The organism is Croceivirga radicis (assembly GCF_002072105.2).
Classification (GTDB): Bacteria; Bacteroidota; Bacteroidia; order Flavobacteriales; family Flavobacteriaceae; genus Croceivirga; species Croceivirga radicis.
In genome coordinates, this window is sequence record NZ_MTBC01000012.1 from 1 (window position 1) to 57,671 (window position 57,671).

A 57,671-nucleotide genomic window follows, 5' to 3' on the forward strand; every position below is an offset into this window, starting at 1 on the left:
AGACCTTCCGTACCTGTGCCGTCATCATCATTGATGATACCATTAGCGGTAGCATCGTTTATAGGCACCAACGGATTGGTAGTGCTGTTCAAGGTAACGGTATACGCTTCTTGCGGTTCAATGATAGCATCATCCAAGATGTTCACCACGATTTGTTGTACCTCGCCATCCGTACCCGCAAAAGAAATTGTTCCATTAGTGATAGGCGTAAAGTCGGTTGCGGTAGCCGTACCAAAAGCGGTGGAGAAATCCACATCAAAACCAGCGGCATACGTTCCAGTAAGGGTAACATCAAAAGTAGCGGTAACGCCCATACCTTCAGTTACGATAACATCGGTCTGTATTATGGACAGACCTTCCGTACCTGTGCCGTCATCATCATTGATGATACCATTTGCGGTAGCACCGTTTATGGGAACTAAACTATTATTAGGAGTGCTTATCGTTAAACTAAGTTGTTCTTGACCTTCAATTATATTATCATTAATAATAGTAACCGGAATGTTAATGGTATCATTAGTTCTTGTGCCCGCAGGAAATGTAATAGTGCCAGAAGCATTAGCTACCGTATAATCTGCTGGAGTGGAAGCCGTACCATTGGCAATTACATAATTTACATCAAAAGCATCTTGTACATCAGGACCAGTATAACGAATGGTAAAGTTGGTTGTGCCTACATTTTCTAAAATTGTGAACCCCTCTGCATTTAATCCTTCGCCAGAACCAAAACTTTCGTTGTCCTGTATTGTACCTACACCATTAACATCTACCATGGGAATAAAGATGTTAGATGGATTTGATAGCCTTATGTTTACCGTTTCAGCTTGCTCTAGGATTAAATCGTCAAGAATATTTAAAGTAACTGTTTGGGTGTCCCCATTTTGCGTATTGGCAGGGAAGATAAGCGTTCCCGTATATGCATTTGCATCAATGGTGTAATCATTAGGTCTGGTAGCTGAACCGTTGGTAACTTCGTAGTCTACGGTAAAACCATTTTGAATTGTAAGTCCTTTGTAGGAAACTATGAATTCCGCAGTCCCCACATTCTCAGGAACATCAAAATCAGTTACACTAACCCCGAGTCCAGGTGCAAAATTATCGTTATCCAAAATACGTAAAACGCTGCGCTCCATATTTAAACGTACTCTTCTAGGGCCTATGCTGTATTTGCTGTTCTCTGCTGAATTGTAAGACTTTACAATCTCAAATTCTTCGGTTGGTTCAAAAATGTTATCATCTATAGTGGGTACAGGAATAAAAAGTTCTGTACCAGCTAGGGAACCTGCAGGAAAAGATACTGTGGTAGAAAAGCTATTAAAATCGGCCCCATCTGTAGCTGGGTTTGTAGCGTTCGCTTTTTCTTGAAATAGCGCATCTAAAAAATATTCATCTTCAATTCCAACATACGTACGGCCATCTGAATTTTGATCAGTTGATAAGAAAAATCGGTATTGAATATCGTCACCTTCCGTAGCACTAAAATTACCACCCACAATATAGGCTACATCCGTATCTATTACGGTGGCAATAGCATTGTCATCCTCTAAGTTAACGTCGCTAGTAGGGTTGCCAATACTTACTTCAAAAGTTTGTTCTGTTGCTTCTGCCCAATCGTCATCTACAGCAACAATACCTACAGAAGCTGAACTAGTATTAGCTGGGATGGTTACATTGATAGGTCTAGTATAATCTTCATCCGTGGTAGTGTTATTGCTATAACTAACTTCAAAACTTACGGGATTGCTTAATACATGACTAGATGTTACATTAATTGGAATGGTATTACCTTCTTCCGCACTGCCATCCGTAACTCTAATATTTGGTTTTATGGTAAATTGGGTTGGGTCATGATTTGGTAAATTACATTCATCAAACGAGCCAGAACTTACACTGTTTTTTTCTGTAGTATTAATAGCTCCTGTATAGCTTGCAGAAGCTTGCAGAGCAAAATTATCCAGACAACCGGGACAGGGGTCTTTTACATGGACCTCAAAATCCAGGTTATAACTTGGGGAATTGATATCCGTTGCACCATCTGGTACGGCAATGGTTAAGACTCTGGTAGTTGCGTTAAAACTATAGGTGGTTCCTGCCGGGCTATCATCATTTCCAATAAAATCTAATTGTTCTGGTAAGGTAGTTGTAATGGTTAGGTCCCTAACATGATCATTACCCGTATTATTCACGGTTAAACGCAAAATAGGGTTGTCGCCAGCTTCTAAAAAGGTATTATTGTCTTCTGTAGTAAGCTGCATGGATCCTAAATTTGGCTCATACACCTCTATACTTAGTCCGGTTAAGTAAACGCCATAGGTTTCTTGTGTAGAGGTAATTCTTAATCTAGCCGAAGTTTGGTTGTTGCCGATTATAGTATTTGCCGTGTTTTTTAATTCAAAAATCCCAGCATCAAAGCCCAAAGTATTGGTGCTTGCGGGTGTTCTATCTAAAAAATCTTTATTCTTTAAGGTAATTCTACTATTAAAAAAGTTAACGGTATCACGTACCTTGTTGGCACCTGAACCTTCAGTCATCTCAAACCATTGGTTGCTAGTGTCTAAAATTTGAAAGCGGTCTCCCGTAATATCTCTGTCACCTTCTAGGGCACCAAAAATGATGTCTGCATTAACTTTTCCTGTAGGTACTGTTTGAAAGCCCGAGAAATTAAACTCGGTTTCACCTTGGGTTTGTGTGGTGTGTACGTAGCCATCAAAAAGAGTTACATTTCTTAGGTTTAAGCTTTCGTTTTCATAAACAAAAACAATTTGCCAACCACCAGAGGTACCTGTTCTATTATTTAGATGGGACTGTAACCTACCTTCTGTAGCTTTTACATTGGCAATTTGGTAAATGCCAAAAGGATTTGCCAAGGCTTCTACTTCTGCTGTTATGTCTTTTACACAAACGTAAGGGTCGTTTACAAAATGCGTATCCCTACCTCTAAAAATAACTTCATCCGCATCAATGGTGTTATAAGCTGTTTCTCCGGGTAATTGTAGCTTAACTTGCCTAAAATCCCAACTAGGTTCTGTGCCTCCCGTACCTGCTATGGTATCCGTAGCGGTAGTTTGATATTCTTTATCCGCAGCAGCCCAATACAGCAGTACTTTTTTAAAATTATAACAACTTACACTTGGTAATGGATTTTTAAATTCTGCATTGGACGAATTAAAAGTGGAATTATCCGAGTCAATGTCTACAAAGACGTTATCTGTAAAATTATGGTTTCCATCTTCTCCGTTGTAATTACCATTGGCAGTTCTAGAAAGCACATTATTGGCAATCATAGTAACATCACCATTAATGGTTTCTGAATACCTGGGAGTAAATGGAGTTTGTAATTGCGCAACTAGGGAAGATTGCAAACAATTTAGAAGTATTGCAAAAACAATTAGTTTCTGCATGTAGTTATTAGCGATATATGTATTTCGCATATGGTTAAGTTTGTTTAATACTTGTGTAAATTGATTTGGGATTTCAATTTTGGCTAAAATTAGATTGCCTTTGACCCAATCGATAAATTACACGGTGTTTGTGCTGTTTATTTCGTTAAAATCACAAAATTTGTTAACGGTTAAATGTTAAAACAATTATTAAAGTGTTGTAGTCCAGTGGATTTTTGTGGTTGGCAGTTAGGCTAAGAATCTTTGTAAGAATTTGTAGGAAAACAGGGATTTTCGTTTAGTAGTTAACACGATTATTTTATTTAATTTTGAAATACATCTTTTTAGATAAAAAATATGAGCGACAAGAAAGGAAAAGTACAAGAACAAATACAAACCAAGTTATTAGAAGAGCGCAAGGTGTTTTTGTGGGGAATGGTTAACGACGATTCTGCTAAACACGTTGTAGATAGGTTATTGTATTTGGATATGATTAGTAATGATGAAATACAATTGATCATAAATAGTCCTGGAGGTTACGTTACTTCTGGTTTTGCTATTTATGATACTATTAAACAAATAAAAAGCCCAGTGTCTACCGTTTGTTCTGGTTTGGCCGCATCTATGGGGTCTATTTTGCTATCTGTTGGGAAAAAGGAAGACGCTTTATACAGCCCCATGCACGGGTAATGATCCACCAACCAAGTGGAGGTGCTCAGGGCCAAGCCTCTAACATTGAAATACAAGCAAGGGAAATAATTAAGACCAAGGAAATTGGCGCACACATTCTTGCTGATAATTGCGGACAAACTTTTGAAAAAGTAATGAAAGATTTTGATCGTGATTACTGGATGGATGCCAAAGAATCCTTGGAATATGGGATAGTAGATGGTATTCTAGAATAGAAATACTGCTTAAACAGAAATGAAAAGACCTTCATAATTATTTATGAAGGTCTTTTTATATATATTCGCTACTGCGTTATTTTTAAGGATATACGATAATTAATAGGTCTAAAGACGTTGGCTATAAGTTAAATATTTTAAAAATTATCAGGATTTTCAATAACCTGTTGGGCGCGTTCTTTAAGTTGTTCCAGTTCTTTGGCGTCCTTTTTCTTTAGCAAGTTCAGCATCATTCCCATGCGCTGGTTATCTTTAAAATATTCTTTTTTTTCATCTAAAAAATGCCAATACAAAGAATTAAAGGGGCAAGCGGCTTCTCCTGTTTTTTGGGTGTGTTTGTAGTAGCAATTTTTACAGTAATTACCCATCTTATTAATATAGTTGGCGCTACTAACATAGGGTTTTGTGGCTACAATACCGCCGTCTGCAAATTGGCTCATACCCCTTGTATTGGTAATTTCTACCCATTCCAATGCATCAATGTAAACGCCCAAGTACCATTTATCTACTTCATCTGGATTTATTTGCGTTAATAAGGCGTAATTGCCAATAACCATTAAGCGTTGTATATGGTGCGCATATGCATCATCTAAACTCTGCCCAATTGCGTGTTTAAGGCAATTCATTTTAGTTTTTCCAGTCCAAAAGAATTCAGGCAGTTTATTGGTATTGTTCAATTTATTTAGGGTAGCGTAATTAGGCATTTCTTTCCAGTAAATTCCACGCATGTACTCTCTCCATCCTAATATTTGTCTTACAAAACCTTCTACTTGGCTAATGTCTATTTGATCCTTATTCTCTAAATAGGTGTCTACTACTTTATCTATTACTTCTTTTGGCGATAACATTTTGCTATTCATGGCAAAGGATAGCCTAGAGTGGAACAGGTACTTTTGTGAGGTGTGCAATGCGTCTTGGTAATCCCCAAAATGTACCAATAATTCGTCACAGAAATGGTTTAAAACCTGTAGACTGTCTGCCCTTGTGGTTGGCCAGCTTAAATTATTGTTTGGAATGTTTCCAAAGGTTGCAATACCAGCTTCTTCCAACTCTTCTAAAATAGCGGTGGCATCTTTTCTAAAACCTCTTTCGTGCGGTATCTCTGGATTGCCTTGCCATTTTTTTCGATTACTTTGGTCAAAGTTCCATTTGCCACCTTCCGGATTGCTGTTAGATGCCATAAGAACACCGTGTTTTTTACGCATCATACGATAGAAGCTTTCCATTAATAGCGACTTTTTTCCCTCAAAAAAATTAGCCAGTTCGTGGCGCTCGGTATAAAAATGTTCACTATCTACTGCAGCCGTTTCTATGTCTAAATTTTGGCATATTTCTTTTAGCTGTTGATCTAGACGATACTCATCTGGTAATTGATATTCAAACTTTTCAATTTGATTTTCTGTAATGGTTCGCTGTATAAGTTTTGATAGTTCTTGCGGGTTCTCTTTTGCATTTATTTTGAAATAAGACACGGTGTGGCCTTTATCTTGCAATTCTTCTGCAAAAGAGCGCATGGCCATGAAAAAAGCGACCACTTTTTGAACGTGATGTTTTACATAGTCTGTTTCTTGGCGCATTTCTGCCATTAAATAGATACAGTTGGACTCCTTGTTTTTAAACCAACTATGTTTATGGTTTAATTGGTCTCCTAAAATTAACCTTAACGTCTTCATAAGCTCAAATCCATTGGTTTTGGTATTCTTTTTTTGGATCATACCGATCCGCTTGTAAGGCTATGTTGAACTTTCTATCTCGTGGATCGTTACCCACTCCAGAAACGTAGAGCCAATTACACCAATTACTGTGCACATCATAATCAATTAACATTTCTTCAAAATAGGCTGCACCATAACGCCAATCTTGTAACAAGCTTTTTGCCCAGTAACTAGCTACATTTTGCCTACCTCTGTTACTCATAAATCCTGTTTGCGCAAGTTCTTTCATGTTGGCATTAACAAAAGGTTCTTTGGTGCAACCACCAACCCATTGATTTAGAGTTTTTTTATCTCGATTCCAATCATAATGTTTATTTAAAATACCGCCTAATTGAAAAATTTTGTTATTATGTTTTAGACTTATGTATTTAAAATAATCACGCCAGAGTAGCTCAAAAATTAACCAATAGGTACTTTGGTTTTTGGTTCTTTCTTTTTCATATTTTTTTACCTCCCAAAAGACTTCTCTTGCAGAGATACTTCCATTGGCAAGCCAAGCACTTAATTTGGAAGAATAGTCTGGTCCTAACAAACCATTACGTGTTTCTTTGTATTTAGTTATTGCATTAGATTCCCATAAATAATAGTGAAGTCTTTCATGGGCATTTTTGCTTCCTCCTTTAAATGGAAATGCACTTCTAGGGTCTGTTTCAAACTCATCAAAACCAAGGTCTCCAAAATCGGGAATTGCATTGGTAATTATTAAGTTTTCTTTATCTAAGGTGTTTGGGGTTGATTGCAAGTAATTTACTTGTGCATATTTCTCTACCTTTTTTCTAAAGTTGGTAAAAACATCTGGTATTTGGGCGTAATCCTTAAAAGGAATAGCGTTGGGATGATATAAAAATTGGTCTTTAAATTGTACAATTTGTAAATGCTCAGGAGCCTTTTTTACGACTTCTGTAAGTTCATCTTCCTCTTCTTGCGTCCATTCTTCCTGTAGATAAAGCGTATTGATCTTATACTTTTTGATTAACTCAGGTAACAGTTGCTCTGGCAAAGCTACCTTGCAGATTAAAGAAATGTTGTAGGTTTTTAATTGCTCTTTTAAATCTCTTAAACTTTCTAGAAGAAACTTGGCCCGGTACTTTCCTAATTTGGTAAACCCATATTTGTTCTTTTTGAACAAATTGGGACTAATGGTGTAAACTGCAATTAACTGCTTATGTTTACTAGCTTCTACTAATGTTTTGTTGTCTTGGGTTCGTAAGTTATTTCGAAACCAAATGATAGCGCTGTCTTTCAAACTATTTGTTTTTTCTGCATTTTTCGCTGCAGTACAGTACATGTTCCCAATTGCGTTCCCATTTTTTACGCCATTTAAAAGGACGATTGCATACGGGGCAAATTTTCTCTGGTAGGTGTACTTTTTTATGCATCCAAAATGTTTAATCAAAAATAATAAACATTAAACAAAATAAGTTGCCATTTAACGTATCATGTGGTTAATAGTTCTTACTTTTAACAATTAATTAATCTAGTACTGCAATTAGCGGATAATGAAAAATAGGGATATAGCAATTATAGGCTCCGGTTTAGTAGGATCACTACTGTCTATATATTTAATAAAAAAAGGGCATAAGGTCACCGTTTTTGATCGTAGACCAGATATTAGGACTATTCAGTTTTCTGGTAGGTCTATAAATTTAGCTATGAGTAACCGTGGGTGGAATGCATTACATGCAGTAGGCCTAGAAGAGGAAATAAAAAAAATAGCCATACCCTTGTACCAAAGGGCCATGCACGTAAACGATCAGCCGGTTTATTTTCAAAAGTATGGCAAGGAAGGTGAAGCAATTTGGTCCATCTCTAGAGGTGTTCTAAATAGAAGGATGATTGATTTGGCTGAAGCTGCTGGAGTTAAGTTTAAATTCAATGAGAAGGTTTGGGATGTTAACTTGCCCGAAGCAAAAATTTATACAGGAGAAACCGAGAAAAGTGAATGGAAAGCGTATACGTTTGACCATATTTTTGGTTGTGATGGTGCTTTTTCAAGGGTAAGGCATAAGATGCAACGTAGAAGTAGGTTTGATTATTCACAGGATTTTATAGATGTGGGGTACAAAGAGTTAACCATTGCCCCAGATGAAAATGGTAATCATAAATTAGATAAAAATTCTTTTCATATATGGCCTAGAGGCAAGTTTATGTTAATTGCCATGCCCAATTTAGATGGTAGTTTTACCTGTACTTTGTTTTTACCTTTTGAAGGCGATGTGTCTTTTGAAACTCTTACTACGGAAGAAAAGGCCAAAGATTTTTTTAAGGAGTACTTTCCAAATGTTAGAAAAGAAATAGAAGATTTAACCAAGGATTTTTTTAAAAACCCTACCAGTGCCATGGTAACCATGAAGTGTTTTCCATGGACCTACTGGGATAAAGTGGCCTTGGTTGGCGATTCCGCCCATGCCATTGTGCCATTTTACGGCCAAGGTATGAATGCCGGATTTGAGGATATATTTGTACTAAACCAATTGATGGAAGAATTAGGAGATGATTGGGAAGCAGTCTTTAAAGCGTATGAAAAAGAGCGAAAACCAAATACGGATGCCATTGCCGAGCTTAGTTATAGAAACTTTATAGAAATGAGCAAGAAAACGGCAGACCCTAATTTTCTATTACAAAAGAAAATAGAGAAGCATTTTGCTAAAAACCATCCAGATAAGTGGATTCCGGTATATAGCAGGGTTACTTTTTCAGATAAACCCTATTCAGATGCCTTACATATTGGCGATGAACAAGAACGAATTATGAAGGAGATAATGAAAATACCTGATATTGAAAGCAAATGGGACTCTAAGGAAGTGGAAGAAAAGATATTGAGCTATCTTTAATTTTTAAACATAATAGAACATAAAAAAAGCCTTCTTTTTAGAAGGCTTTTTTTGTTTTTGATTGCTAAACTTTATTTAGAAAGTTTAGTAAAAAGCTTTTGCATTTTTTCGGTTTCCTCTTCTGCTAAAACAGGATCAACCAAAATTCTACCACTGTGTTCATCAGAAATAATCTTTTTTCTTGAAGCAATTTCTACTTGAACCTGAGGAGGTATGGTAAAGAAAGAACCACCAGAGGCACCACGTTCTACGGGTACGACTGCCAAGCCGTTTTTAACGTTATTTCTAATACGTTTGTAGGCTTTTATAAGTCTTTCTTCAATCTTAGATTCAAATTCTTCAGATTTTTTAAGTAGGGCGGATTCTTCTTTTTCTGTTTCAGCTAAAATAGCATCCAACTCACTTTTCTTGTGCTTAAGATGGTTGTCTCTTTCTGTTAAAACCTCTTTGGTTTTAGAAATCACCTCTTTTTTCTGCTCAATTTGTGCCTTGAACTCTTTTATGTTTTTCTCCGCTAATTGAATTTCCAATTCTTGAAACTCAACCTCTTTGGTCAAAGAATTAAATTCTCTACTGTTACGAACGTTTTTCTGTTGCTCGCTGTATTTTTTGATTAAAGCCTTAGCTTCTTCAATCAAATTCTTTTTGGCCGTAATTTCAAAATTAACCGTCTCAATATCAGACTTTAACTTGTCTATACGGGTTTTAAGTCCCAACACCTCGTCTTCTAGATCTTCGACCTCTAAAGGTAGTTCGCCACGAACGTTCCTTATTTCATCAACCCTAGAATCTATAAGTTGTAGGTCATATAATGCCCTTAGTTTTTCTTCTACGGTTGTCTCAGTTTTTGTAGCCATAAATTTTTAATAATACTTGATGGGATTAGTAATACTCTCCGATAAAGTGACCGCAAAATTAGGAATTTTTTCGTTAAGATATTGTACTAAAAGGTTTTTTGTAAATTGCTCTGTTTCATAGTGTCCAATATCTGCTATGATTAGCTTTTTTTCGGCCTGGTAAAATTCATGATATTTTACATCTGCCGTTATATAAATATCTGCCCCGGCTTGTTTTGCCGCGTTTATAGCAAAAGCCCCGCTACCACCCAAAACCGCGACTTTTTCTATTTTCTTATCAATTAATTCGCTATGGCGTACCACGGATACGTTCATCTTATGTTTCAAAAACTCTAAAAATTCTTTTGCATTTACAGGATTTTCTAAGGTGCCAATCATACCCATGCCTAAGTTTTGGTTCACATTTTCTAAGTTTACCAGCTCATAGGCAACTTCTTCATAAGGGTGGGTTTTAAATAAGGTAGCCAATATCTTGTTCTGAAAAACAGGATCAAAGGTCATGCTAAGTTTACTTTCGTTTTCAAAATGTGTTTTACCAATTTCTCCAATAGTTGGCTTAGCATTGGTACCCGGTTTAAAACTACCCATACCTTCAACGCTAAAACTGCAATGGCTATAATTGCCAATATTTCCTGCCCCTGCATTAAATAGAGCTTCCCTAAGATTCTCTAAATGGGTATTTGGAACATAAGTGGTTAGTTTTTTTATAACACCTGTTTTAGGTATAAGTATTCTAGGGTTTTTAACTCCAAGTACCTCACATATTTTTGCATTAACACCTAACGGATTATTGTCCAATGCAGTGTGCATGCTGTAAATTGCAATTTTGTTTTCTATAGCTTTAAGTACCACCCTTTCTACGTAGTTTTTACCTGTAATTCTCTTAAGGCCCTTAAAAATTATAGGGTGAAAACTAACTATAAGATTACAGTTTTTAGCTATGGCCTCGTCTATAACATTTTCTAGTGTATCCAAGGTTACCAAAATACCCGTTACCGTGTTTTTAGGATTTCCTATTAACAAACCTACATTGTCAAAATCTTCTGCATGTTGTAGTGGTGCTAATTCTTCTAAAACAGTTGTAACTTCTTTTATTGTCATGGGTAAATTTTAAAGCTCTAAGATAAAATATTATAAATTCGCTGCTGTGTGGTTAATACGTAAAATATTATTTCCGGTCTCCCTGGTTTATGCGCTTGTAGTATGGATTAGAAACCAATTTTACAATTTTGGTTGGTTTAAAAGTAAAAGCTATAGTACACCTTTGGTTTGCGTTGGTAATTTAAGTGTTGGCGGAACGGGTAAAACCCCAATGATAGAATTTTTGGTCAACGGTTTACAAGATCAATTTAAACTAGCCGTCTTAAGTAGGGGATATCGCAGGCAATCCAGAGGATATGTACAAGCTACAGATAAAACTTTGGTAACCCAATTGGGGGACGAGCCCTTTCAATTACATAAAAAGTTCAAAAATCTAATTGTTGCCGTAGATGCGGATAGGCAAAATGGTATTCAACAATTAACATCAACAGTAAAGCCAGAACTTATACTTTTAGACGATGCTTTTCAGCATAGGAAGGTTACACCTAGCTTTTCTATCTTGCTAACCACTTATGAGAATCCATTTATAAGTGATTGGTATTTGCCCACCGGGAATCTAAGAGATAGCAAAGTTGCTGCAAAAAGAGCAGACTGTATAGTTGTTACCAAGTGCCCAAATAATTTAGCGCCAAAAGCTAGAAAAGAAATTGAAAAGCGTCTAAAGAAACATCCTAAGCAACACGTATTTTTCTCTTATTTGACCTATGAAAATTCAGTGTTTTCTAATACTGATAAATTTGCTTTTAAAGATTTAAGAAAAAAGCAAATTACATTAGTAACGGGTATTGCAAATCCAAAACCATTGGTAACATATCTAAAGACCCAAGACATACAGTTTGAACATTTAGCATACAAGGACCATCATAATTTTACCGCTTCAGAATTGAAAGAATTGGCAAAAAGGCAATTTATTCTTACTACCGAGAAGGATTATGTTAGGCTAGAAGGTAAATTGGATACTTTGTATTATTTGCCGGTTAGGCATCAATTTTTTGATGATGGTGCCGAAGCACTTTTAAATCTGGTTAAGGCTAGAATCTAAGAATTACTGGTAGTTTGGGAACCAAATACGTTTTCGCCTATTTTGGTGTAGAAAACTTCAGGTTTAAACGGTTTGGTTACTACGGCATTACAACCTGCTTCAAAGAATTCGTCCAAGCTATCTTCCATGGAGATTGCGGTTAAAGCAATTATTGGTATTTGGGTATTAAATTTTCGTATCTGCTTGGTAGCCTCCGTACCGCTAATTCCAGGCATATGAATATCCATTAAAATAACGGCATATTCATTGGCTTTTGCTGCATCTATAGCTTCATTCCCGTTGTTGGCAATATCACAAGTAATACCCTTTTTATTGAGCATTTTCTTTGTGATTACTTGGTTTATTTTGTTGTCTTCTACCACTAAAACATGAAGACCTTCAAAATTATAATCATCTACAGATGGCTCAAAGGTTAGTTCTTCCTCATAGGTTTCTTTAACCTTAAAATTTAAATCAAAGAAGAATGTACTGCCTTCACCAACAGCACTATTTAAATTTATTTTACTATCAAATAACCCTAATAGACTTTTTACAATAGTTAATCCTAACCCGGTTCCGCCATATTCACGGTTTATTTGTATGGAACCCTGCTCAAAACTGTCAAAAATATTTTTTTGTTGTTCTTCAGAAATTCCAATACCCGTGTCACTCACAGCAAAATAGATGGTTACTTGGTCCGCGGTATGTTCTTTTAATTTGGCGATTACGGTTACGGTTCCATTTTTGGTGAACTTTAGGGCGTTACCCACTAGGTTCATAAAAATTTGAGACAGTTTTAACGGATCGCCCAATAGGGTAGGCGGTATGTTTTTATCAATGTTAACCACTAGACTGGTTTTAGAATCTTTTGCGTTTTGTTGTAAAGAATCTATAACGTCGTTTATAACCTTGGTTAGTTTAAAATCAATGTTTAATGGTTCAAGTTTTTCGGCATCTATCTTATTTATTTGAAGAATATCGTTGATAAAGTTCAACAAATAATCGCCAGAAAATTTAAGGGATTTTAGATGTTCTTTTTGGTGCTCTGCAGGGTTTTCTTCCAAGAGCAGGTGGGTTAAACCTGTAACAGCATAAAGGGGTGTTCTAAGCTCGTGTGTAACAGTGCTCAAAAAATTCATTTTAGCCTCCATAGCCGTAACCGCTGCATCTCTGGCAATTTCTAATTCACTGTTTTTGGTCTGCAGTAAATCGTTGGTTTTTAGCTTTATTTGGTTGTTTCTATATAAAGAAACGGCTAAGATAGAAATGATGGTTAAAAATGCAGATGTAAGTATAGCGGTAATCTCTGACCGGTTAGCAGATGCGCTTAATTCTTCATTTTTACCTTCTAAATCTTCTAAGGTTTTTGCAAACTGGTCAAATTTAATTTGATTCGCTTTTTTGTTCTGTGCCTCTAAGCGATTTAAATTATAAATGGAGTCCCTCAAATTCAATATTTTTTTATTGAACTTTAAGGCGCTAGCATAGTCTCCTAACTCCTCATACGTTTTGGCCAAAAAACGACTCGCTCTGTCAATTTCTCTAAAATATTGATTTTTAAGTGCAATTTCCATTGCCGCCTCACCGTGTTTTTGTGCACTTTCTAAATCTTCCAATTTTTTATGGAGTCTTGCAAGACCTAGATTTGCCTTGGTTGCCAAAAAGCTGCGTTCTAGATTGTCAGAATTAACCAAAAGTGCGTTATAGTTGGTTTTGGCATCTTCAAATTTGTCTAGTTTTAAGTATATATCGGCTTCTGCCAATAAAATGTGGTTAAGTAAGTTTTTATCGTTGGTTAACCTCTTTACTTCGTTTAATTCTCTCATGGCCTGAAAGTTATTGTCAGACCTGTATAACAATACGGCGTTTATATATTTATGTACGGCATCACCGTATGGGTATTCTGTTGTTTTTAGTAAAACACCGGCTCTATCCCAATAAAAGAGTGTGGTTTCTAAATCTTCTAATTCTAGATATAACAAAGAGAATTGATGATACGTATCTAAAAGCAATTGCATATTGTCCTCCTGTTCTGCGCTATTGGCAAGTTCTTGGAGGGCCTTTAATGCTTCTTCCTTGTTATCATGGTGTATAAAGTTTCTTGCTTCTTTAAAAGGATCGTTAGATACTTGAAGCGTAAGGGCTTGTAAGCTAATACCTTGAAGAAGGAATAGGCCTATTAAAAGAAATGTAGTTAATTTTTTAATTGGGTCGATTGCTTTTATCAAATTTAAATAAAACCATTTTGTTTTATCAAATAAATAAGGTCAATTAATCTTGAGCTATAGCCAACTTCATTATCATACCAGCCTATAACCTTAACCATTTTACCAATAACCGAAGTCATCTGGGAATCAAACGTACAAGAATAGGAACTATTGTTTATGTCAATAGAAACAATTGGGTCTTCCGTGTAATGTAATATATTTTTTAAGGTAGTATTGGCGCTAGCTTTAAAGGCTTCGTTAATGGTTTTAATAGTAACCTCTTTTTTAACGTTAAAGGTAATATCTGTTAACGAACCGTTTGGTACGGGTACCCTAATGCCACAACCTCCAATTACATTAGACAACTCTGGGAATATTTTGGTAAGCGCCTTGGCCGCTCCGGTGGTAGTTGGTATTATGGATTGGCTTGCTGCCCGACTTCTACGTAAATCGCGATGTGGTTTGTCATGCAAGCTTTGGTCAGAAGTAAAGGAATGTACGGTAGTTATATAAGCCTGCTCTATGCCACACAATTCTTGTATTACTTTAATCATTGGTGCCGCATTATTGGTAGTACAAGATGCGTTTGAAATGATATGATCGTCTTTGGTTAAACTATGGTGATTAACTCCAAGTACAATCATTTTTAAATCATCTTCTTCTGGCGGAACAGAAAGAATTACTTTTTTGGCACCATTTTTAAGATGATAAGTTAAATCATCTTTAGCTTTAAATTTTCCGGTTGCCTCTATGATTATATCAATATTAGCAGGCCATTTTATTTCACTTGGGTGGGAGTAATTATAGATTGGAATTTTTTGCTTATTTACAATGATGGCTTGGTCGTCATTGCTTACTTCTTGATTGTAAACCCCATGAATACTATCGTATTTAAGCAAATGCGCCAAGGTTTTGGTATCTGCCAAATCGTTAATGGCAACAACCTTGATGTTTGTATGTTGGGTCAGCAATCGGAAAAATGTTCTACCTATCCTGCCAAACCCATTAATGCCAATGTTTATTGTTGTCATTTAATAAAATACGGCTGGGTGCTATTATTCAATATGTTTGTGGGCTTTGTAAGAAGAGCGTACCAATGCACCGCTTTCTACATGTCTAAAACCTAAGTCCAATCCTATTTCTTCGTATTTTTTGAATTGGTCTGGTGTAATGAACTGTTTAACTGGCAAGTGTTTTCTAGATGGTTGCAAGTATTGACCAATAGTAACTACATCTACATTGGCACTTCTTAAATCATGCAAGGTTTCTATAACTTCTTCTTCTTGCTCTCCCAAACCTAACATAATGCCAGATTTGGTTCTGTGGGCACCATTATCTTTTAAATATTTTAGTATGGCTAAACTTCTATCGTATTTGGCTTGTATACGTACTTCTCTGGTTAACCTTTTTACGGTTTCCATGTTATGCGAAATAACTTCTGGAGCAACCGATAAGATTCTATCTAAATGGGTTTCTATACCTTGAAAATCTGGTATCAAGGTTTCTAATGTGGTATTTGGGTTCATACGGCGAACGGCATTTACCGTTTCTGCCCAAATTATAGATCCCATATCTTTTAAATCATCACGGTCTACGGAAGTTAGTACCGCATGTTTAATTTTCATTATTTTAATGGATCTGGCCACTTTTTCCGGTTCTTCCCAATCCACGTTTTCTGGCCTTCCGGTTTTAACGCCACAAAACCCACATGATCTTGTGCACACATTGCCCAAAATCATGAAAGTTGCGGTGCCTTCTCCCCAGCATTCGCCCATGTTAGGGCAACTTCCAGAGGTGCAAATGGTGTGTAGGTCATACTTGTCTACCAAGCCTCTTAATTGGGTGTATTTTTTACCTGTAGGTAATTTTACCCTCAACCATTTTGGTTTGCCTTTTTTTGGTGGTATTACGTGTGTTGCAACTTCTGTGGACATAACAACTGTTTAGCTTACAAATATACGAAAAGGCAATGGTAACCCCATTTTATCTAAGTCTATTTGCTATCTGTAATTATTTCTGAAAGTAATTTTTTAGCGCGTAGTAACTTTACTTTGATCCTGTTTATGGGTTCGTTCAATTCTGTGGCAATTTCTGCGTAACTCATCTCATTAAAGAACCTAAGTTGTATTACCTGTTGATAGTGCGGTTTTAGCTTTTTAATGTTGGCCAATAAGGTTGCTAAATTTTGTTCTGTAATTAAAGCGTCCTCTGCCGTGGGGCTATTGTCTAAAATACTATTTACCTCTTCTGGTTTACTTGTGTCTTTACCGTCTAAGATGTTTCTTTTCTTTTTTCTAAGTAAATCTACATGTAGGTTTTTAGATATGGTTACCAACCAGGTGCCAAACTCATATTTTTCGTCATAGGTTTGGATTTTATCAAAAGCTTTGGAAAAGGTTTGCACCGTAATGTCTTCTGCGTCATTTTCATTTTCGGTACGTTTTAGTTGAAATCCGTATACCTGCCCCCAGTATTTATCCAGTAACAAAGAAAATGCTATTTGTTGGCCTTTCTTTGCCTGGGCAATGGTTTGCTGTAAATCAAAATGAGAGTCGCTCAAAAAAAATGGATTCTTAAATTTCTAGGCTTGTATAACGGAATCTTTTTTGCATTCTTGTTCTTCTGGCGTTTTACCACAAAAACCACAAGCCTCTCCCTCTTGGTTTAAGAACGGACTTTGGCTAGCACAGGTACCAGCAAACTTACCATCTTTCTTTCCCCAAATCTTTATGGCAATACCAGCAAAGGCCAATGCCAACAATCCAACTGTAAGTAGTACTAATTTCATATCTGAAAATTTGTACAAAAATAAGCAATAGCAGAAAAAAACCGGAAGATGTCTTCCGGTTTTAAATTATTTTAATATTTGATGTCTGCGACAATGTTTTCTACACTGGGAGCTAAATTACCACCTTTAGGTTCAATAGTTATATAGCCCACGGCTTGGTCTGCATAAGGTAGGGCCAGTAGTTTTTCCTTATCGTCAAATTGTTTTATAACGCCTAAGTTTACCATTTCGCCATTTACCTCTGCCCACATTTGATAACACTGTTCTTCTGGCAATTGTGGTAGGTGGCTCACGTTTATATACGATAGTTTTTTAACCGGATTAACATAGGCCACAGCCTTAAGTTCCTGTGCTTTTTTATTGCCTCTAATGTTTAACTTTTTGGTGTTGGGATTATTAAGCACTATATATTGGTTGCGGATGTCTTCTAGTTCCAAGCGCATATCCATTTCCAACGTTTTGATTTTGTTGTTAACGATGGTATTCTTCTCCATTAAATCTTGATTTTGATCGTAGAAAAAGAATGCAGACCCAGCGAACAACAAGGCAACAATGCTGGCAGCAATAGCAAAACGATAGAATTTACTATTATTTTTCTTTTGCTTACTAATTTTATGAAGTATGGTTTCCTTAAGACCTTCTGGAGCTTTAATGGCATGTAGTTTAACATAGGCTTCCAAATTATCTTGTAGTTCATCATAGGCTTTTCTAACTTCAGGATACAACGCTATGTACCGCTCTGTCTTAGCAGTTTCTAGATTATCTGTCTCACCTAATAGATAACGCTCTAGTAAATCGCTCTCTAAAAAATCGTGTATTTTATTTTTCATAACATTGAAATTATAAATAGTACAAGAGCTGGGGCACCATAAATCTTTCTCATTTCCCTTAATCCAATTTTTAGTCTGGATTTTATGGTTCCTAAAGGAATATCTAGTTCTTCACTGGCCTCTTGTTGGGTCATGCCCTCAAAGAAAAGCGCCTCTAATACAATTCTGTATTTTTCTTCTATTTTATCTAGATGTTCTTTTACGTCTAAAAACTCTGGTCTTATACTTTGTTCACCTACATTATATACGTCAGAAACATCAATTTGGATTTCCTTATCGGTTTTTGTGCTTACACTCCTTAATTTGTCTATTGCCGTATTGCGGGTTATACGAAACAACCAAGTAAATAATTTTGCTTTGGAAGCATCATAAGAATCTGATTTTTTCCAGATTTTAATAAAACTTTCTTGTACAACGTCTTGGGCTAATTCTTCGTCTTTAACAACCTTATAGGCAACCCCAAAAAGGGTGTCTGCGTAATTATCGTAAAGTAAAGACATGGCTTTTTCATTACGCTCTTCTAATAACTCTACAATGTGATTTTCCAGTAGTTTACTCATAGTTTGGAAAAAAAATCAGAAAAAATTCAATTTAAAACATCCAAACGTAATTTTCTCCCGTATATCCATTAGTGCTAAAGTAAAAAAATACATTACAACGGTAGCTATTCTAAGGAGAAGTTACTTTTAAGATATTAAATTTTTGGTTAGTTTGGTTTGGTATAACCCCAGTGGCAGTCTTGTTGCTGGGGTTATTTTATTATGTTGACTTCCGGGTCAATGGTAATATTAAAATTATCCTTAACGCATTGTTGTATTTTCTTAGCTAAATCTAGAATTTCTTTCCCCGTAGCGCTATCGTGGTTTACCAGAACCAAGGCTTGTTGGCTGTGAACCCCTGCATCGCCATAACGTTTTCCTTTAAATCCACATTGTTCTATTAACCAACCGGCGGGTATTTTATAAGTGCCGTCTTCTAACTCATAATAGGGTGCATTTTTATTTTTTCTTATAAATGCATTGAACGTTTTTTTGGAAATAACAGGGTTTTTGAAAAAACTACCACTATTTCCAATTGCTTTGGGGTCTGGCAACTTACTTTTCCTGATGTTTATAACGGCATTAGAAACGTCTTTTATGGTAGGCGAAACTATATTAAGTTTTTCCAACTCTGCCTCAATGGCACCATAATGGGTATGTAATTGATGGTTGTGTTTGGTTAATTTAAATTTTACGGCCGTAATTATATATTTGCCTTTTTTCTTTCCTTTAAAGACAGAATCCCTGTAACCAAATTCGCAATCTTCAGTAAAAAATTCTTCTAACTCCTGACTTTCTATATGCATGGCTTCGCAGCTTACAAAGCTATCTTTTAGCTCCACGCCATAGGCGCCTATATTCTGTATGGGTGCAGTACCCACATTACCAGGGATTAAAGAAAGATTTTCTAAACCGCCATAGTCTTGTTTTAAGGTCCATTGAACAAATTCGTGCCAATTTTCACCAGCCATTGCCTTAACAATTACCCTATCTTCATCCTCTTCTACTACGGTGATTCCCTTAAGGTTTATATGTAATACTAAATCTTCAATATCCTTTAATAATAACATATTACTACCGCCCCCAAGAATAAAATAATTGGGATAGGCAGATAACTGCAACGCCTTTTGTAATTGCAATACCGTATTTACCTCCAGAAAAAAACGTGCGTTTACGTTAATTCCAAAGGTGTTGTAAGGTTTTAAAGATTTGTTTTCCTCAATGTTCACGTTTGTGGATATTGTTTTAAAGCTTCTTTTAAAATGGTTATGGCCTTAACTAGTTCTTTTTCTTCTAATACATAAGCAATGCGTATTTGGTTTTTCCCTTTTCCTTCGGTAGCATAAAAACCAGAGGCGGGAGCCACCATTACGGTATTTCCATCCAATTCAAACGATTCTAAAAGCCATTGTGCAAAATCATCAGTGTCTGCCACCGGTAATTCTGCTATGCAGTAAAATGCACCACTAGGTTCGGCCACGGTAAGACCTGGAATTTCTTTTAGCCCTTTTATTAGCAAATCCCTTCTAGAAACGTATTCTTCTATTACAGCGGTAAAATAGTTATTTGGTGTTTCTAAAGCTGCTTCGCTAGCTATTTGTGCCAGTGTTGGAGGGGAAAGCCTTGCTTGTGCAAATTTTAGTATGGCTTGCATTAACTCCTTGTTCTTAGAAACAACACAGCCAATTCTAGCACCACACATACTGTATCTTTTGGATACGGAGTCTACCATAATGGCATTTTCCGCTATACCATCAATACTTAATATAGAATGGTGTTTTTTATTGTCATAAGCAAATTCACGATACACCTCATCTGCAATTATAAATAGGTCGTGCTTTTTGGCTAGTTGGGCCAGCTCCTCAACTTCTTCCTTGGTGTAAAGGTAACCGGTAGGGTTTCCAGGGTTACAAATTAATATGGCCTTGGTTTTAGCACTTATTACTTTTTCAAAGTCGGCAATGGGTGGTAAGGCAAAGTTGTTTTCTATGCTAGATAAAATTGGTACTACGGTAACACCGTTGTTGGTGGCAAACCCATTGTAGTTGGCGTAAAAGGGTTCAGGAATAATTATTTCATCACCCTGATCCATTATAGCGCCCATCACAAAAGAAAGTGCTTCTGACCCCCCAGTTGTTACTATAATATCTTCTGCGGAAACGGTTATCTCATGCTGCTTATAGTAAGCGGCAATTTTAGTTCTATACGCTTCGGAACCTTCTGTTCTGCTATAGGCAAGAACATCCAACTTCATATTCCTTACGGCATTTAAGGCAACTTCTGGTGTTTTAATATCTGGTTGGCCGATGTTCAAATGAATTACATTTACCCCCTTCTTCTTGGCATTTTCTGCGAATGGCACCAATTTTCTAATTGGCGAAGAAGGCATATTCAAGCCTTTCTGTGATATATTGGGCATAGTCTAATTTTTTGCAAAAATGGCGAAACAATGTGAGTATAACAACATTAAAGATTAAGATTTAGCGATGCTCTTGCGCTATCGTTTGGTGTAAAATTGAAATTTTAATCTTAACTTATTGCAGCTATAACTGTTTAACTGCAAGTATTTTGAATCGAGCTTTGTTTTTTCTGGTGTTTCTAGGTTTGGCATATACTTCTAGTATAGATGCACAACATTTTAGTTTGGATAAGCATAAGAAGGTTGAGCGTATAAAATTTCAAAAAATCAACAACGTAATATTAGTACCAGTAACTTTAAACGGGGCCAAACTTACTTTTATGTTAGATTCTGGTGTAAGCGCCCCCATATTATTTAATTTATCAGACCAAGATTCCATTCAACTAAATAATGTTACTACAATAAGCCTTAAAGGTTTGGGAGAGGGCGAGCCTATTGAGGCCTTGCGTAGTGCTCACAATCAATTTAAAATTGGTGAGGCTACCAATACAGACCAATCCCTATTTGTGGTAATGGACAAAGACTTGAACCTTTCTCCCGCTCTAGGTGTGCCCGTACATGGCATTATTGGCTACGATGTCTTTCGTGATTTTGTAGTAGAAGTAAACTATGGAAAATCCATAATAAAACTCTACAATAACAACGAAGCTTTTAAAGTGCCCAAGAAAGCACAGAAATTAACGCTTGCAATAGAGCATAAAAAGGCATTTTTACATGCCAGTATTGTTAGGGAGAGCAATAAAGAGGTGCCGGTAAAATTATTGGTAGATACCGGCAGTAGTGATGCCTTATGGCTTTTTAAAGATTCAATTAAGGGTATAGACCTGCCAAAGAAACATTTTGAAGAATTTTTAGGACAAGGGCTCAATGGTGAAATCTATGGTAAACGATCCAAAATAAAGGGAATTAAAATAGGCGATTTTTTTCTTGAAGAAACTAAGACGGCATTTCCATATAAAACTTCTTTTCAGGCAATTTCTAATTTGGGAGAACGAAACGGAAGTTTGGGGGGAGAGGTTTTAAAACGATTCAATCTTATTTTTGATTATAGCAATAGTGTTGTCTACCTTACAAAGAACAGCAACTTTAATAAGCCTTACCAATACAATCTATCTGGTATAACTTTGCAGCATAACGGGGTAAGATACATTGCGGAAAGAATTGCAGATTCTAGAGGTAGGGTAAAGGCAGAACATAATGACTCTTTTGGTAACGTGCAGATTGTGATGGACAACCAAACTAGATTAAGTTTGGTGCCAGAAATTGTGGTTTCTAGCATACGTGCTGGGAGCCCAGCAGAAAGGGCGGGTCTACAAAAAGGCGATGTAATTTTATCTGTTAATGGCAAGCAAGTGCACAACTATAAATTACAGGAAGTGTTGCAGATGCTAAACGAAAGGAAAGGCAAAAGGGTAAAACTAATGATAGAACGTTACAATGACGACAAGAAATTTTCTTTTGTAGTAGAAGATGTATTTAAAAACAAAAAGCCTTGATCAATGTCAAGGCTTTGAGTAAAGTAAATAAATTACTTAAAATTATTTAGCTCCTTCTGCTTTTACGTTCCCTTTGATTTTTAAAACCTTAGTTGGCGTATCTGCATTAGAAGTTACGGTAATGGCCTTTCTTATAGGGCCTACGCGCTTTGTATCATATTTTACTTGAATCTCTCCTTCATCACCCGGTAAAATTGGTGCATCTGGTTTTTTAGGTATAGTACAACCGCAACTAGACCTAACATTGCTTATTACCAAAGGAGCATCTCCTGTGTTGGTAAATTTAAAAACGCGAACACCATCGCTGCCTTTTGCAATGTCACCATAATCAATCGTTTCGGACTTAAATTCAATTTTCGCTGTTTTGTCCTGGGCTTTTACACTCATGGCCAAAAGACCAACAAACATTAAAAGTAATACTTTCTTCATTTTTTTAGTTTTGGGTAAATTCAAAAGTAGGGGATTTAAACCTACCTCCAAAATTCTTTTGTAATGTAATAACGTTACTTATTTTTGTTTCGTATTCAGCGGATTGGTAAATCTAGAAAGCTATATGTTAAAATTTGTTGTGGCTTTCTTATAGTTGACCAATCCATTTTTGTATAAACAATAATCATACCGAAAATGGAAATTCCATCCAAATATGAGCCCAATAGGGTAGAGGAGCGCTGGTATTCTTACTGGGAATCCCAAGATTTTTTTACATCTACACCAGATGACAGGGAGCCGTACACCATTGTGATACCACCGCCAAATGTTACAGGAGTACTGCATATGGGGCACATGCTAAATAATACCATACAAGATGTATTAATTAGAAAAGCCCGTTTGCAGGGTAAAAATGCATGTTGGGTGCCAGGTATGGACCATGCATCTATTGCCACAGAAGCTAAAGTGGTTGCCAAACTTAAAGCAGAAGGCATAGATAAAGCTACGCTATCTAGAGAAGACTTTCTTAAACATGCTTGGGATTGGACCAATGAATATGGTGGTGTTATCTTAAAACAATTACGCAAACTTGGTTGTTCTTGTGATTGGAAACGTACCAAATTTACCATGGACGACGATATGTCTGCCTCTGTAATTAAAGTATTTGTAGACCTTTATAAAAAAGGACTAATTTACCGTGGCTATAGAATGGTAAATTGGGATCCAGAAGCAAAGACGACCTTGTCTGATGAAGAGGTAATTTACGAAGAGCGTAATGGACTTTTGTATTATTTAGCTTACGAAATTGAGGGGTCAGATGAAAAAGTAACCATTGCAACCACAAGGCCAGAAACAATTTTGGGAGATACGGCTATTTGTATCAATCCAAATGATGAAAGATATGCGCATCTAAAAGGGAAAAAGGCTATTGTACCTATTTCTGGTAGGGTAATTCCTATAATAGAAGATGAGTATGTAGATATGGAATTTGGTACCGGTTGTTTAAAGGTTACACCTGCACATGATGAAAACGACAAGAACCTTGGAGACAAACATAATTTAGAAGTAATAGACATCTTTAATGAGGATGCCAGTCTAAATTCTTTTGGTTTGCATTACCAAGGTAAAGACCGTTTTGTAGTACGTAAAGAGATTGCCAAAGAGCTAGAAGAAAAAGGCTTTTTGGTAAAAACGGAACAACATGTAAACAAAGTAGGTACGTCTGAACGTACCAAAGCCGTAATAGAACCTCGCCTGTCTGATCAGTGGTTCCTTAAAATGGAAGACCTTTCTAAACCAGCTTTAGAAGCGGTTATGGAGTCTGGCGATGTAAAATTGTTTCCGGATAAGTTTAAAAACACGTATCGCCATTGGATGGAGAATATTCGGGATTGGAATATCTCTAGACAATTGTGGTGGGGACAGCAAATACCAGCCTATTTTTATGGCGATGGTAAAGAAGATTTTGTGGTTGCAGAAACTGCGGAAGAAGCAGTACAACTAGCAAAACAGGCTTCTGGAAATACTGCGTTAACCCTGGCTGATTTAAAACAGGACCCTGACGTTTTAGATACGTGGTTTTCTTCTTGGTTGTGGCCTATTAGTGTTTTTGGAGGCATTTTAGAGCCAGAAAATGAAGAAATAAAATACTATTATCCTACAAACGATTTGGTTACCGGACCAGACATTTTGTTTTTCTGGGTGGCTAGAATGATAGTGGCTGGGTACGAGTTTAGAGATACAAGACCGTTTGAGAACGTGTATTTAACCGGTTTGGTACGCGATAAACAGCGTAGAAAGATGTCCAAATCTTTAGGTAACTCACCAGATGCCTTAAAGTTGATTGAACAGTTTGGTGCAGACGGTGTACGTGTGGGATTGCTGTTGAGTTCTGCCGCGGGTAACGATTTATTGTTTGATGAAGCCTTATGCCAGCAAGGTTCTAACTTCGCCAATAAAATTTGGAACGGCTTTAGATTGGTTAAAGGTTGGGAAATAGCAGATATTCCCCAGCCTGAAGCAGCACGTGTAGGCATAGATTGGTACAAAGCACGTTACCAACAGGTACTAGTAGAAATTGAGGACCATTTTAGCAAATACCGTATTTCCGATGCTTTAATGGCTATTTACAAATTAATTTGGGACGATTACAGTTCTTGGTTACTAGAAATTGTAAAACCAGCATACCAACAGCCGATAGACCAGAAAACCTTTGATGAGGTGCTAGGTATATTGGAAGATAACTTAAAGTTGTTGCATCCTTTTATGCCATTCTTAACGGAGGAAGTATGGCAACATATTGCGGAACGCGATGCCAAAGAAGCACTTTGTGTGGCAGCATGGCCTACCAAAGAGACTTTTGATACCAACATTGTAGAAGAATTTGCGTTTGCTACTGAGGTAATTGCTGGTATTAGAACCATACGTAAGGACAAAAATATCCCTAATAAAGAGGTATTAGAGCTGTCTATTTTAAATCAGTCCGGTACTTCGGAAAGTATGAATGCTATTATCCAGAAGTTGGGCAATATAGAAAGTATCGCTACGGTAGATGCCTCTGTGGAGGGAGCTTTGACGTTCAGGGTTAAGAGTAACGAGTATTTTATTCCAATTTCTGGGGCTATAGATGTAGAAGCAGAGAAAGAGAAAATTCAGCAAGAATTAGAGTATACTAAAGGCTTTTTAAAATCTGTACAGAAAAAATTAAGTAACGAGCGTTTTGTAAATAATGCGCCAGAAAAGGTGGTAGAGATAGAACGTAAAAAGGCCGCGGATGCAGAGGCTAAAATTGAAACTTTAGAAAAGAGTTTAGCCAATCTAGGCTAGAAGCTCATTTTAAACCAAATAATAAAAATCCGTTGGTGTTATAAACTGGCGGATTTTTTTATGCCTTTTTTAGTAGGGTATTTACAATTAGTGCGCCAATAATCATGGTTACACCTAATAAACTTAGCATAGTGTATTTTGCGCCCAACCAAGTAAAACTAATTAAAATGGTGAAAACGACCTCCATGTATTTTAAAGGGGCAACTACATTTGTTTTGGCTAATTGAAATGCCTGTGTCATATAAATTTGGCCAAAATAACCAAAGACACCTAAGCTTAAAAGCATAGCCCATTGCGTAGTGGTTGGGTTAACCCATACGTTAATGGCTAATATTCCTCCAATAGCTAGAGAAAAGAACATAAAATAGTTTACAATAACCATGTAATGGTCTCCCTTGCCAATTTTACGAATAAAAATGTATACAAAACCCGTAAAGAAAGCAGCAGCTAAGGCTAAGGCCAATCCTTTTAAATTGATGTTAGGATCAAACCCTTTTATTACCATAACCCCAGAAAAAGCGATAGCAAATAGCAGTAACTGAATGGCACGCAATTTTTCTTTTAAGAAATATACTGCTATAACAGATGCGAATACAGGCGCTATGTAGCGTATAGATACCGCCGTGCCAGCTTCCAATTCCTTTAAAGACATAAAAAACAAAGTCATGGCCATTACCCCAAAAATTGCTCTTAGAACTAATAATTTTCTATTGTTGCCTAAAAAGTGAATTCCGTTTTTCAATAAAAAAATGGAGGCAAGAACAACGGTGCCCAAAGCCCTAAAAAATACGATTTGAAAAGTAGGGATAGCCTCTAGTTGTTTAATCATAAGATTCATCCCGGTGAAGGACAAGGTGCTCAGTAGCATAAAAAGTACGGCTTTCTTCAAGAGAATATTAGCTTTATTTGAAAATAGCAAAGGTAAGGTGCATTTTCTGGAAAAGTTTTTTATTCTAAGAATGATGCGTATTTGTGACAAATTGAAAAAGAAAAAGGGTTTTGGTAACAAAACCAAAACCCTTGGTATAGTAAGAGTGTAGTATTATTTTTTATGCTGAGCCAACCATTCCATGACAGTTAGTTCTTGGCCAGCTATAATTTTGGTGGGATGGTTTCTATGACTGTAAACCCACGAAAAATGACCGTTTAAATGAAAATCTTCAGCGCCATAAACACCATATAAATCGACTACATGATCATATAGGGATAAATGTACATCTTCTGCACCTGCGTCTATAAGTCTATCAAACGTAGGTATTACGGTTAACGCTGCCTTGGTAATTGGGTCGTCTTTAGAATGTATATACCAAATAGCTTGGTTTGCTAAAGTGCCAATATCTGAATCTGAAAGATGCTCATTGAAAAATGCCAAGGCAGAGGGATATGCAGCCGCAAAATAATCTGGATAGTTTAATAATAGTTCCTGGGTCATATATCCGCCATTGGAGCAGCCACCAACATAAATCCTGCTAGTATCAATGTCTGGATGTTTTTCTATAAAATCGTTGAACAAGGCCATGAGTGCTTCGCTATAAATATCTGGTTCTTGGCCTGTAGTGGTTTCTCCAGAAATGCCATGCATCCATCGAGTAGGGGTTTGTGGTGCTAATACGTAAGCGCCTCCAAAAATTTGCTGTATTTCATCAGAAGCATAGTTAGCGGCTCTATTAGCCAAAAGTACAATACTTGGGTCCGTTCCACCTTCGCCTCCACCATGTAACCAAATTATCAATGGTTTTTTATCAACGTTTGTTTTTGGAGTATAAGCTGCATAGGTTAACGCTACATTGTTTGATTGGAATTTACCTGTTAAATCAAACTCATCTACTAGCGGTAGTATTCGTTCGGTTTCATTGTTCCATACGTTGTTATTGTCCTTATTTGTAATGGTAAGTCCATAATTGGTCCACTGGTTTCCACTACAACCTTCCGTAAAAAAGTATAATATAGGTGAGCCTATAGGCAAATGCGGGCCCACGGCAGTATGTAACGTTATGTTTTTACCATTAGCTAAACGGTTTCCTTTTTCATCGGAAACATAGGCCGTAACTACCTCTAATACGCCATTGGCCCTAGGGGAGTTTGCTGGCAAGCAATCAGAAGTTCTTGTAACTTTAATCTCAAAATCAGTAGAATTTACAGTAGAAGTTGTATCTGATAAATGTAGGATTACCTTACTGGTGGCCGGTCCCCAGTCAAACCCCTCGACCACTAAAGTATAGTTGCCCTCTGTTTTTTGTGCAATGGTTGGTGTAAGTGCCAAACTTAAAAATAGTAGCGCTAATTTTTGTACAGTCTGCATTGTTTGTTGTGATTTATTTAGTTCCGTATTTTTTAGTTCTGTCGTCAGAAATTTGACCTTTCCAATTTAGACCAAAGGCAAAGTCATAGCTATTTCCTTCTGCATCCACATAAGGTTCCATATCTCTGGGTACATCTTCAAATTGCAATTCTACTGTTTTCATATTGGCTGGCATTTGAAAAGGTAATAAAGCAGAAGGTTCGTGCTTTCCTGCAATAATTTCTAGAAGTGCCTGGTCTTGAACACCCATATGGGCCAAAATAGCATCGGCATTAGGCTCTATTTCAGAAAATACCATGGGTTTACTAACATGCACCACTACAATTACCGGTTTGTTGCCCATTTTTTGTTTGGTGTCATTTACCATATCCATATCCCTGGTATTTCTAGCCGTTACGGTCTTTCCTTTATACGTTCTATTGGTGAACTCTTCTAAAGGGCTGCCACCGGCAATACTAGTTTCCCTTGCATCATTTGCCGTATACGTATCATATTGAAGGCTAATTGGTACGTAACCATTACCACCATTTTCTACATCTTGTTGGTTATAACCTGTACCGCCATCTGGACTTTTTATTCCAACCAATGCAAAGTCTGCCGCATCTGGACTGTCTACAATCTCAAAATATTTGGCTACTACCTCCATGTTAAAAGCAGGTTCTATACGTTCAGGGGTCACAATTCCCCACCAATTAACACTAGGTGCTACATATCTTTCTGGTACGTATACTTTCTTTTTTTCTGCTACTGGTAAACTGTTGGCTTTATTTTTAAGCATTACAATAGACCGCAATTGCGCGTTATAGCCTTGTTGCATAAATTCTGGTTTGCCAACGGTTTTCTCCGTTTTGGCTATATTTAAATATGGATTTTCAAAAAGTCCTGTTCTAAAAATATTCAATAGAAGACGAACGGCAGAAGTATCAAAACGGGCTCGCATTTTCTTTTCCCCGTGTTCTTTTACCCCCATATTGTAAGCTGCAATAACAGGTTTCATATCGTTATTCCCACCAAATTGGTCCATACCGGCTTCTATAGCTTTGTAATGTCTTTCGACTTCGCTTAAGGTTTCTACTCCCCAAGGTTTACCCTCAAATTTATCTATGGCAGAGACGTCTCTTGTAATTCCCCAATCCGTGCAAAGCACACCATCATACCCATAGGTATCTCTTAATAGTTCCGTTACAAGGTATTGGTTGTAGCCATTGCCAACAGCCTCTCCATGTCCGTCTGAGATGGTATAGTATGGCATAACCGCTGTGGCCGATTTTGTCTCGCCTTTTAGTTTAAAAGCACCTTCTAAAAATGGCATCATATGGTCTTTCATATTTTTTCCAGGATAGACAGCATAAGCGCCATATCCAAAATGCCCATCTCTACCGCCTTCTTCTGGACCACCACCTGGCCAATGTTTTACCATTGCGTTTACACTTTGCATACCCCATCCCTTACCATCTGTGGTCTGAAAACCATCCACGTAAGCTCTCGCTAGATCCGTAGCCAATTTTGGATCTTCGCCCATAGTGCCATCAAAACGGCTCCATCTAGGTTCGGTTGCTAAATCTATTTGCGGAGATAGAGCGGTGGCAATACCTAAAGCACGGTATTCTTGTGAAGCTATTGTGCCAAAGGTTTCCATTAGACCTGGGTCAAAACTAGCCGCTAACCCTAACGTACTAGGCCACATGGAAATAGCGCCTCCTGCACCTGCATTATATTCTGCATACGAATCACTACCATGCCTTGGGTCAGAACTTGTATTAACCGGTATGCCCAACCCAATTCCCTCTACGTGCGCTTGCGCGTTATTGTTCCATTGCGCGGCTACCTTTGGGCTTTCTACACGGGTTATTAGTACATGGCGTAAATTATCATCTGTTAAAAACTGCTTTTGCTGGTCAGAAAGGTCTCCGGCCTGTGCTCCGCTATCTGGAAACGGTTTTTTATTATAGGTAGAGGCCCCGAAACCTCTAGCAGCACCAGGTATTGATTGATGCGCACTATATAACATTAAACCAGCAATTTGTTCCGTGCTCATTTGGCTGGCCAAATCTTTAGCTCTTTCTTTTGCAGATAGCCTCCAATCCTCGTAAGGATCTAATGTTCCATTTTTATTTAAATCTTTAAAAGCCAGTTGATTTACGGTAAGTAGTTGTACCCCTGAGTTTTTATGGTATCCTAAAGTGGCACCATCTTTGTTTTTTACTAATTGGTAGCCGTCTTGTGCTTCTTCCGTCCATTTAGGACCGCACGAGAATATAGCAAACGGCAGTGAAAGCAGTAGCGTCTTTTTAATCGGGTTCATTATTTCAGTTTAGTTAGTTGAAATTAAAAATTTAAAATACCGACAGCTAATTTATGTAACCAACAATAAAATAACTTATTTATTGATAAATTCTTAGTTGATATGTCAAATTATTAAAAAGTGGAATAAAGTCTTAAAACCGTTTAGCTCCAGAAAATTCCATGGCTTCACCTTTGCCAAATCCGTAACTAAATCCAAACGAAATAAACCTGCCACGTTGCGAACGGTTATATACTTCAAAATCATTTTGGGCAATGGTATTTTCAAAGACCCTAGATGCAAAAACATCTCTAATACTCATATTTAATACAGCTCTACCTTTTAATAATTTTTTTCTAACCCCTAAATCCATAAAAATGTTTTCTGCTACTTGCCCTTGTACGGTTTGGTAACTTGATCTATAATTACCCGTTGCCTCCATATCTATGTCTAGCGGTAGTTTTATTTTGGTATTTAATTTAGATGACCATTGATCCGCACTAAAGTCAAAAACAGTTTCTTCAAAGGTTCCTTCTCTTTTAAAGCTATTGTAATTAAGGTCCAAGTTGAAGGTTAGCCATCTTGCTGGGCTATATTTTGTATTAAATTCTACACCTGTGGCGTCATTAGTTCCTATATTTTCTGGCCTAGTTGTGTTTACATTGTTTTCAAAAAATGAAATACGCTCAATTACATCTGTAGTTTTTCTGTAGTAAACCCCAAAATTCATAGCAGTTTTACCAACAAAGAAGATAGAAGTTAATTCATAGGAATCTGTAAATTCTGGCAAGAGATTAGGATTACCCTGTCTAATATTAAAATTGTTTCTAATATTAAAAAAGGGATTTAAGTCCCATAACCTAGGTCTGTATATCCGTTTTGAGTAACCTGCTTGTAAAGAAACGCGTTCAGAAAATTTGTAAGAAGTATGGGCGCTTGGAAAGAAGTTGGTGTAATTTTGGTCGTTCGCCTCATTTGTGTTTGTCAAAAGCGTATTTAAATCCGTGTTTTCTACTCTTAACCCACCTTTAAGTCCCCATTTTTCTCCTTCGTAAGCACCCGTACCGTAAAAAGCCAATACTTTTTGGTCAAATTCAAATATATTGGTGAGACCTGGGTCGGTTACAAATTCACCATTTACTAAGTTTTCCACCTCATAATCGTTACTTACATCGTTCATAACATATTGTGACCCGGTTTCCATGGTCCACTTTTCTGAAAAAGGTTTGGTGTAATCTAGTTTAAAGGTAAAAACGGATTCCTTAAAGTCTGTTCTCGTTTTTTGGCTATTATCTCTATCCTCACCAGAAATAGTTTCATCTAAGAAGTCTGAGGATTGGTCTTTGCCAAAAAAGTTACCCAAAGCGCTAAATAAGAGGTCGTGGTCTTCATTGTCCTCAAAATCTTTTTTATACTGAAACTCGTACTGGAATTTAGGATTGGTGGCTTCAGTTACCTCGGTTCGTTGCCATTGGCTTGTAAGAATGTTGTTACTGTCAAATGCTGCAAAATTGGTGGTAGATGGTTGGTCTTCTACTTCTAAAGCTACATTACCAGATAACGTAATTACGCTTGTAGGGTCTACGTAATAATCGGCACCTAAAACGAAGTTATAAAACGTTTCATTTCTAAATTCCTCACCAAATGAATTAATACTACTGTTATCGGTTAAATCTCGGTTTATAGACTCAACATCATTTGGTAGTTCTCTATAACCTGCTCCTAACTGACTAAATAAATTGAATTTTTCACTTCTTTTATTTAGGCTTAGGCCTAAACTATGGTTGTTGGGCGCTCCAGTGTTAACAGATAAAGAACCATTGAGCCCTTTTCGTTCTTCTTTTTTAAGCACTATATTGATGATGCCAGATGTACCTTCTGCATCGTATTTGGCAGAAGGGTTGGTAATAACTTCTACACGCTCTATCATGTCTGCTGTAATGGTACCCAAAGCATTACCTTCGTCACTGGCTAGAATGGAAGGTTTTCCGTTGATCAACATTTGTACGCCAGTGCTGCCCCTTAAACTTACTGCTCCTTCTATATTCACGTTTACAGAAGGTACATTGTTCAATACCTCTAAGGCACTAGCGCCGGTTGTACTTAAATCTTTGCCTACGTTAAATACCCTGCGGTCTAGCTTAAATTCCGTTTGGGAAACCTCACCTTGTACCACTACTTCTTCTAATTGTTGGGCATCTGGTGCTAGAATAATTGTACCTAGATCTATAACTTGGTCGTTGGTTTTGGGTTGGGTAATAACCTTTTTTTCAAAGCCGATAAAACTAATTTCTATATAATAGTTATCTGCAGTAAATTCAAAGTTGAAAGAGCCGTCTTCTGCCGTGGTTGCTCCGGTTAGCGCCTGTTTGGTATCGTTATCACCAATCATTATGGTAGCAAAGGCAACCGGATATTGATTTCCTTCTTCTACAACTTTTCCTTTTAACAATTTGGTTTGTTGCGCGTTAACGGCTGTTACGCTTAAAAGGAATAAACCTATTAATAAATATAATCTGGCAATCATGATGTTAATTTAGATTTTGGTAATTTTTCAATTCGAAATTGCCAATAATAAAGTGGCTCTAAAAAAATATTGGGGCGAACGACAGGCTTTAGGTACTAAGCGGCAGCATTTAAGAAAACATTAAGTAAGTATGTTGTTGGGCAGTAAAACAGTGTTGTTGGCACCTTGCTTTTTTAGGATAAAAACAAGTTCAATTAGCTTTGATTACCTAACTTATATCCGATTATGTTCAAAAGAGAACTACTTTTTCAATTAATTCTACATATTGTAGTTTTTATCTTTTTTGCCTTTAATTGGTTTGATCAGGCTTTTTTGGTAGATAGGGCATGGTTTTTTTTAATGTATGCCCTGGCTACAATTTTTGTGAGTTATTATTTAATGCCAACCTTACTATATACTAAAAAATATCTTTGGTTTTTTGTATCTATTTGTTTGGTGTTGGCGGTGTTGATACTCTTAGAAGAAAAGATTTTAGAACCATTATTATACCCCAATACAAAACGGGCAAACACTTTTCCTGGACTATTCTACACATTATTTGGCATACTACCCGTAATGACCATTTTAACTAGCGGTAAGTTTGCTTGGGATGCCATACAACAGCAAGACAAAATAAAGGAATTACAAAGTACCATAACCGAGAGCGAGCTGCAATTTTTACGCTCACAGGTAAACCCACATTTTCTATTTAACAATTTAAACAATCTATACTCTTACGCTTTGGAAGGTTCTTCTAAAACACCAGAAATTATTTTAGAAATGAGCGGTGTTTTAAGATATATGCTGTATGAAAGTAAAGAGCGTTTTGTTCCCCTAAATAAGGAGTTGGAACAATTGACAAACTTTATTAAACTGTATAAGCTTCAGATTGAAGAACGTGGCGAGGTTAGTTTTACTGTTGGCAATGGCATGACGGGCCAAAAAATAGCACCCTTAATATTAATTGTTTTTATAGAAAATGCGTTTAAGCACAGCCAATCTGGACAGTCTAGCAATATAAAAATAGCTATAGATGTAAACCTAAAGGGTAGCACCCTGTTCTTTAGTTGTGTCAATAATTTTGAAACGGTAAAAGGGCTAGACTCAGTGGCTAGTGGTATAGGTTTGGCCAATGTTAAAAAAAGACTTCAATTACTTTATCCTAACAAACACATTTTAAGAATTACGGAACAACACAAAGAGTTTCGGGTGGATTTACAGATAGAATTAGAAACGGATTAGTATGATAAACTGCATTATAATAGAAGACCAGCCACCGGCCCAACGCATTTTAAAAAAGTTTATAGAAGATGTTTCTTCCTTAAAATTAGTTGGTTTATTTTCTGATGGCATATTGGCCCTTGAATTTTTAAAAAACAATCCGGTAGATTTAATTTTTTTGGATATACATCTACCAAAAATAAATGGGCTAGACTTTTTAAAAAGTTTGAGCAATCCGCCACAGGTTATTTTAACCACGGCCTTTTCTGAGTATGCTTTAGAAGGGTACGAATTAAATGTAGTAGATTATCTGTTAAAACCCTTTTCCTTTCAGCGTTTTTTACAAGCGGTAAATAAGGTTTCTGTTAAAAAGGAAACCGATACCAAATTTTCTAATCGGGAGTCTACAATGGAAACCACAACGGAGATTTATGTGAAATCTGGGCACGACCATGTTAAGATAAAAATAGACGCTATCTTATACATTCATTCAGATTCTGATTATACCGAAATATTTACAACTGGGCAGAAGATACTTTCTCAAGAACCTTTAAAATATTGGACCACTAATTTAAATGAAGTACAGTTTTGTCAAGTTCATAAATCGTATATTGTTAATAATAAACAAATTGTAAAAATAACCGGGAATTTAATCTACCTGGAAAACCAAATTAAAGTACCTATTGGCAGAGCTTATAAAGAACTGTTTTTGAGCAGGGTGCTTGGAACTAAATAGACTATGAAAAACCATTTATTTATTTTTTGCTGGACCATTTTAACGGTTGGCTACGCCCAACGTAATTTTGATGAAGTAGAAATTACTTCAGAAAAACTTACAGACAAGGTTTACGTGCTTTTTGGGGCTGGTGGTAACATTGGATTAATTGTGGGTGAGGATGCCGCATATTTAATAGATGACCAATTTGGACCCTTAACTCCAAAAATTGTGAGTCACGTTAAAACGATTACCGATAAACCCATAAATTTTGTATTAAATACGCATCACCATGGTGATCATACCGGTGGAAACGAAAATTTAGCTAATAATGGTGCCACCATTATTGCTCATGAAAATGTGAGGGAATTATTAGAGGCAGATGAGAAAACGAGTGAAGCGGCTTATCCGGTAATAACCTTTAATGATAAAATGACCCTTTACTTAGGAGATAATCAGCGTTTATTGGCTATGCACGTAAATCCGGCACATACAAAAGGAGATACGTATTATTATCTACCAGAAGCCAATGTAATTCACATGGGAGACAATTTTTTCGCGGGAAGATATCCTTACATAGATATAAAAAGTGGAGGTGATATAGATGGCTTAATTTCAAATGTTACTATGGCGCTTGGTATGCTAGATGAAAATACTATAATAATTCCTGGTCATGGTAGTATCGCCAATATATCTGATTTAGAAGATTATAAGAATGTGTTGGTTGAATTAAGAAAACGAGTTAAAAAAGCTAGAGAAGCTGGTAACTCACTAGAAGCAACGCAACAAATGAATCTCTCAAAAGAATGGGATGCCACACACGGTACCGGTTTTATAAATGCAGAACGTATTGTGGAGTTTATATACAAATCAGCGGACTAAAAAAATCATATCATGAAAAAATTAAAAAGAGAAGACGTGTCGCAAGAGGTATTTGACCTCTATGATGATTATGCCCATAACAAATTACAACGCAGGGAATTTTTAGAAAAGCTTTCTGTGTATGCGGTCGGTGGTATTACCGTTGCTTCTCTAATGAGTTTTATGATGCCCAATTACAAGGATACGCTATTGGTTAATCCTAACAGTCCAGATTTAGACTCAAAAACGATATCTTACAATTCACCCAAGGGTGGTGGTACTATAAAAGGCTTATTATCGAAACCAAAAGAGTTTACGGGTAAGCTTGGCGGTATAGTAGTTGTTCATGAAAATAGGGGGCTAAATCCGTATATAGAGGATACGGCCCGCAGAGCCGCACTAGAAGGCTTTATTACTTTGGCTCCAGATGCTTTGAGTCCATTAGGGGGTTACCCTGGTAACGATGATGAAGGTAGGGCTATGCAAAGAAAACGAGATAGAAATGAAATGTTGGAGGACTTTATCGCTGCTTTTGACTATCTTAAAAACCATGAAGATTGCTCTGGAAAAATAGGTGTAGTCGGCTTTTGTTTTGGCGGATGGATTTCTAACATGATGGCCGTTAATGTACCAGATTTGGCAGCTGCTGTTCCATTTTATGGAGGGCAGCCTAAAGAAGATATAGACAAAATAAATGCGCCTTTAATGCTTCAATTTGCAGGATTGGACGAACGCGTAAATGCGGGCTGGCCTGCTTATGAAGAAGCATTAAAAAAACATAACAAACCATACGAAGCTTTTGTTTACCCAGATGTAAATCATGGTTTTCATAACACATCTACACCAAGGTATAATGAGCCAGCTGCAGAATTGGCATGGGGTAGGACCATTAATTTTTTTAAAGAGCATTTAAAAGCATGAAAAATATAAATCGTAGAAAGTTTATTCAAAAAACCTCAATGGCATCTGCTGCCGTTGGGGTTTCTTCTTTTTTGACTAATCCTATTAACGCACAAAGCACTAGGCCTCTGTCTTCAACATATATGGGAGATTTTGCCGCTCCACCCCTAAATATAGTACGTGCTGCTTTTATTGGAGTTGGTGCTAGGGGTGGAACACATTTAAAGTTTTTTGCAGGTTTGCCTAATACAGAGGTAGTTGCTATTAGCGATTTGTATGAAGACTTGGTAAATGAAAAATTAGGTTGGTTAACTGAAGTTGTTGGTGCTACAAATAGCAAAAATTGCAAATTATATTGGGGTGATGAAGACAGATGGAAAACTATGTTGCAAGATATAAAACCAGACGTGGTCTTTATAGCGACCAATTGGGCCAATCATGCGCCTATGGCGATTGAGAGCATGAAACAAGGTGCACACGCTTTTGTTGAAGTTCCTATTGCCGTTACCCTAAAAGAAATGTGGGATATTGTGGATACCAGTGAGCAAACCAAAAAGCACTGTATGATGATGGAAAACGTAAACTATGGCCGGGACGAATTGTTGTTCCTAAACATGGTTAGGCAAGGTCTGTTAGGTGATTTGTTACATGCGGAAGCGGCTTACATACACGAGCTGCGTTGGCAAATGGAAGAACAAGAGCGAGGTACGGGTTCTTGGCGAACGCATCATTACGCCAAAAGAAATGGAAATTTATATCCTACACATGGTTTGGGTCCTGTGGCCCAGTATATGAATTTAGGCAGGGGAGTAGATACTTTTAAAAGTTTAGTAAGTTACTCGAGTCCTTCAATAGGTCGTAGCATGTATGCCAAAGAAAACTATCCTGCAAATCATAAATGGAATCAATTAAATTTTGAGGGTGGAGATATCAATACATCCATCATCAAGACCCAATTGGGTAGAACGGTTTTGGTACAATGGGATGAAACAAGTCCAAGACCATATTCAAGACTTAATTTAATTCAAGGAGTTAAGGGGGCTTTAGCTGGTTTTCCTACAAGAGTTGCCTTAGAAGGTGGTGTGTTGGGTATCACGGATGACCATCATACTTGGGTACAAGGAGAAAAATTACAGGCGGTTTATGATAAATATGACCATCCACTTTATAAAAGACTAAATGAAACGGCTAAAAACAGTGGTCACGGTGGTATGGATGGTATTATGATGTACCGTATAGTAGAGTGTTTACAGCAAGGTATTCCTTTAGACCAAAATGTGTACGAAGGTTGTTTCTGGAGTGCCGTTGCTCCATTGAGCGAAAAGTCGGTTTCCGAAGAGGGTATGCCACAAGCTTTTCCAGATTTTACCAGGGGTAGTTGGAAGAATACGTTACCTTTATCAATTATAACTTAAGCCATAAAATGATTCAAATAAAAGTACCTGCTAGGGTATGTTTTTTTGGAGACCATCAAGATTATTTAAGTTTACCCGTAATAGCGGGTGCAATTAATAGATATATTAATCTAGAAGCAATTCCCAACCAATTAAATTCATTTAGATTGGATTTGTTGGATATTAACGAAGTTGTTTCAATTGCCATAGATGAAGATGGTTATAACGTAAAAAACGGCGATTTCTTAAGGGCTTCATTAGCTGTTTTAAAACAAAAAGGATTAAAGTTTCAGCAAGGGTATTCCATTAAAATTTGGGGTGATATACCTGTTAATGCTGGGCTTTCTAGTTCTTCTGCATTGACCATTGCATGGATTCGCTTTTTAGTAGCCATTCAAGAAAAACCACCGCCGGTTTCTGATTTTGAAATAGGACATTGGGCTTATGAAGTTGAGGTGGAATATTTTAACAATCCAGGTGGCTTAATGGACCAATATACTATTGCCCAACAAGATTTAATCTACATAGATACAGCAACCGGTAAAAGTGAAGTTCTTGCCGGAAATTTAGGACAATTAGTAGTAGCGGAATCTGGTTTAAAAAAGCAAACTATGAGTGTGCTTAAAAATGGTAGGTTTTATCAAGAAAATGCCATTAAAGAAGTGCAACAGAAAAATCCTAATTTCAATATACTACGATCTACTTTAGAAGATTATGAAAGGTTTAAACACCTTGTCTCTAAAGAATATCAAAATCATTGGTACGCTGCAATTCATAATTACCAACTAACCAAAAGGGCTAAAAAATTATTAGGTGAACCAAATTCAAATCTAGAGGAACTGGCAACGGTAATGAATGCACACCAAAAAAATCTTTACGAGCGTATTCAAAACACACCAGAAGAAATGCATAGCATGATGCAAGCCGCGTTAGAAGCAGGAGCAATTGGGACTAAAACAATTGGTTCTGGCGGTGGTGGCTGTATGGTTGCTATGGTAAATAGTAATACAAAAGATGACGTTATAGCGGCTTTTAAAAATGCTGGTGCTAAAAACGCATATGAGGTAACTTTAACTAAAAAGGGATAATGGAAAATTCAAGTTTGGTAATAATGGCCGGGGGCGCTTCATCTAGAATGAAAAATAGTCTCGCAAATGCAACAGTTTCTAAAACGGTATTAGATGCTGCTAGAGATTTACATAAGAGTCTTATCCCTTTAGGCGAGAATGGAAAGCCTTTGTTGTATTACCTAATTAAGAATGCCATAACCGCAGGTATTACTCATATTTATCTTATAACTTCAAAAGATACAAGTGGGTTCAATAGATTTTTAGAAACCTATAAAGATGAGCCTGGCTTTAGTAGTTTAACCGTGCAGTTTGCCATTCAACATATTCCACCTACAAGAAAAAAACCTTTAGGAACGGCAGATGCGTTGCAGCAGTGTATGGATCAATATCCTATTTTAAAAGAAAATAGTTTTACGGTTTGTAATGGGGATAATTTGTATTCTACAGCGGTATTTAAACTATTAAAGGCAGAGCGCAAGGCACCCCATGCCATAATTGCATATAGTGGGCACGGACTTGGTTTTGATGACGAAAAGCTAGCCAAATTTGCTGTCTTAGCTATTGATGAAAATAGCTTTTTAACCCATATAATTGAAAAGCCAGGAGTAGATCAACTACAATCGTATAAAGACGAAAAAGGAGAGTTAAGAATTAGTATGAACATTTTTAATTTTACTGGTGCAGATTGTTACCCCTTTTTGGTCAATTGCCCAATTAACCCAGAAAGAGACGAAAAGGAATTACCTGAGGCGGTACGGAACATGAGCAAGGCGAATTCCAAAGCGGTATATTGTTACCCAAAATCTGAAAAACTTCCAGATTTAACTACCATCGCAGATGTTGCAACGTTTAAGTTAACCACTTAAAATGGACTTTGTACATCTGGTGTGCTGATTTCCTTTTTATTAGGTAAACGAAAGGTTATGCCTAGGTTAATGGCGTAATCTGCAAAAGCGGCATCTCCATTTCTAGGGTTTCCGGTTGCCATTTGCGTCTCTAAATCGGTTACGCTTTGGGGTCTATCCCTACGCAGGGCAATAGGTACATTAAGGTTGATGGATAGGTTATTTGCCATGTATGCTAAACCAGGATCTAGTGAAAGTACATTTCCTGGTCTTCTGAAACCTTTGTTGCCACCCATTAAATCTTTTACCGGTATGCCTTCAAAACGTGCTCCTAAAGAAGTGGAAAACAAAGGAGAAATGGCATAACTTAAGCCTAAACGACTAGAAAATTGGTCTGGGACGGCCATAATGGCTTCGTTTTCCAAAATAGGTGACAGGGTTTCCCTAAGTGTTCTGGTTCCGTTAGTTTCTCTTGGATTTATTAAATAGAATCCACCAGCGTAAAGGTAGAAATCAGTAAAGATTTTTTTATAGAGTTGAAAGTCTAAGGTTATACCAAAGCCACCATCACCAGGTTGTATGCTTTGGTCTACGGGCCTTACTTGTGGAGACCCCTCTGGCCCAACATTGTAGAAAATATCAGAAGCATTATAATTACCAGTAGGCAGTTTAACACCTAACCCTAAGGCTAAATTACCGTTTGGATTGTTTGCTGGATTAAATACCCAATAGCCTACACCCAAGCGTACATCTGCTAGACCTCTAGAAAATGTAGTGTTTCTTTCATTTCTTCCATGTTCGTATAAAGAGGACCGTGTGTTAATAACAAAAGGCAACGTAGCACTAGCATAAAGTCTATCCGTAATACCATAAGTAATAAAGAAATCCCAAGCATGAGCGTTGTTCACCACTTCGGTTTCATTGGCAACCCTATCTGCCTCTTCTTCCGTTCCTCTAAAATGCCTAAACGATTTAAAATACCGATAATTGGAGCCTATCTGTATATCGCCCGGTCCTAAAAGATTATTTTCCAATGCGTTTCCTACACAAGAGGAAAAGTGTCTTATGGCTACACAGCCTTGTGCGTTTATTAATTGGAAATTAAAAATAATTAGCAATAGGAAAAGGGTGGTTTGGCTGGTTGCGGTTTTCATTTGTGGCTAGATTAAAAATGGCCGGGAGAACCGGCCACTTATATTTCTTTAAATTCTAATAAACTAAACTTGTGACAAAGTTAATTGGGAAGTCTTCAAGATTAGGATAACGGTTGTATAACAAAGATTAATGAAAGATTAAAAATGGTAATTAAGTTGAAAATTGAATTACTATCTGTTTAATTTTAATTTAATTAGCAAGCAATGAATAAAAAGACCCTTCTTATAGCTGTATTTGTTATTTCGCTCATTGGTTTGGCAATTGTACAATATCAATACTTGGGTATAGGCTTAAATTTAGCAAGTGTACAATTTGCTAAAAAGGTAGAAACAGCCTCTAAAGCAATCAAAGAAGAATTACGTTATGAGAATAAACTAACCTATCTAATTGCCAGTGCGGTACAGCAAGACACTACGTTTTTTACTACTACCCCAGATTCTTTATCGCAATCCGCACATTTGTTTTTTGAAGGTTTCCTTAAGGACAAGCTAGAGAAAAATGGAATTGATGCTGCTTTTGTATATCAACTAAAAAGTAAAGAATCCAATGTCTATTTAAATTCCAATAAACAGTTTAACAAGGATGTAAAAATCTATGATTACAATATGGCTTTAGAGGGCTATATACCAGAAGTGCTAGGGGAGAGGGTGTATTTAAATTTAAAATTCAAAAACTTAAATCGCTATTTTCTCTCTAAGCTTAATGGGTTAACCTTGCCAAGTCTAATTTTTTTAGTCTGTATCTTTTTAATTACTATTTGGGGGTTTAGAACATTTTATTGGCAGCAGCGAATTATTGCGAATACGGACGATTTTATAAATAACCTTACCCATGAATTAAAAACACCCGTATATTCCATACAGCTTGCTACCAAAATTCTAGAAGAGAAAACTAAGGGTGGTGATAAAACTTTTTTAAATATTATAACGCAACAAACCAAACGGTTAGGTAGCCATATTGATAAGGTTTTGGAACTGGCATCTATGGATAGAAAAAAAAATGTTTTTCAATTAAAACCTTTAGATTTTAAGCCGGTTCTAGAAAAACTATGCAAAGAATTTGAGGCGTTGGTGTCTTTGGAGCAGGTTGGTTTTACTTTTAATTTAGTAGATTCTGATTATACGATTTTAGGTGAAGCTTTTCATTTAGAGAATACAATCAAAAACCTCTTGGATAACGCAAAAAAATATGCCGAGAATCCAATAATTGAATTAAACTCTTTTAAAAAGAACAACCATTTGATTATTCGAGTTAAAGACAATGGTATTGGTATACCGCAAAAGGATATTCATAAGGTCTTCCAAAAATACTATAGGGGTAACCAAAGTAATTTGCATGGGGTAAAAGGATTTGGTCTTGGTTTAAACTATGCGTATACCGTTGTAAAAAAGCATAACGGTAAAATAATTTTGGATAGTAAAGAAAATATAGGAACTACAGTAACAATTAAAATTCCTTTGAATGAAAGTTGAGCAAGCTAAACTCTTATTGGTAGAAGATGAGGAAGCTTTAGGTTATTTGTTAAGTGAATACCTAGGGATGAAAGGTTTTACGGTGCATTGGTGCAAAAATGGGCAGGAAGCTTTGGATTATTTAAGTCATCAAACTGCAGATTTGGTTATTCTAGATGTTATGATGCCCGTAATGGATGGCTTTACGCTTGCCACAAAAATTAAGGAAAAGTATGCCAACTTACCTTTTTTGTTTCTAACCTCTAAAGCTATGAAAATAGATGTATTAAAAGGGTTTTCTTTAGGTGCTATAGACTACCTCAAAAAGCCCATAGACGAAGAGGAACTTTTGGTTAGGATACGCTCCATTTTTTCTCGTATCTATACCAATGATTTTCTTGGTACTACAGAAGAAATAATAACTGTAGGAGATTTTAAACTCGACTATCGTAATCAAAAACTAACCAACGATACAATAAAGAGTGAAGTCAATTTGACCAAAAGGGAGAATGAGCTTTTAAAGATTTTAGTTAGCAATAAAAATAATCTTTGTACCCATAGGGATATATTGATTAAGTTGTGGGGCGAGAATTCTTATTTTAATAAAAAGAGTTTAAATGTGTTCATAACTAGGCTTAGGTCTTATCTAAAATCAGATGCTAATATTTCTATTGAAAATGTACATGGTCAAGGTTTCATACTAAAGGTTCAATAATTCTTTATGTTTAAGATTTAGTATATTTAAAGTACTATGGAAACGTACGCAACTGCACTTTTATACGCGATCCCATTTTTTGTAGGGTTGGTACTTTTAGAAATTTTATACGGTTATGTGGTAAAAAACCAAAAATATACGGTTTTAGATACCGTTAGCAGTCTTAGTTCTGGTTTAACAAATATTATTAAAGACTCTTTGGGTTTGGTAGTAATACTTATTAGTTATCCTTTTTTGTTGGAACATTTGGCTCTTATTGAAATTAAGAACACTTGGTTGGTATGGGTGATGGCCTTTATTGCTATTGATTTTGCGGGATATTGGAACCATAGATTAAGCCATCATATTAATATTTTTTGGAATCAGCACGTAATACATCATAGCAGTGAAGAGTTCAATTTAGCGTGTGCCCTAAGGCAACCTATAGCCAACCTAATTGGTTATTATGCATTATTACTCATACCTGCGGCGTTGCTAGGTGTTCCCAATCAAGTTATTGCTATTTTGGCGCCAATACATCTGTTTGCCCAATTTTGGTACCATACCCAGCACATTGGTAAATTAGGTTGGTTAGAATATGTGTTGGTGACTCCTTCCCAACATAGGGTGCACCACGCTATAAATGCAGAGTATATAGATAAGAATTTAGGACAGATATTATCTGTTTGGGATAGATTGTTTGGCACGTTCCAAGAAGAATTGGAAGATGTGCCACCGCAATATGGTGTCTTAAAACCTGCGGGTACGTGGAACCCTGTACTTATAAACTTTCAGCATTTTTGGAGAATGTGTTTAGATGCGTTTAGAACACGAAATTGGTGGGACCGTTTAAGGATTTGGTTTATGCCTACTGGATGGAGACCAGCAGATGTTGTTGAGAAATATCCAATTGTTGGAATTGAAGATGTATATAATTTTAAGAAATACGATTCAGATTCGTCTTTTGAGATGAAGGCTTATGCCATTTTTCAATTGTTGACCCACACCATATTGTTGCTATATATGTTTTCTAATTTTGAAACTATTGGATTTCCAAATCTTTTTTACATGGCGGCATTTATCTTTATAGGAATATTTGCTTATACCAGTATCATGGATCAGCAAAATTACGGTGCCTTTATTGAGGTAGTAAGAGGAGTAGTTGGTTTAGGGTTTATTTATTTAACCAATGATTGGTTTGGACTAAAACAACATTTAGAAGTTGGTGTGGTATTGATTTTCCTATATTTTATAATTAGTATAATTTCGGCTTTATACTTTTATTTCAAATCTAATTACAGATTACCAACCAATTCAGATACAGAATTAACTTAGGCTTATCTCGATTTAATCTCGGTATTAACCAGCTCAATATAGTTTTCCATAGCTTTTTTAGGGGTTACTTTTTGCGCCTGTATAAGTGCATTTGCCTTAAAAGCATTAATTAAGGGTGTTCTACTGCCTGGGTGATTAAAATTTTTGTTGGCAATACGGTAGTAGGCGTATAATTTAAGTAATAAATCTGCAGGAAGCGGCTCTGTATAGCTATTTACGTAATTGACAGCTTCTTCAAACGCAATATGTAAGTCCTTTTTACTCATCCTTATCGCCTAACATAGCAATACAAGTACGCGCACCAACAACTTTTTGATTAAGCTTAACACAAACCTTTGCATCTAACGGTAGAAACAAATCTACCCTAGAACCAAATTTAATAAAACCAGCGTCCTCACCTTGTATTACTTGGTCTCCTTTGGTGGCATAGTTTACAATTCTTCTAGCAAGAGCACCAGCTATTTGGCGGTAAAGCACCTCACCAAATTTTGGGGTTTTTAAGACTACGGTTGTACGTTCGTTATCCGTACTTGCTTTTGGATGCCAGGCAACCAAATATTTTCCTGGGTGATATTTAGAAAAAGTAATTACCCCGCTTGCAGGATAACGGGTTACATGAACATTGGTTGGCGACATAAAAATAGACACCTGCCTTCTTTTGTCTTTAAAATATTCTGGTTCTTCTACTTCTTCTATAACTACCACCTTACCATCTACTGGAGCAAGTAACTCATCAAAAGAAGGGGTAACCCTACGTTTAGGATTTCTAAAAAATTGTAGGATTAAAATAAGGACTACAAATAGTACTAGTTGTACCACTAGTTTTAGCCAGTCTATAGGTATTAGATATTCACTGGCAACAATACCGGCCACGACTAGGAAAAACGTAAAAAAGATAATCTTTTGTCCCTCTTTATGAAACATATGAGAAAATTGTAAGTGTTGCGTAAGCAAACGGTGCAGCAAAAACCAAACTGTCCAAGCGGTCTAAAATACCACCATGACCAGGTAAAATTGCACCACTATCCTTAACGCCAGCACTGCGTTTAAATTTAGATTCCAATAAATCTCCCAAGTTACCTGATATTACCAGTACCATTGCTAAAATTAGCCATTCTACTGTAGAGATGGATGCATCAAACCTGGATATTAGGTAACCTGCTAATACTGCAAAAATAAGACCTCCAAGTGAACCTTCAATTGTTTTTTTAGGAGAAATAGAAGGGAAAAGTTTATTTTTTCCAATACTCTTACCTACAAGATATGCAAAAGAGTCGTTAACCCAAATAATTACAAAAACTCCCATTATCAGTATTTTTTCAAAGCCTTCTAACCGGTATGGTATCATGGTTAGAAAAATACAACCACTACCAATGTAAAATAGAGCTATTAAGAACTTTTGTAATGCTGTAAATACCTTGTGCTTACCAGAAAACAGATAGCCTAGTAGTAAGATATTGGTAATTAGGGTTAAGGCAAGAAGCGCGTATACCGGTAAAATAGATTTTATAAAATAAATGTAGAGCCACCACAATCCTAGAAATGCAACAAATACGTAGTAACGCCTAATTTTTAGTAATCGTTTAAACTCATAGATACATCCTAGTCCAAACACCATGAACAAGAAATCAAACGCATCACTGTTTAAAAAAATAGCCGCTAACAAAAGGGAAACATAAACCACCCCAGTTAGGGATCTGCGTAAAAGTTCTTTCATGGAATTATAAATCTTCTAACAATAAAAGATATACATTTTTTGATGTACTACCATAAGAAAGAAAATCGTCTTTATTTTCGGCAGATGGCACAAAGTGCTTTATAGTGGTTATGTTATCAGGCAACCTGTTGGGATACCGCTTTTTAATAACTTTTAGCCCTTCGCTAATATTCTCTACCATTTGGCTGGTTGTGGCAAAAATAATCAGGTTAGAAGGTAGCTCTTTTAGCTTTTTTTCCATTATCTGATTGGAGCAAACAAGTACGGAACCATCGTGGGCAATTAAATGTTCGCAAGTGGTAAAGAACACCTCGCTCTCCTTGGGCTTATCTGTAAAGCTTATGTTGTTGGTTATAAAGCGCTCGTTTATTCTCTTATCTAAAGTTAAAAACTTTTGATCGTGCCAAGCGTTTTCCTCAACTATGTTTTTGAGTCCTTCTTCTACTTCCTCAAAATCTTCACAGTAAACAAATTTGCCACCATTTTTTTTAAAAAATATGGTAAACTTTTCATCGGCAGGAATTTTAAGGTCGGGCATGTGTTCCCCTCTAGTTTCTAAAGTTTCTTTAGGAACCTTTTTACCGCCTCCAAATAGTTTGCCAAATATACCCATACAAAGTGGTCAAAAAATACTGTTTGTTAAGCTAATGCATTTGGGTAAATGAAAAACTTAGTATTTATAAATCTTATTTTTTTATTCCGGAGATTGGTCTTCTGACGGTTTTATTTCTTCAACCTTTACTTCTTCCTCTACCTTATCAAAAGGACGCTTACCAAAGATTTTTTCCAAATCGTCTTTAAAAATAACTTCTTTCTCTAACAAACGCTCAGCCAATTCTGTTAGTTTGTCTTTGTTGTCTTCTAGTAATTTTATTGCTCTTTGGTACTGCTCTTCTATTATTTTTGATATCTCCGTATCAATTTTTTGAGCTGTCTCTTCGCTATATGGTTTAGAAAAACCATATTCATTTTGTCCTGAAGAATCATAGTATGTTATGTTTCCTAAGGTATCATTCAACCCATATATGGTAACCATGGCTCTAGCTTGTTTGGTTACTTTTTCCAAATCTGAAAGGGCACCGGTAGAAATTTTATTGAACATTACCTTTTCTGCGGCTCTACCACCCATGGTGGCGCACATCTCATCTAACATCTGCTCTGGGCGAACTATTAAACGCTCCTCTGGCAAATACCAAGCAGCGCCCAAAGACTGTCCTCTTGGTACAATGGTAACTTTAACCAGTGGAGCCGCATGTTCTGTCATCCAACTTACGGTAGCATGCCCTGCTTCGTGGTAAGCAATAGTTTTCTTCTCTTCTGGAGTAATAATTTTGTTTTTCTTCTCTAAGCCACCAACAATACGGTCTACGGCATCAAGAAAATCTTGCTTGGTTACCGCTTTACGTTCTTTACGAGCAGCGATCAAGGCAGCTTCGTTACATACATTAGCAATATCCGCACCCGAAAAACCTGGGGTTTGTTTAGCAAGGAAATCTAAATCTAGTGTCTCTGCTGTTTTAATAGGTCTTAAGTGTACTTCAAAGATTTCTTTACGCTCACGAATGTCTGGTAGGTCTACATAAATCTGTCTATCAAAACGGCCAGCACGCATTAATGCTTTATCCAACACATCTGCACGGTTGGTTGCTGCTAGCACAATAACATTGGTATTGGTGCCAAAACCATCCATTTCTGTAAGTAACTGGTTTAATGTGTTTTCGCGTTCATCATTAGAACCAGTAAAATTGTTTTTACCACGGGCTCTACCTATGGCATCAATTTCATCGATGAAAATTATTGCTGGCGATTTATCTTTGGCTTGTTTAAATAAATCTCTAACCCTAGATGCACCTACACCTACGAACATTTCTACAAAATCTGAACCGGATAAAGAGAAAAATGGCACTTTTGCTTCCCCAGCTACGGCTTTGGCCAATAGAGTTTTACCTGTTCCCGGAGGGCCCACCAAAAGGGCGCCTTTAGGTATTTTACCACCTAGTGAGGTATATTTGTCTGGGTTTCTAAGGAACTCAACAATTTCTTGTACTTCTTCTTTGGCACCTTCTAAACCGGCTACATCTTTAAAGGAAGTTCTAGTGTCTGTTTTCTCATCAAATAACTTTGCCTTAGACTTTCCAATATTAAATATTTGACCACCAGCACCACCAGCACCACCGCCAGACATTCTACGCATAAGGTATATCCAAATACCAATGATAAGAATAAACGGTATCAAGGATAAGATAATATCCCCAAATATGTTAGACTCCGTATCAAACTCAACAATAGTGTCTAGGTTATTCTCTTTTTTGATTTCGGTAATTTCATTTTGAAATATTTGCAAGTCACCGTAATCTAAGATGTACTGCGGCACCATACCTGTAGAAGGCAGTAAGGATTTTTCAGAAACTCCCTTATGTACATCTTTTTTTAATGCTTCATCCGTTAGAAAGATTTTAGCCTTTCTGGTATTGGTTATGATTACTATTTTACTAATGTCTCCATTACGTAAAAATTCTTGCATTTCTGAGGTGGTCGTTTTTTCCGTATTGGAAAAAGTTGCCGAACCAAAAAATTGAAAGCCCAAAATAAGGGCGATGATAACACCATATATCCACCAAGAACTAAAACGGGGTTTTTTGGGTGTGTTTGGATTATTGTCTTTAGCCATTTTCTTTTTTAATTATAGCTGCTCTCTACTAAAGTTACTTTGGCATCTCCCCAAAGACCTTCTATATCATAATATTCTCTTACATGTTTCTGGAAAACATGTACAACCACATTTACATAGTCCATTAAAACCCATTCGGCATTGTCAGAGCCTTCTACATGCCAAGGTTTGTCTTTTAAAGCTTTACTTACGGTTTTTTGAATGGAAGAGACTATAGCGTTAACGTGGGTATTGGATGTACCATTGCAAATAACAAAATAATCGCAGACCGTATTCTCAATATCCCTTAAATCCAATAAACTAATATCCAGTCCTTTTACTTCTTCTATCCCAGCAATAATTAAGGCAATAAGTTCATCTGCATTGGTTTTGTTTCCCTGCATCCAATAATTTTAAAATTTTTACAAAGTTATTATTTTTTTGTTTTGTCCAATTGTGTTTTTAACATAACATTGAAACATATTAGGACAACACAGTATGCAATTAATCAAACTTGATGCCACTGCTTCTACAAATCTGTATTTAAAAGAGCTCTTGGTCAACGGATTTACGGCAGATTACACCGTGGTTTGGGCTAAAAACCAAACCAAAGGGAGAGGACAAATGGGCAACCAATGGCTTGTAGAGCCTGGTAAAAACTTAACGTTTAGTGTTTTAAGGTCTGGTTTGGCCTTGGCGCCTGAGGACTTTTTTTACCTAAACGCCATTGTTTCTTTGTCTATAGTAGACGTATTGAAAAGCATGACAATTGTTCCTGTAACCGTAAAATGGCCAAACGACATTATGGCAGGGAATAAAAAAATCTGTGGGATTCTTACTGAAAATCAGTTTAAGGGACCTGTAATAGATAAATCAATTATGGGGATTGGTTTAAATGTAAACCAAACTAATTTTGGTGAAATGTCTAATGTTACCTCACTAAAAACCCTTGTTGGTACGGATTTTAACCTTGAAATAATTTTAGGAGAATTGATTAAAGCCGTAAAAAGAAGATTTCTAGAATATCCCAAAGAGAATTACTTAGCGCTTTTGAAAGTATACGAACAACAATTGTTTAGGATAAACAAGGTGTCTGCCTTTGAAGATGGGGAAGGGAAAATTAGTAATGCTATGATTCTTGGAGTTGCAAGAAGTGGAAAATTAAAACTCCTTAAAGAAGATGAATCCGAAATTCAAATAGCGTTTAAGGAGCTTAGATTACTTTATTGACCTATTTTTTCAAGATTATCTGTCAAGGTTTGCATAAAATTACTGATAGGCTTTTTAATCATCATAGCCATCATAGCGTTAAATTCTCCTTCAAAGCTTAAACCAACTTCGCTAGTATTTGCCGCAGGTTCTGCTATAACTGCTGTAAGGGTAAACGGAAGCTTATCACTTGCAGCTCCCAGTACTACTTTTGAATTAGGTGTTTTTTCTTTAAGCCTTAAAATAATTTCTGGCATTCCCTTAAGGGCAAATTTGAAGGTTTGGTCATCCAAAACCTCAAATTTATCTATATTATCTGGCATTAAAACTTTAAAATTTTTAACGTCAGAAAGAAATTCAAAAACAGTTTTATTGTCTTGATTTACGGTTTTCTTGGGTGTCTCTATATGCATTTTATTCAGTTTTCCATTCAGCTGGGTTCTCCCGCCACTGCAATAATGTTTGTAGTTGTTCTTCTTTTATATAATGTGTATCAGAAGCTTGCTCTATAAGGTGTGCGTAATCACTCAACGTATGCAGCTCTAATCCGCTTTCAGAGAAATTTTCAGCGGCGGCACTAAAGCCATATGAAAAAATGGCAACCATTCCTTTAACTTCCGCTTTTGCTTCTTTTAATGCTTTTACTGCATTTAGGCTACTTTTACCGGTACTGATTAAATCTTCTATAACTACAACCGTTTGTCCTGGGTTAAGCTGCCCTTCTATTTGGTTTTGCCTACCATGGGATTTTGGTTCTGGCCTAACATAAATAAAAGGCAGGCCCAATGCCTCTGCTACCAATATACCAACGCCAATGGCGCCAGTGGCAACCCCAGCAATAACATCTGGTTTACCGTAAAGTTTCTCTACTTGTTTAGCCAATTCTTCACGCACATAATTGCGTATTTTTGGGTAAGACAAGATTATTCTATTGTCACAATAGATAGGAGATTTCCAGCCAGAAGCCCACGTAAAAGGATTTTCTGGGCTCAATTTAATTGCATTAATTTGCAGCAACAATTCTGCCGTTTTCTTGGCACTATTTTTATCCAAAATCATAGAGCAAATGTATAAAGTTTTTGTAAATGAGAAACCTCTTTATCTAACAAATAAAAGGCCTCTAGTGCAAGAAAACGTTTATGATATTGAAGAAATCAATTTAAAAAATGTACTAGATGGGTTTTTTCAAAAAAATAGCTCTGGAGCTTTCCTTTTTGATCCCAAGGGAGACGTGTTGAATACATTTGCTAAAGATGTTCCTATTGTTTTAGCAGCGGGTGGTGTGGTCAAAAACGCCAAAAACAAGGTTTTGTTTATAAAACGAAATAAGAAATGGGATTTGCCAAAGGGTAAATTGGATAAAGGCGAAACCATTGAAGCTGCTGCAATTAGGGAGGTTGAAGAAGAAACTGGTATTAGCGGTCTTGAGTTGGGTGATTTTCTTCAGATAACCTATCACGTTTTCGTAAGAAAAGGTAAATACAAGCTCAAAGTTGTCTATTGGTATGCTATGTACTCTTCTTTTGATGGTAAACTAGTGCCACAGCAAGAAGAGGGTATTACTAAAGTTAAATGGAAAGGAGTTCAAAAAGGCAAAAAAGCACTTAAGAACACCTATGAAAATATCAAATTGTTATTTGAGGAAAACTCAATATACGAGACCCTCTAGACTATATAGGTTGTTGGTAATCCTAACTATTGGATACCTTAAATGAGCCTTCTCATAATATGTAGACCTTTTAAAGATAAAATCCAATTGTGCGTACCAATTTGAAGCAAAGATGGTATCCGTAGCCTTTTTTTGTTCAAATCCCTGTTTTAGCAAACTATCCTTTTCAAAAATCTCCAATGCCGTATCTTCAAAAACATAGGGGGAAAACCCTTCTTTTTGTTGTAAAACGGTGTCAAAGAAATTCCAATTAAAAAAGGAATCAACCGCTATGGGTTCTAGGGTTTCAACCAAATACCTAAATGCATCTTGTTTAGTGGCAATTAAAAAATCTCCTTTTTTAGCTGTTATGGTATCCACTATAGTAGATACACGGGTATTGTAATGCGGGTAATGCCCTTCGTAAGCCGTACCGTAAGTTTTGTAGTCTTCTATCCGGTAGGTCTCAACAGTTAAGGTGGTATCTTTTTTTATCTCTTTTAGCTGTACATTGTTTTGTTTTAATCTTTGCAAAACTTCCGTGTAGCTCTTTGGTAAAATATATGCATCTGGTACACTTATGGTATCTTTTGGTATGTAATTGTTCTGGTATTTAACAGAATATGTCTCTGGTTTTGAACGGTCATATTTTAATCTATTCTTACCGGTAATTGCACTTACAATTGTATCTGCTTTATAACCTTTAAACTGTAATGCACTAGTTTTTGTGGTATCTACCGTCCAATTTAAAAAGTATGTTTTCTGTTCAATTTGGCTTTTAAAGGTTTCAGCTTTTAATTTTTTAATTTTTTCGTAGTCTTTATCGGTAATAGAAATTAATTGCTCCATTAAGGCATAAGTACCTTCTACCCGTTTTTTATAGGGCTTTAGCATATGGGTTTCTACCATTAGTCCTAAAGTGTTCCAAAGGGTGGTATAACCAGTAGAGTATCTGGGATTATCTAAAAATTGGCTAAAACCGGTTTCTGGTGGTCTATTAAATACATTTACATAAGGGGTAATGTCCCAATTTTTGTGCTGCAAACTGTCTTCCAATTGGGTTTTTAGTTCCGTTTCTAAATACATGCCAAGTTCATTCCCCAATTTATTATGCTGTGTAAATAAATGTGTTAAAGTGTATTGGTAATCTGCACCATTACTTACATGATTGTCTACAAAAACATCTGGTTTTACCATGTGAAAAATACTAGCGAAAGTTGCAGCATTTTTCGTGTCCATTTTTATGAAATCCCTATTCAAATCATAATTTAAGGCATTGCCTCTAAAACCGTAGCTTAGTGGGCCGTTTTGGTTGGCTCTGGAGTGTGAGTTTCTATTATGCATTCCGCCAACATTGTAAACAGGAATGGCGGTAATAACCGTATTTTTGGGCGCTTTTAATTTCCCTATTGCTAAATCCCTAAAAAGCATCATTGTAGCGTCTATGCCATCACTTTCGCCTGGATGGATACCATTATTTATAAGAAGAATGGCCTTGTCTTCCCTTATTTTTCCAAAATTAAAATTGGCATCTGGGTTAAAGGTGACTAGATGTAAAGGTAGCCCGTAATCTGTAGTTCCAATGTTTTGTACATTGATTTCTGAGTAATCTTTTGCTAACCTTAGATAATAAGAAATTGTTTCTTCATAAGTAGCTGTTTCTAAACCGTTACTTAATTCAAACTTTGTGGAAAAGTTTAATTTTTCTTTCTCCGGGTCTTTTTTACAACTGACTAGAAATAAAGAAGATAAAAATACACCTAAAAGTACCTTAGATTTCATAGAAGCCTCATAAAATGAAGCTGTAAATGTAAGTAATAATAGTTAGGATGCCATTTCTAGTACAGCCAAATCGTTGATGTCTAGTTTATGTATTGGTTTGGTTAAATAGTCTATTTGATGCACAGATTGTTTAGCGTATGCTTGCCATTTGTTGCGATCGGCAATATCTATTGAAGAAGTAATGATTTTTATATTGATTTTTTGGGTAATGGGCAATTCCAAAAAATTTTCCAAAAACGTCCAACCGTCCATAATGGGCATGTTAATATCCAAGAATATTAAAGAAGGTAGGGGCCTACCATCCTTTATGCGGCTCTTAATGGCATCCAGAGCAACAGACCCATTACAGAAATCTGTAGGTTTAATCTCTTTAGAAATACGTTCTAATATCTTTTTTAAGCCAAATACAGTGATTAAATCGTCGTCTATAATGAAAACGGAATTATTTTTCATGTCCTATTATTATACTAAATGTTGAACCCTTGTTTACTTTGCTTTTTACCTCTAGTTTGGCACCCATTGCTTCTGCTTGGTTTCTAGCAATAAATAATCCAATACCTTTTGCTTCGGCATTGTTATGGAATGTTTTATACATGCCAAATAATTTGTCTTTATGTTGATTTAAATTTAAACCTAGACCGTTATCTTCTACATGAATAACTATTTTTCCATTTTCCCTAGTGGTATAAACTCTTATTTGTGGCGTAGTATTTGGTCGTCTGTATTTTATGGCGTTACTAATAAATTGAATTAGAATGTTTTCTAAATAAATGGGTACTGTTTTTAGGTAAAGGTTTTCGGAAACCTGATTGTTTAATCTGGCCTGGGATAAATCTAGTTGGTCTTTAAGATGGGTGGCAGCTTTGTTGGTTAAATCGTGCAGATTAACAATTTCCCTATCAAGTTTTAATTGTTGGTTAATAACCAAAACCTGATTTAAATGCTCTAAAGTCTCAGCCAGATCGGAAGCTGATTCTCCCAACATACCCAATAGATTCTTCGTTTCTATAGGGTCTTCTTCCATATTTAGGAAATTTAAGAGCATGGTTATGTTTGCTGAGTGCGAACGTATATTGTGGGAAACGATATGGGCAAAATCTATAAGCTTGTTATTTTGAACAGTAGTTACTTGTATTAGCTGTTTTAACTCTCTTTCTTTTTGAATAACATCTGATATATCTAAACTAATACCAATGATGCCCTTGATTTCTCCCTTAATATTTTCAAAGGGAATTTTTGAAGTTAAAAGAGCTAATTCTTTGCCGCTTTTTAATTTTGTAATGGTTCGCTTACCTAATATAGGAACACCGGTGCTTAGGACCCTTAAATCTTCCTCTCTAAAGGTTTTTGCAATTTCCGCATCAAAAAGTTCAAAGTCATTTTTACCTATAATCTCTTGTTTAGGTAATCCAATAAATTCCTCTTCCTGTTTATTAACAAGAATCTTTCTCGATTCGGTATCTTTTATAAAAACACTGGCTGGTAAACTATCTATTAATGTATTAAGAAGGTTTTCATTCTCTTCTATGGTTACTTTAGAATTAACCTGTTCCGTGATATCTTGTAAGGTGCCTACTAATTTTATTATTTTACCATGGCTATATATTGGGCGGCATGCTACATTTAAATGTTTTTTATTTCCTTTTGCAGATATAATCCTAAGTTTTTCGTGCCAGGTAATACCAATTTCAGAGCTATTTCTAAATAGCATCTTTACTATTTCTTTTTCTTTACTATTTCTGTAGAACTCTAGAGTATTTTTTACGGTTGGCTCAAACTCTGGCCCTACTTCAAATATTTCCTTCGCTGTTTGTGACCAACTTATGGCGTAATTATCTATATCAAATTCCCAAAAACCTACTTTAGATATTTCAGATTGCAAGTTTAATAAGTTGTCTAGCTTATCGTACTTTATATCGTTTAATGTCTTTTGGGTAACATCATCTACTTTATGTATAGTGCCAATAGTATTCTGATTTTCGTCAAACCATGGGGAAAAACTCCATTTGAAAAAGCTGTTATTAGGTCCTCTAGTAATACCTTGTTTACTTATACCGGATAAACCTTCCGCAACCACTTGTTTCCAATCATTATCCGCGTATTGTTTAAGTAAGGAACAAATAGATTGCCCATTAATATTATCAAATTGGAATCCGTGGTACCTGACCCATTCATCGGTTGCCTCTACTAATTTGCCTTGACTATTAATTAATGCCATAGACAGAGGTAAACTCTTAATGGAGTATGTGTTTATGCTACCTTTAGTGTTCAATATGTTGGGATTTGCATTCAAATACACAGGAAATTTCCTACAATTATATAAAGTTATTACTTAATAGCTTTTTAATTGTTGTGTATATGCAAAAAAACGATGTTTCTTGTTCTTCTTTGTTTTTTTTGCCCTGAAAAAGCGTTAATTATGGTTGAATAGCAGTTAGTTATAGATTACCGGTATATTTTACGGTATCTGGAACTAAACCAGAATAGTCTCCACCATTACGTATTACATCTCTAACAATAGAACTGCTAATGTAAGACTTGCCAGATGAGGTTAATAAGAATACGGTTTCAATTTCGGATAGTTTTCTATTGGTATGGGCAATTGCTTTTTCAAATTCAAAATCTGCAGGATTTCTAAGTCCTCTTAAAATAAAACTAGCATCTATTTCTTTACAAAAATCTACGGTTAAGCCTTGGTAGGTTAGTACTTTAATACGGGGTTCGTCCTTAAAGGCTTCTAAAATAAATTGTTGGCGTTCTTCTAAAGAGAACATGTATTTTTTCTGTGCATTTATACCAATAGCAATTATCAATTCATCAAAAAGTGTAATACCTCTTTGTATAATATCATAATGGCCTAAGGTAAGTGGGTCAAAAGAACCTGGAAATATTGCGCGTCTCATTTAGTTAAATTGCTGTTTGGTTAAATTTAAGGGTTTATTTATTCAATAGCGCATCTTCTATTGCGCTACCAAATAATTCTTCTAAACTAATACCTGCTACCTTTGCTTGTTGGGGTAGTATGCTTTCTTCCGTAAGACCAGGGGTAGTATTTACTTCAAGTAGATGGGGTATGTTGTTTACAAAAATAAATTCGCTCCTGGTATACCCTTTTAATTTTAAAACTTTATAGATTTTAAGTGCTAACTCACTTACCGTTTTGTGTTGTTCTTCAGTTAGTCTAGCGGGCGTAATTTCTTGTGATTTTCCCTGATACTTCGCTTCATAATCAAAAAAGTCATTGTCAGATACTATTTCTGTTATGGGCAAGACCCTAACTTCCCCTTGGTAGGTAATAACACCAACGGAAACTTCTGTTCCGTCTAAGAACGATTCAATTATTACTTCATCATCTTCTTGTAATGCATTTTCTATTGCTTGGGGTAATTCTTTTGCTTTATAAACTTTAGAGATACCATAGCTACTCCCGGCTTTGTTGGCTTTTACAAAACAAGGTAGGCCTACAACATCAAGAATTTTTGATGTATTTATCTCATCCCCTTTGTTGTACGGTAGAGAGGTTGCACAAGGTATGCCATAGGGTTTTAGGGTACTTAAAAGGTCTCTTTTATTAAATGTCAAAGCTGCTTGGTAGTAATTACAGGCCGTTTGAGGTATACCAATTAATTCTAGGTAAGCTTGTAAAAGACCATCTTCGCCTGGTGTTCCATGTATGGCATTGAATACGCAATCAAAATGTAATGGCCTATTGTTTATAGTCAAGGAAAAATCAGCCTTGTTGATTTCACTTTCATTACCAAGCTCATCTAGGTAATACCATTTATTTTTGGTTATCAATACCGGGTAAACATTGTATTTCTCTTTACTTAAGAATTTGGTAACCACTGAGCCACTCTTTTTTGAAATTTCCTTTTCACTAGAGTAACCTCCCATTACAATGGCTATGTTCTTTTTCATTCTTCACTATTAATGTAAAGCCAAAGTAAATAAAAAAACAGGGCGTTTTTCTATATTTGCCCGTAAACAATTTCCGATGAAGGATTTTTTAAGCTTTCTTAAAAGCAAGACATTTTTAATACAATTGGCCATTGCCGCCATATTGATCGTACTTTTGGTGTTCTTAACCTTGGGATGGTTAAAAAGTACTACCAATCATGGAGAGTTTGTAGAGGTTCCAGATTTTTCTAAAATGTCTGTAATGGAAATGAGAAAAACTGCAGAAGATACGGGGCTGCGTTATGAGGTATTAGATTCTACGGACTATAATCCGGAATATCCTCGGTTTTCTATATTAGAGCAAAACCCGCCCGCGGGTTCTAAGGTTAAACAAGACAGAAAAATTTACTTTACCGTAAACCCATCTGGATACAAGAAAGTTTCTGTTCCGCAAATTATACAGGTTACCAGAAGAAACGCTAGCTCCATGTTGCGTGCCGTTGGTCTGGATGTGGAACGGGTTACTTATGTAGACGAAATTGGAAAGGATATGGTTTATCGAATCAAATACAAAGGAAAAGATATAAGCCCAGGTGAAAGATTACCAAAAACCTCCAAAGTAGAATTAATTTGTGGTAACGGGACCGTACCACAAGAAGCTATAATAAAATCTGAATCTTCTCAATAA

Annotated in this window: 52 protein-coding genes and 1 pseudogene (1 of these 53 running past the window's edge); 19 read left to right on the forward strand and 34 right to left on the reverse strand. The window is 36.3% G+C overall.

Going from position 1 to position 57,671, the window contains the following annotated elements; translation table 11 throughout:
* Window positions 1–3,431, reverse strand: a 3,431-nt coding sequence (locus BUL40_RS14575) for a Calx-beta domain-containing protein (protein WP_317044022.1), incomplete at its 3' end; no start/stop codon positions are given.
* Between the two features lie 306 nt (window positions 3,432–3,737).
* Here BUL40_RS14575 and BUL40_RS14580 point away from each other — a divergent pair.
* A pseudogene (locus tag BUL40_RS14580) lies at window positions 3,738–4,285 on the forward strand (ClpP family protease).
* A gap of 137 nt (window positions 4,286–4,422) precedes the next feature.
* On the opposite strand, the gene BUL40_RS14585 reads toward BUL40_RS14580, so the two are convergent.
* Genes BUL40_RS14585 through BUL40_RS14595 form a run of 3 tightly spaced genes read right to left on the reverse strand, consistent with a single transcriptional unit; the run spans window position 4,423 to window position 7,379 of the window.
* Complete coding sequence (locus BUL40_RS14585) at window positions 4,423–6,000, reverse strand: cryptochrome/photolyase family protein (RefSeq protein WP_080319851.1); 1,578 nt, start codon at window positions 5,998–6,000, stop codon at window positions 4,423–4,425.
* Entirely contained in the window at window positions 5,963–7,288 is a 1,326-nt protein-coding gene (locus tag BUL40_RS14590; RefSeq protein ID WP_080319852.1) for a DASH family cryptochrome, read from the reverse strand. The genes BUL40_RS14585 and BUL40_RS14590 overlap by 38 nt, the downstream gene beginning before the upstream one ends.
* Window positions 7,248–7,379, reverse strand: coding sequence for a DUF2256 domain-containing protein (locus BUL40_RS14595; protein WP_010518512.1), 132 nt, complete (start codon window positions 7,377–7,379; stop codon window positions 7,248–7,250). The genes BUL40_RS14590 and BUL40_RS14595 overlap by 41 nt, the downstream gene beginning before the upstream one ends.
* A gap of 120 nt (window positions 7,380–7,499) precedes the next feature.
* Here BUL40_RS14595 and BUL40_RS14600 point away from each other — a divergent pair, with 120 nt between their 5' ends.
* Window positions 7,500–8,834 carry an FAD-dependent oxidoreductase gene (locus BUL40_RS14600; protein WP_010518513.1) on the forward strand — a complete coding sequence of 445 codons (1,335 nt, stop codon included), beginning with the start codon at window positions 7,500–7,502 and terminating at the stop codon, window positions 8,832–8,834.
* 71 nt (window positions 8,835–8,905) lie between these two features.
* On the opposite strand, the gene BUL40_RS14605 is transcribed toward BUL40_RS14600, so the two are convergent.
* Both BUL40_RS14605 and BUL40_RS14610 read right to left on the reverse strand, forming a co-directional pair.
* The gene (locus BUL40_RS14605; protein WP_010519893.1) at window positions 8,906–9,691 is read right to left on the reverse strand and encodes a zinc ribbon domain-containing protein; all 786 of its coding nucleotides are present in this window, start codon (window positions 9,689–9,691) and stop codon (window positions 8,906–8,908) included.
* 6 nt (window positions 9,692–9,697) lie between these two features.
* Window positions 9,698–10,792 carry a Nif3-like dinuclear metal center hexameric protein gene (locus BUL40_RS14610; RefSeq protein ID WP_080319853.1) on the reverse strand — a complete coding sequence of 365 codons (1,095 nt, stop codon included), beginning with the start codon at window positions 10,790–10,792 and terminating at the stop codon, window positions 9,698–9,700.
* A gap of 46 nt (window positions 10,793–10,838) precedes the next feature.
* Between BUL40_RS14610 and lpxK the strand changes: the two genes are divergently transcribed.
* The gene (lpxK, locus tag BUL40_RS14615; protein ID WP_080319854.1) at window positions 10,839–11,834 is read left to right on the forward strand and encodes a tetraacyldisaccharide 4'-kinase; all 996 of its coding nucleotides are present in this window, start codon (window positions 10,839–10,841) and stop codon (window positions 11,832–11,834) included.
* Here lpxK and BUL40_RS14620 read toward each other — a convergent pair.
* The 9 genes from BUL40_RS14620 to BUL40_RS14660 all read right to left on the reverse strand — a co-directional run bounded on the left by BUL40_RS14620 (window position 11,831) and on the right by BUL40_RS14660 (window position 20,596).
* The gene (locus tag BUL40_RS14620; protein ID WP_080319855.1) at window positions 11,831–14,041 is read right to left on the reverse strand and encodes a tetratricopeptide repeat-containing hybrid sensor histidine kinase/response regulator; all 2,211 of its coding nucleotides are present in this window, start codon (window positions 14,039–14,041) and stop codon (window positions 11,831–11,833) included. The genes lpxK and BUL40_RS14620 overlap by 4 nt on opposite strands.
* 2 nt (window positions 14,042–14,043) lie before the next feature.
* Window positions 14,044–15,051, reverse strand: a complete 1,008-nt coding sequence (gap, locus tag BUL40_RS14625; RefSeq protein ID WP_080319856.1) for a type I glyceraldehyde-3-phosphate dehydrogenase — start codon at window positions 15,049–15,051, stop codon at window positions 14,044–14,046.
* A 24-nt stretch (window positions 15,052–15,075) separates the two neighbouring features.
* Window positions 15,076–15,954 carry a lipoyl synthase gene (lipA, locus tag BUL40_RS14630; RefSeq protein WP_080319857.1) on the reverse strand — a complete coding sequence of 293 codons (879 nt, stop codon included), beginning with the start codon at window positions 15,952–15,954 and terminating at the stop codon, window positions 15,076–15,078.
* Between the two features lie 59 nt (window positions 15,955–16,013).
* Window positions 16,014–16,580 (reverse strand): RNA polymerase sigma factor, encoded by a 567-nt coding sequence (locus tag BUL40_RS14635; RefSeq protein WP_080319858.1) that lies wholly within the window; start codon window positions 16,578–16,580, stop codon window positions 16,014–16,016.
* Window positions 16,581–16,601: 21 nt separating this feature from the next.
* The gene (locus BUL40_RS14640) at window positions 16,602–16,808 is read right to left on the reverse strand and encodes a hypothetical protein (protein ID WP_010519886.1); all 207 of its coding nucleotides are present in this window, start codon (window positions 16,806–16,808) and stop codon (window positions 16,602–16,604) included.
* 71 nt (window positions 16,809–16,879) lie between these two features.
* A complete protein-coding gene (locus BUL40_RS14645; protein WP_080319859.1) occupies window positions 16,880–17,638 on the reverse strand; it encodes an anti-sigma factor domain-containing protein in 759 nt (252 codons plus the stop codon).
* The gene (locus tag BUL40_RS14650; protein ID WP_010519884.1) at window positions 17,635–18,198 is read right to left on the reverse strand and encodes an RNA polymerase sigma factor; all 564 of its coding nucleotides are present in this window, start codon (window positions 18,196–18,198) and stop codon (window positions 17,635–17,637) included. The genes BUL40_RS14645 and BUL40_RS14650 overlap by 4 nt, the downstream gene beginning before the upstream one ends.
* Window positions 18,199–18,389: 191 nt before the next feature.
* Window positions 18,390–19,406 (reverse strand): UDP-N-acetylmuramate dehydrogenase, encoded by a 1,017-nt coding sequence (murB, locus tag BUL40_RS14655; RefSeq protein WP_080319860.1) that lies wholly within the window; start codon window positions 19,404–19,406, stop codon window positions 18,390–18,392.
* Window positions 19,403–20,596 (reverse strand): pyridoxal phosphate-dependent aminotransferase, encoded by a 1,194-nt coding sequence (locus BUL40_RS14660; protein WP_080319861.1) that lies wholly within the window; start codon window positions 20,594–20,596, stop codon window positions 19,403–19,405. Before BUL40_RS14660 ends, murB begins: the two co-directional genes overlap by 4 nt.
* A 149-nt stretch (window positions 20,597–20,745) precedes the next feature.
* On the opposite strand from BUL40_RS14660, the gene BUL40_RS14665 reads away from it, so the two are divergent.
* Complete coding sequence (locus BUL40_RS14665; protein WP_244901884.1) at window positions 20,746–22,092, forward strand: aspartyl protease family protein; 1,347 nt, start codon at window positions 20,746–20,748, stop codon at window positions 22,090–22,092.
* A 42-nt stretch (window positions 22,093–22,134) separates the two neighbouring features.
* Here the strand turns inward: BUL40_RS14665 and BUL40_RS14670 are convergent, their stop codons facing one another.
* Complete coding sequence (locus tag BUL40_RS14670; protein ID WP_040579088.1) at window positions 22,135–22,521, reverse strand: DUF1573 domain-containing protein; 387 nt, start codon at window positions 22,519–22,521, stop codon at window positions 22,135–22,137.
* A 195-nt stretch (window positions 22,522–22,716) separates the two neighbouring features.
* Here BUL40_RS14670 and BUL40_RS14675 point away from each other — a divergent pair, with 195 nt between their 5' ends.
* The gene (locus BUL40_RS14675; protein ID WP_080319863.1) at window positions 22,717–25,347 is read left to right on the forward strand and encodes a valine--tRNA ligase; all 2,631 of its coding nucleotides are present in this window, start codon (window positions 22,717–22,719) and stop codon (window positions 25,345–25,347) included.
* Window positions 25,348–25,405: 58 nt separating this feature from the next.
* Here the strand turns inward: BUL40_RS14675 and BUL40_RS14680 are convergent, their stop codons facing one another.
* From BUL40_RS14680 to BUL40_RS14695, 4 genes are all read right to left on the reverse strand, one after another.
* Window positions 25,406–26,236 carry a DMT family transporter gene (locus BUL40_RS14680; protein WP_317044024.1) on the reverse strand — a complete coding sequence of 277 codons (831 nt, stop codon included), beginning with the start codon at window positions 26,234–26,236 and terminating at the stop codon, window positions 25,406–25,408.
* 153 nt (window positions 26,237–26,389) lie between these two features.
* Window positions 26,390–27,649 carry a prolyl oligopeptidase family serine peptidase gene (locus BUL40_RS14685; protein WP_080319864.1) on the reverse strand — a complete coding sequence of 420 codons (1,260 nt, stop codon included), beginning with the start codon at window positions 27,647–27,649 and terminating at the stop codon, window positions 26,390–26,392.
* A 13-nt stretch (window positions 27,650–27,662) separates the two neighbouring features.
* Window positions 27,663–29,954, reverse strand: a complete 2,292-nt coding sequence (locus BUL40_RS14690; protein ID WP_080319865.1) for a glycoside hydrolase family 3 protein — start codon at window positions 29,952–29,954, stop codon at window positions 27,663–27,665.
* Between the two features lie 133 nt (window positions 29,955–30,087).
* Window positions 30,088–32,460 (reverse strand): outer membrane beta-barrel family protein, encoded by a 2,373-nt coding sequence (locus tag BUL40_RS14695; protein ID WP_080319866.1) that lies wholly within the window; start codon window positions 32,458–32,460, stop codon window positions 30,088–30,090.
* Between the two features lie 225 nt (window positions 32,461–32,685).
* Between BUL40_RS14695 and BUL40_RS14700 the strand changes: the two genes are divergently transcribed.
* Genes BUL40_RS14700 through BUL40_RS14730 form a run of 7 tightly spaced genes read left to right on the forward strand, consistent with a single transcriptional unit; the run spans window position 32,686 to window position 39,466 of the window.
* On the forward strand, window positions 32,686–33,681 hold the full coding sequence (locus BUL40_RS14700) for a sensor histidine kinase (RefSeq protein ID WP_080319867.1): 996 nt from the start codon (window positions 32,686–32,688) through the stop codon (window positions 33,679–33,681).
* A 1-nt stretch (window position 33,682) separates the two neighbouring features.
* Window positions 33,683–34,396 carry a LytR/AlgR family response regulator transcription factor gene (locus BUL40_RS14705; protein ID WP_080319868.1) on the forward strand — a complete coding sequence of 238 codons (714 nt, stop codon included), beginning with the start codon at window positions 33,683–33,685 and terminating at the stop codon, window positions 34,394–34,396.
* Window positions 34,397–34,399: 3 nt separating this feature from the next.
* Complete coding sequence (locus BUL40_RS14710) at window positions 34,400–35,257, forward strand: MBL fold metallo-hydrolase (RefSeq protein ID WP_080319869.1); 858 nt, start codon at window positions 34,400–34,402, stop codon at window positions 35,255–35,257.
* A 12-nt stretch (window positions 35,258–35,269) separates the two neighbouring features.
* Window positions 35,270–36,157 (forward strand): dienelactone hydrolase family protein, encoded by an 888-nt coding sequence (locus BUL40_RS14715; RefSeq protein WP_080319870.1) that lies wholly within the window; start codon window positions 35,270–35,272, stop codon window positions 36,155–36,157.
* The gene (locus BUL40_RS14720; RefSeq protein WP_080319871.1) at window positions 36,154–37,551 is read left to right on the forward strand and encodes a Gfo/Idh/MocA family oxidoreductase; all 1,398 of its coding nucleotides are present in this window, start codon (window positions 36,154–36,156) and stop codon (window positions 37,549–37,551) included. Before BUL40_RS14715 ends, BUL40_RS14720 begins: the two co-directional genes overlap by 4 nt.
* An 8-nt stretch (window positions 37,552–37,559) precedes the next feature.
* Window positions 37,560–38,618 (forward strand): GHMP family kinase ATP-binding protein, encoded by a 1,059-nt coding sequence (locus BUL40_RS14725; protein WP_244901885.1) that lies wholly within the window; start codon window positions 37,560–37,562, stop codon window positions 38,616–38,618.
* Window positions 38,618–39,466, forward strand: coding sequence for a sugar phosphate nucleotidyltransferase (locus BUL40_RS14730; RefSeq protein ID WP_080319873.1), 849 nt, complete (start codon window positions 38,618–38,620; stop codon window positions 39,464–39,466). The genes BUL40_RS14725 and BUL40_RS14730 overlap by 1 nt, the downstream gene beginning before the upstream one ends.
* On the opposite strand, the gene BUL40_RS14735 is transcribed toward BUL40_RS14730, so the two are convergent.
* On the reverse strand, window positions 39,463–40,599 hold the full coding sequence (locus BUL40_RS14735) for a protein involved in meta-pathway of phenol degradation (RefSeq protein ID WP_080319874.1): 1,137 nt from the start codon (window positions 40,597–40,599) through the stop codon (window positions 39,463–39,465). The two genes, BUL40_RS14730 and BUL40_RS14735, sit on opposite strands and share 4 nt — an antisense overlap.
* A gap of 204 nt (window positions 40,600–40,803) precedes the next feature.
* Between BUL40_RS14735 and BUL40_RS14740 the strand changes: the two genes are divergently transcribed.
* The 3 genes from BUL40_RS14740 to BUL40_RS14750 are packed head-to-tail and all read left to right on the forward strand — an operon-like array spanning window position 40,804 to window position 44,080.
* Window positions 40,804–42,072, forward strand: a complete 1,269-nt coding sequence (locus BUL40_RS14740) for a sensor histidine kinase (protein WP_080319875.1) — start codon at window positions 40,804–40,806, stop codon at window positions 42,070–42,072.
* Complete coding sequence (locus tag BUL40_RS14745; protein ID WP_080319876.1) at window positions 42,062–42,766, forward strand: response regulator transcription factor; 705 nt, start codon at window positions 42,062–42,064, stop codon at window positions 42,764–42,766. Before BUL40_RS14740 ends, BUL40_RS14745 begins: the two co-directional genes overlap by 11 nt.
* Before the next feature lie 36 nt (window positions 42,767–42,802).
* Entirely contained in the window at window positions 42,803–44,080 is a 1,278-nt protein-coding gene (locus BUL40_RS14750) for a sterol desaturase family protein (RefSeq protein WP_080319877.1), read from the forward strand.
* Window positions 44,081–44,082: 2 nt separating this feature from the next.
* On the opposite strand, the gene BUL40_RS14755 is transcribed toward BUL40_RS14750, so the two are convergent.
* The 6 genes from BUL40_RS14755 to rsfS all read right to left on the reverse strand — a co-directional run bounded on the left by BUL40_RS14755 (window position 44,083) and on the right by rsfS (window position 48,851).
* Window positions 44,083–44,346 carry an acyl-CoA-binding protein gene (locus BUL40_RS14755; RefSeq protein WP_080319878.1) on the reverse strand — a complete coding sequence of 88 codons (264 nt, stop codon included), beginning with the start codon at window positions 44,344–44,346 and terminating at the stop codon, window positions 44,083–44,085.
* Window positions 44,339–45,004, reverse strand: coding sequence for a phosphatidylserine decarboxylase family protein (locus BUL40_RS14760; protein ID WP_010519861.1), 666 nt, complete (start codon window positions 45,002–45,004; stop codon window positions 44,339–44,341). The genes BUL40_RS14755 and BUL40_RS14760 overlap by 8 nt, the downstream gene beginning before the upstream one ends.
* Complete coding sequence (locus tag BUL40_RS14765) at window positions 44,994–45,797, reverse strand: phosphatidate cytidylyltransferase (RefSeq protein WP_080319879.1); 804 nt, start codon at window positions 45,795–45,797, stop codon at window positions 44,994–44,996. The genes BUL40_RS14760 and BUL40_RS14765 overlap by 11 nt, the downstream gene beginning before the upstream one ends.
* A 4-nt stretch (window positions 45,798–45,801) precedes the next feature.
* Window positions 45,802–46,410, reverse strand: coding sequence for an LUD domain-containing protein (locus BUL40_RS14770; RefSeq protein WP_010519859.1), 609 nt, complete (start codon window positions 46,408–46,410; stop codon window positions 45,802–45,804).
* Window positions 46,411–46,491: 81 nt separating this feature from the next.
* On the reverse strand, window positions 46,492–48,468 hold the full coding sequence (gene ftsH, locus BUL40_RS14775) for an ATP-dependent zinc metalloprotease FtsH (protein WP_080319880.1): 1,977 nt from the start codon (window positions 48,466–48,468) through the stop codon (window positions 46,492–46,494).
* Window positions 48,469–48,476: 8 nt separating this feature from the next.
* Window positions 48,477–48,851 carry a ribosome silencing factor gene (gene rsfS, locus BUL40_RS14780; RefSeq protein WP_080319881.1) on the reverse strand — a complete coding sequence of 125 codons (375 nt, stop codon included), beginning with the start codon at window positions 48,849–48,851 and terminating at the stop codon, window positions 48,477–48,479.
* A gap of 94 nt (window positions 48,852–48,945) precedes the next feature.
* Between rsfS and BUL40_RS14785 the strand changes: the two genes are divergently transcribed.
* Window positions 48,946–49,677: a biotin--[acetyl-CoA-carboxylase] ligase gene (locus BUL40_RS14785; RefSeq protein WP_080319882.1), complete on the forward strand. Its 732-nt coding sequence runs from the start codon at window positions 48,946–48,948 to the stop codon at window positions 49,675–49,677.
* Here the strand turns inward: BUL40_RS14785 and BUL40_RS14790 are convergent.
* Window positions 49,671–50,069: a hypothetical protein gene (locus BUL40_RS14790; protein WP_010519855.1), complete on the reverse strand. Its 399-nt coding sequence runs from the start codon at window positions 50,067–50,069 to the stop codon at window positions 49,671–49,673. The two genes, BUL40_RS14785 and BUL40_RS14790, sit on opposite strands and share 7 nt — an antisense overlap.
* Window position 50,070: 1 nt before the next feature.
* The gene (pyrE, locus tag BUL40_RS14795) at window positions 50,071–50,715 is read right to left on the reverse strand and encodes an orotate phosphoribosyltransferase (protein ID WP_080319883.1); all 645 of its coding nucleotides are present in this window, start codon (window positions 50,713–50,715) and stop codon (window positions 50,071–50,073) included.
* 7 nt (window positions 50,716–50,722) lie between these two features.
* Here pyrE and BUL40_RS14800 point away from each other — a divergent pair, with 7 nt between their 5' ends.
* Window positions 50,723–51,325, forward strand: coding sequence for an NUDIX hydrolase (locus BUL40_RS14800; protein ID WP_080319884.1), 603 nt, complete (start codon window positions 50,723–50,725; stop codon window positions 51,323–51,325).
* Here BUL40_RS14800 and BUL40_RS14805 read toward each other — a convergent pair.
* The 5 genes from BUL40_RS14805 to BUL40_RS14825 form a co-directional block, all read right to left on the reverse strand.
* Entirely contained in the window at window positions 51,305–53,086 is a 1,782-nt protein-coding gene (locus BUL40_RS14805) for a M14 family metallopeptidase (RefSeq protein WP_080319885.1), read from the reverse strand. The genes BUL40_RS14800 and BUL40_RS14805 overlap by 21 nt on opposite strands.
* Window positions 53,087–53,128: 42 nt before the next feature.
* The gene (locus BUL40_RS14810) at window positions 53,129–53,539 is read right to left on the reverse strand and encodes a response regulator (RefSeq protein ID WP_010519851.1); all 411 of its coding nucleotides are present in this window, start codon (window positions 53,537–53,539) and stop codon (window positions 53,129–53,131) included.
* Complete coding sequence (locus BUL40_RS14815; RefSeq protein WP_080319886.1) at window positions 53,529–55,304, reverse strand: sensor histidine kinase; 1,776 nt, start codon at window positions 55,302–55,304, stop codon at window positions 53,529–53,531. Before BUL40_RS14815 ends, BUL40_RS14810 begins: the two co-directional genes overlap by 11 nt.
* 220 nt (window positions 55,305–55,524) lie before the next feature.
* Window positions 55,525–55,989 carry a pantetheine-phosphate adenylyltransferase gene (gene coaD / locus BUL40_RS14820; protein ID WP_080319887.1) on the reverse strand — a complete coding sequence of 155 codons (465 nt, stop codon included), beginning with the start codon at window positions 55,987–55,989 and terminating at the stop codon, window positions 55,525–55,527.
* A 34-nt stretch (window positions 55,990–56,023) separates the two neighbouring features.
* A complete protein-coding gene (locus BUL40_RS14825) occupies window positions 56,024–57,004 on the reverse strand; it encodes a D-alanine--D-alanine ligase (RefSeq protein WP_080319888.1) in 981 nt (326 codons plus the stop codon).
* A gap of 76 nt (window positions 57,005–57,080) precedes the next feature.
* Between BUL40_RS14825 and BUL40_RS14830 the strand changes: the two genes are divergently transcribed.
* Window positions 57,081–57,671 (forward strand): PASTA domain-containing protein, encoded by a 591-nt coding sequence (locus BUL40_RS14830; RefSeq protein ID WP_010519847.1) that lies wholly within the window; start codon window positions 57,081–57,083, stop codon window positions 57,669–57,671.
* Window position 57,671, forward strand: a 1-nt sliver of a protein-coding gene (locus tag BUL40_RS14835; RefSeq protein ID WP_080319889.1) for an RluA family pseudouridine synthase. Its footprint extends 1,028 nt past the window's final position; just 1 of its 1,029 coding nucleotides falls inside the window; its start codon straddles the right edge of the window (only 1 of its three bases is visible, at window position 57,671); the stop codon falls past the right edge of the window. The genes BUL40_RS14830 and BUL40_RS14835 overlap by 1 nt, the downstream gene beginning before the upstream one ends.

Bases quoted from the DNA above. Each gene is read 5' to 3' on its own strand.
- BUL40_RS14650 (WP_010519884.1), bottom strand. From the start codon at position 18,198: ATGAGTAAACTACTGGAAAATCACATTGTAGAGTTATTAGAAGAGCGT.
- BUL40_RS14610 (WP_080319853.1), bottom strand. From the start codon at position 10,792: ATGACAATAAAAGAAGTTACAACTGTTTTAGAAGAATTAGCACCACTA.
- BUL40_RS14595 (WP_010518512.1), bottom strand. From the start codon at position 7,379: ATGCATAAAAAAGTACACCTACCAGAGAAAATTTGCCCCGTATGCAAT.
- BUL40_RS14810 (WP_010519851.1), bottom strand. From the start codon at position 53,539: ATGAAAAATAATTCCGTTTTCATTATAGACGACGATTTAATCACTGTA.
- BUL40_RS14815 (WP_080319886.1), bottom strand. From the start codon at position 55,304: ATGGCATTAATTAATAGTCAAGGCAAATTAGTAGAGGCAACCGATGAA.
- BUL40_RS14735 (WP_080319874.1), bottom strand. From the start codon at position 40,599: ATGAAAACCGCAACCAGCCAAACCACCCTTTTCCTATTGCTAATTATT.
- BUL40_RS14600 (WP_010518513.1), top strand. From the start codon at position 7,500: ATGAAAAATAGGGATATAGCAATTATAGGCTCCGGTTTAGTAGGATCA.
- BUL40_RS14690 (WP_080319865.1), bottom strand. From the start codon at position 29,954: ATGAACCCGATTAAAAAGACGCTACTGCTTTCACTGCCGTTTGCTATA.
- BUL40_RS14750 (WP_080319877.1), top strand. From the start codon at position 42,803: ATGGAAACGTACGCAACTGCACTTTTATACGCGATCCCATTTTTTGTA.
- BUL40_RS14605 (WP_010519893.1), bottom strand. From the start codon at position 9,691: ATGGCTACAAAAACTGAGACAACCGTAGAAGAAAAACTAAGGGCATTA.
- BUL40_RS14590 (WP_080319852.1), bottom strand. From the start codon at position 7,288: ATGTACTGTACTGCAGCGAAAAATGCAGAAAAAACAAATAGTTTGAAA.
- BUL40_RS14765 (WP_080319879.1), bottom strand. From the start codon at position 45,797: ATGAAAGAACTTTTACGCAGATCCCTAACTGGGGTGGTTTATGTTTCC.
- BUL40_RS14585 (WP_080319851.1), bottom strand. From the start codon at position 6,000: ATGATCCAAAAAAAGAATACCAAAACCAATGGATTTGAGCTTATGAAG.
- BUL40_RS14695 (WP_080319866.1), bottom strand. From the start codon at position 32,460: ATGATTGCCAGATTATATTTATTAATAGGTTTATTCCTTTTAAGCGTA.
- rsfS (WP_080319881.1), bottom strand. From the start codon at position 48,851: ATGCAGGGAAACAAAACCAATGCAGATGAACTTATTGCCTTAATTATT.
- BUL40_RS14830 (WP_010519847.1), top strand. From the start codon at position 57,081: ATGAAGGATTTTTTAAGCTTTCTTAAAAGCAAGACATTTTTAATACAA.
- BUL40_RS14675 (WP_080319863.1), top strand. From the start codon at position 22,717: ATGGAAATTCCATCCAAATATGAGCCCAATAGGGTAGAGGAGCGCTGG.
- BUL40_RS14670 (WP_040579088.1), bottom strand. From the start codon at position 22,521: ATGAAGAAAGTATTACTTTTAATGTTTGTTGGTCTTTTGGCCATGAGT.
- BUL40_RS14800 (WP_080319884.1), top strand. From the start codon at position 50,723: ATGTATAAAGTTTTTGTAAATGAGAAACCTCTTTATCTAACAAATAAA.
- BUL40_RS14685 (WP_080319864.1), bottom strand. From the start codon at position 27,649: ATGCAGACTGTACAAAAATTAGCGCTACTATTTTTAAGTTTGGCACTT.
- BUL40_RS14790 (WP_010519855.1), bottom strand. From the start codon at position 50,069: ATGCATATAGAGACACCCAAGAAAACCGTAAATCAAGACAATAAAACT.
- BUL40_RS14825 (WP_080319888.1), bottom strand. From the start codon at position 57,004: ATGAAAAAGAACATAGCCATTGTAATGGGAGGTTACTCTAGTGAAAAG.
- BUL40_RS14705 (WP_080319868.1), top strand. From the start codon at position 33,683: ATGATAAACTGCATTATAATAGAAGACCAGCCACCGGCCCAACGCATT.
- BUL40_RS14700 (WP_080319867.1), top strand. From the start codon at position 32,686: ATGTTCAAAAGAGAACTACTTTTTCAATTAATTCTACATATTGTAGTT.
- BUL40_RS14660 (WP_080319861.1), bottom strand. From the start codon at position 20,596: ATGCCCAATATATCACAGAAAGGCTTGAATATGCCTTCTTCGCCAATT.
- pyrE (WP_080319883.1), bottom strand. From the start codon at position 50,715: ATGATTTTGGATAAAAATAGTGCCAAGAAAACGGCAGAATTGTTGCTG.
- lipA (WP_080319857.1), bottom strand. From the start codon at position 15,954: ATGTCCACAGAAGTTGCAACACACGTAATACCACCAAAAAAAGGCAAA.
- BUL40_RS14745 (WP_080319876.1), top strand. From the start codon at position 42,062: ATGAAAGTTGAGCAAGCTAAACTCTTATTGGTAGAAGATGAGGAAGCT.
- BUL40_RS14730 (WP_080319873.1), top strand. From the start codon at position 38,618: ATGGAAAATTCAAGTTTGGTAATAATGGCCGGGGGCGCTTCATCTAGA.
- BUL40_RS14645 (WP_080319859.1), bottom strand. From the start codon at position 17,638: ATGAAAAATAAAATACACGATTTTTTAGAGAGCGATTTACTAGAGCGT.
- BUL40_RS14770 (WP_010519859.1), bottom strand. From the start codon at position 46,410: ATGGGTATATTTGGCAAACTATTTGGAGGCGGTAAAAAGGTTCCTAAA.
- BUL40_RS14640 (WP_010519886.1), bottom strand. From the start codon at position 16,808: ATGAAATTAGTACTACTTACAGTTGGATTGTTGGCATTGGCCTTTGCT.
- BUL40_RS14710 (WP_080319869.1), top strand. From the start codon at position 34,400: ATGAAAAACCATTTATTTATTTTTTGCTGGACCATTTTAACGGTTGGC.
- BUL40_RS14805 (WP_080319885.1), bottom strand. From the start codon at position 53,086: ATGAAATCTAAGGTACTTTTAGGTGTATTTTTATCTTCTTTATTTCTA.
- BUL40_RS14755 (WP_080319878.1), bottom strand. From the start codon at position 44,346: ATGAGTAAAAAGGACTTACATATTGCGTTTGAAGAAGCTGTCAATTAC.
- BUL40_RS14715 (WP_080319870.1), top strand. From the start codon at position 35,270: ATGAAAAAATTAAAAAGAGAAGACGTGTCGCAAGAGGTATTTGACCTC.
- BUL40_RS14785 (WP_080319882.1), top strand. From the start codon at position 48,946: ATGCAATTAATCAAACTTGATGCCACTGCTTCTACAAATCTGTATTTA.
- coaD (WP_080319887.1), bottom strand. From the start codon at position 55,989: ATGAGACGCGCAATATTTCCAGGTTCTTTTGACCCACTTACCTTAGGC.
- BUL40_RS14740 (WP_080319875.1), top strand. From the start codon at position 40,804: ATGAATAAAAAGACCCTTCTTATAGCTGTATTTGTTATTTCGCTCATT.
- BUL40_RS14725 (WP_244901885.1), top strand. From the start codon at position 37,560: ATGATTCAAATAAAAGTACCTGCTAGGGTATGTTTTTTTGGAGACCAT.
- ftsH (WP_080319880.1), bottom strand. From the start codon at position 48,468: ATGGCTAAAGACAATAATCCAAACACACCCAAAAAACCCCGTTTTAGT.
- BUL40_RS14720 (WP_080319871.1), top strand. From the start codon at position 36,154: ATGAAAAATATAAATCGTAGAAAGTTTATTCAAAAAACCTCAATGGCA.
- gap (WP_080319856.1), bottom strand. From the start codon at position 15,051: ATGACAACAATAAACATTGGCATTAATGGGTTTGGCAGGATAGGTAGA.
- BUL40_RS14760 (WP_010519861.1), bottom strand. From the start codon at position 45,004: ATGTTTCATAAAGAGGGACAAAAGATTATCTTTTTTACGTTTTTCCTA.